Origin of the sequence: Endozoicomonas elysicola, from assembly GCF_000710775.1 — a bacterium.
GTDB lineage: Bacteria > Pseudomonadota > Gammaproteobacteria > Pseudomonadales > Endozoicomonadaceae > Endozoicomonas > Endozoicomonas elysicola.
Window position 1 is genome coordinate 4,062,091 of the sequence record NZ_JOJP01000001.1, and the last position, 43,073, is coordinate 4,105,163.

At 48.4% G+C, this 43,073-nt stretch carries 13 protein-coding genes and 2 tRNA genes; 6 read left to right on the plus strand and 9 right to left on the minus strand.

The annotated features are described in order from the left end of the window. The 3 genes from GV64_RS17215 to GV64_RS17225 form a co-directional block, all read right to left on the minus strand. Positions 1-24,019 (minus strand): calcium-binding protein (locus GV64_RS17215; RefSeq protein WP_034844366.1); only part of this gene is annotated, 24,019 nt, incomplete at its 3' end. A gap of 178 nt (positions 24,020-24,197) precedes the next feature. Beyond that, entirely contained in the window at positions 24,198-25,013 is an 816-nt protein-coding gene (locus GV64_RS17220; RefSeq protein ID WP_020583687.1) for a SapC family protein, read from the minus strand. A gap of 23 nt (positions 25,014-25,036) precedes the next feature. After that, positions 25,037-26,470: a TolC family outer membrane protein gene (locus tag GV64_RS17225; RefSeq protein WP_020583686.1), complete on the minus strand. Its 1,434-nt coding sequence runs from the start codon at positions 26,468-26,470 to the stop codon at positions 25,037-25,039. A gap of 181 nt (positions 26,471-26,651) precedes the next feature. Between GV64_RS17225 and GV64_RS17230 the strand changes: the two genes are divergently transcribed. The 5 genes from GV64_RS17230 (at position 26,652) to GV64_RS17250 (ending at position 34,524) form a co-directional block, all read left to right on the plus strand. After that, on the plus strand, positions 26,652-28,505 hold the full coding sequence (locus tag GV64_RS17230; RefSeq protein ID WP_020583685.1) for an efflux RND transporter periplasmic adaptor subunit: 1,854 nt from the start codon (positions 26,652-26,654) through the stop codon (positions 28,503-28,505). A gap of 8 nt (positions 28,506-28,513) precedes the next feature. Continuing rightward, positions 28,514-30,655 carry an efflux RND transporter periplasmic adaptor subunit gene (locus GV64_RS17235; RefSeq protein ID WP_020583684.1) on the plus strand — a complete coding sequence of 714 codons (2,142 nt, stop codon included), beginning with the start codon at positions 28,514-28,516 and terminating at the stop codon, positions 30,653-30,655. Next, positions 30,648-32,663: a preprotein translocase subunit SecA gene (locus GV64_RS17240; RefSeq protein WP_020583683.1), complete on the plus strand. Its 2,016-nt coding sequence runs from the start codon at positions 30,648-30,650 to the stop codon at positions 32,661-32,663. The genes GV64_RS17235 and GV64_RS17240 overlap by 8 nt, the downstream gene beginning before the upstream one ends. Positions 32,664-32,668: 5 nt before the next feature. Continuing rightward, positions 32,669-33,436, plus strand: a complete 768-nt coding sequence (locus GV64_RS17245) for an efflux RND transporter periplasmic adaptor subunit (RefSeq protein WP_152554104.1) — start codon at positions 32,669-32,671, stop codon at positions 33,434-33,436. A 401-nt stretch (positions 33,437-33,837) separates the two neighbouring features. Next, entirely contained in the window at positions 33,838-34,524 is a 687-nt protein-coding gene (locus tag GV64_RS17250; protein ID WP_152554105.1) for a hypothetical protein, read from the plus strand. Positions 34,525-35,059: 535 nt separating this feature from the next. Here GV64_RS17250 and GV64_RS17255 read toward each other — a convergent pair. From GV64_RS17255 to dcm, 4 genes are all read right to left on the minus strand, one after another. Beyond that, positions 35,060-35,518: a very short patch repair endonuclease gene (locus tag GV64_RS17255; RefSeq protein WP_020583680.1), complete on the minus strand. Its 459-nt coding sequence runs from the start codon at positions 35,516-35,518 to the stop codon at positions 35,060-35,062. A 149-nt stretch (positions 35,519-35,667) separates the two neighbouring features. Continuing rightward, complete coding sequence (locus GV64_RS17260) at positions 35,668-38,046, minus strand: DUF2357 domain-containing protein (RefSeq protein ID WP_020583679.1); 2,379 nt, start codon at positions 38,044-38,046, stop codon at positions 35,668-35,670. Next, on the minus strand, positions 38,012-39,958 hold the full coding sequence (locus GV64_RS25650; protein ID WP_020583678.1) for an McrB family protein: 1,947 nt from the start codon (positions 39,956-39,958) through the stop codon (positions 38,012-38,014). Before GV64_RS25650 ends, GV64_RS17260 begins: the two co-directional genes overlap by 35 nt. Then, the gene (dcm, locus tag GV64_RS17270) at positions 39,955-41,175 is read right to left on the minus strand and encodes a DNA (cytosine-5-)-methyltransferase (RefSeq protein ID WP_020583677.1); all 1,221 of its coding nucleotides are present in this window, start codon (positions 41,173-41,175) and stop codon (positions 39,955-39,957) included. Before dcm ends, GV64_RS25650 begins: the two co-directional genes overlap by 4 nt. An 820-nt stretch (positions 41,176-41,995) precedes the next feature. Between dcm and GV64_RS17275 the strand changes: the two genes are divergently transcribed. Beyond that, the gene (locus GV64_RS17275; protein ID WP_152554106.1) at positions 41,996-42,739 is read left to right on the plus strand and encodes a hypothetical protein; all 744 of its coding nucleotides are present in this window, start codon (positions 41,996-41,998) and stop codon (positions 42,737-42,739) included. A gap of 114 nt (positions 42,740-42,853) precedes the next feature. Here the strand turns inward: GV64_RS17275 and GV64_RS17280 are convergent. Together GV64_RS17280 and GV64_RS17285 are read right to left on the minus strand one after the other, a co-directional pair. Continuing rightward, a tRNA-Asp gene (locus tag GV64_RS17280) sits at positions 42,854-42,930 on the minus strand. Between the two features lie 64 nt (positions 42,931-42,994). Then, positions 42,995-43,070 (minus strand) — tRNA-Val (locus GV64_RS17285). Positions 43,071-43,073 lie beyond the last annotated feature (3 nt).

Here is a 43,073-nt window from a genome sequence, read left to right on the forward strand (position 1 = left end):
TACCATTACCGGCATCGATCGTGTCATTGCCACCGGTTTCAGTGTCGAGACTCGTCAATTCAACCAACACGCCTGTATCGGTATAGGTCAGTGAACCATTGTCACCAGCAACCACATCATTGCCAGTTCCAGTGGTGACCTCATCATCACCAGCTCCTGCCAGAACAAGATTGCTACCATCACTCACATTGATAGTGTCATTGCCGCCAGTTGCAGTGTCGACACTGGTCAATGCAACCAGTACGCCTGCACCGGTATAGGTCAGTGAACCATTATCGCCAACAACGACATCATTACCGGTGCCACTGGTAACATCATCGTTACCTGCTCCTGCAATAGTGAGGTTATCGCCATTACCGGTATTGATCGTATCGTTACCACCGGTGGTTGTATCAAGGCTGGTAAACTCAACCAGTACACCTGTGTTGTTATAGGTCAAAGAACCGCTGTCACCCACAATGACATCTTTGCCCGAACCTGTAGTGATATCGTCACCACCGGCACCAGCCAGAATACGATTATTACCATCGCCAGCTTTGATAGTGTCACTACCACCCAGTACCGTGTCAGTGCTGGTGATAGAAACGGCTACACCTGTTTCTGTGTAGGTCAGTGAACCGTTGTCACCCAACACATCATCGGCACCAGAGCCCGTGGTAATTTCATCATTGCCAAGGCCGCCCAGAACCCTGTTATCGCCTTCACCGGCATCGACAACATCATCACCAGTGCTGTGACTATCACCAGCGGCGGTACTCAGTATCTGCAAACCATTGCGAAGGTCAATTTCACCAAAATCGGCGAGAATCCAGTCGTTACCCTGGTTACCCTCAACATTATCACCACCAGCACCGGCAATAATGAAGTCATCACCTGTATGCCCTTTGATGATATCGTCATCACCAACAGTGGTATCTGTGCTGTAGATTCGAACGGCACGGTTACCAGCGAGAGCAATCGCCCCAAGGTCGCCAATAATGATGTCGTTATCAGACTCATCAATAATAGCCAGGCGGTTAATTGAACCATCTCCGTAAAGAGAATCACTGCCGGCACCACCAAAGATATAGTCATCACCAGAATGGCCTTCGATAACATCATTGCCACCCAGGTCTGCATCAATGGTCATTACACTGTCCAGCGTTGCAAGGTCCGCATCACCATCGGCATAATTCAGCTGTCCACTGTCGCCAAACAGAATGTCATTACCTGTACCGCCTCGGATGGTGTCATCACCAAACCCGGCAATAACGACATCATCACCTGCACTACCATCAATGATGTCATTACCACCCTGATCACGCTGGGTGTTGGTAATGCTGACCACCATTCCAGTCGTCAGAATACGATTGGTATCAAGCTGCTGTGCAATCTCACCTTTATCACTCAGGATAATGTCATTACCGGTACCACCATCAATGGTGTCGCTACCAACAGCTAGTTGGTCAGCGGTATCAAGGTTATCATTGAGAACATCTACGGTATTCACCACCGACAGAATCTGGGTGGAAAGGTCCAGACGGGTTGAGATATCCAGATTGAAGCCGGAATCCCCATAAATATGGTCATTGCCATCGAGGCCATAGATCTTGTCATCACCAGAGCCTCCAGCAATATGATCGCCAAAAAGACTGCCGGTCAGTGTGTCATTGCCCTGACCACCATAAATCACCACAGAGCCACCGGCACCTGAAGCATCGATCACATCGTTACCGGGGTTCGCAAACTCTCTGGCCTTTTCCGTTTTCTGGTCAGATGTTGCATTGTAGGTAGAACCGTCCTGGACTGAGTCACCCAGCAGAATCAGTACACCATCACTGGCACTGTTGTTAACAGTCAGTTTGTCATCGCCACCACCACCATGCACGACAGTAATCACATTGGAAGCAGTGCCTTCAATTGTGAAGGTATCATTACCACTGCCCAGTAACATTTCGACCACCTCAACGTCGTGGTACTCAATACCTTTACCGGACGTCATACCAAGGCCAGTGATCGAATTTTCCGTCAGAATCCCGGAGTCGTTCTGGATACTGCCATCATTGAAGACATTCAGCGTATCGGTCTGCTCATCTTCATTCAGCTCAATATTAACCAGTGGTAAAGACCCATCAGTTTCTGTGGGCAGCATGACCGCCTTAGTGAGCTCACGTTTCTTACCTTCCGGAGTGCTACCTTCAATAATCAGCTTGCCACGGATATCCGACAGGGTATGTGGCTGCAGCGGTGGGTTCTGTACCGGCTGGCTATCGGTTTCAGGCTGGAAGCTGGCATTGGCTGCCAGAGTTATATCAATAGGCGTATCCCAGTCATCAATACCGAAAGTAACGCTGTTAGTGCTGGCATCAAAGCGTGGATCATTACTACTGAACAACACTTGTCCATCATTCAACAGGTTCACCGTCACGGGAGCTGCTGGCTTTTTACTGAGGGCAATCTGGTAGGCATCCTGCTTTGTCGTACTCACCAGGGTCGAACCATCTGTCTGGGTGATAATGACCGACCCACTGTCGTTATCCACCACATCAATATCCAGCGTCACACTCTCTGCCGCATAGTTATCTGATGCAGAAAGTGTAATACCTGCTCGATAGAGGTTTTCAACAGCCCCATCATCTGTCGCTGACACAGTAAACTGACCAGACCAGTTGGTATGATCAAACGTCAGCGTGTCGGTACTCAGCGTCAACTGGCTGCTCCAATCCGCAGGAATAATCTCAGCCAGTGAGACTTTGACCACCTGCCCCTGAACCGGTGCAGTTGCCAGACGCACATCAAAGGTGATTTCGCTGCCACCTTCAACCACAGTCAGGTTGCTCTCCGGACTGACAATAATGCCTCCCAGGTCATTATCATTAACAACCACTTCGACATTATCGATATCCAGCTGGTCAAAGTCCGGGTTGTCACTTCGGACACTGTGACTGATTACATAATCCCGCTGGCCTTCGGCAGCCGTATCATCTACCGCTTTAATATAAATTTTGGTGGCATCATCCCAGTTGGTTTCTGAATCGTAGGCAATGACCAGAGACTCATAGAAGTTCTGGCCATCGATGGAAATCAGAACACTGTCCGCCAGTCCGCCGGTTTTATCTTTATCACTGCCTGAGGCTCTGGCAGCGGAAACGGTCACATAAGCGATCGTGGCATCGGACGGCTTCGGTGCATTCAGCTGCAGCTCGTAAAAGTCTGTGCCACCACCTTCACTGACCACGACCTCACCATCATCACGGTCTACACCAATGGCACCATTCTCTTTGTTTGCCACGTTCAGGGAGATACCATCCACAAAAATATTGTTGTAGGACAGGTCATCACTGAACACACTGTGGTTAACAAAACTGCTGCGGCCTTCTACCGAGTAAGACACAATGTCTTTAGTCACATCACTGGCAATGTTGAAGGTGTCTGCGCCCAGGCCACCAATAATGGTGGTTTCAACAGCATCACTGGTGCTGAGTACATAGAAGGTATCATTACCTTCAAGGCCATCCACTTCCGCCAGTTCCACACCATCAAAACTGATATTCAGGCCTGCACCAAAAATACCGTTTTCGGTGATCATAAAGTTGTCGTCCGCCTCGGTTCCCAGAACCACCACGGAGTCCATGCCATTACCACCATCAATTTTCAACGGTGAGTTAATGCTGTACTGGATATCATCGGCACCATCACCACCAAACAACTCCACATCACCGCCTCCCGCGGTTTCCGTAGTGTTCTTTTTCAGGAATGCCCGGACCACAAAGCTGTCATCACCATCCTCCCCATAAAGTTTAGTAATGGCTTTGTTGGAGTAGACTTTGATTTCATCTTTACCATCGCCCCCATAAACGACCATAGGCAAGCTGTTACCTTTACTTAAGAAGCCCAGAGTCGTTTCAGTGGTTTCAATTTCATCGCCAGCAGCAACGGTACCTTCTGAGGTATTACGATCCTTACCAAACAGCTGACCAATCTGGAAGCGGTCATTACCAGCACCGCCGTCCAGCGTGGTAATCGTGCTATTGTCATCACTGAAGAAGTTATCCGCACCGGCAAGGCCATTCAATGTCAGGCGGGCGTTGATATTGCGGTCATAATTTATACGCTCGACAGCTGAAGTGTATTCACCCTGGCTGTCGGTGTGCATGGCGGCCACAAAGTTGGCCCGTAGCAGGAAGGTGTCATCTTCAGCAGTACCATTGATGGTCAGAGTATCAGCACCATCAGCTTCGGAACCAGAATCACGGACATCAATGATATAGTCCGCATTATCACCGGTTCGATTAATGATGTAGGTATCAGTGCCACCTTCACCATCCAGCACAAACACATCATCAACAGCACGGCTCACCATCTGGTTAACCGTCAGCTGATCGTTTCCTGAGCCGGTATTCACCTCAACATCGCCATCAATATCCTGTACATCAAATAGTAGAGCATCATCAGCCTGACCGGTGTTAACCAGAATCGTAGTGGCCATCAGGCTACCGTACAGTTTGATATCTCCGGATTCACTGTCAACACTGCCAATATCTGTATTAATAGTCAGCGTCTGAGCAGCATTAAGCTGACCATTCAGATTCAGCAAGAATTTATCACCCGCATTCAGTGTCAGGTTGCCCTGTTCTGCATCGACCGTAACACCATTCACTGTCAAGTCATCGCCTGAAGCAGAAGAGTCCGATGCGATAAGAGTAATATCTCCCTCGCTGGCAATTACATTTTCATTAATCGTAAGCGGGCTTTGAGCTACAAGTTCGATAGAACCCTGAACCTGGAGACCTTCCATTTCATCACTGACACCACCCACAGCAAGAGATCCGGTGTTATTGAGAATAAGGCTGCCGACCGCGACTTCTGCTTCCAGATTATCAATCAGGGTTCGCAGCCCATCAGCATCAGCGCCAATCCCCTGACCAGCAACGATCCGCAAACCGCTCGCAGTAATCGTGTCACCGGAGACATTGCCATTCAGAACACGACCTTCCGCCGTAAGGTAAACATTGGCATCACCTCTGCCACTGTTATCACTGTCCGCCACCAGGCTGGCAACGCGCAAATCGCCCTGAACTTCTCTCAGATAAGTGTTCTTGCCACTGAGGCTGGTTAGCTTGCCTGATCCATTATTAGCAGCAGTATCAATTTCCAGCTGATTACCTAACTGACCAATGGTGCCATTGGCTGCATCAAGGAAAATAGAAGATGCAGTGATGTCACTGTCACCCATCAGGCTTATCAGGTCATTATTGTTATCCTGATCGCCATCCAGAATGGATTGTGCAGACTTCAAAATGACATTGGAGCCTGAGGTAATCTGACCAATACTTAATGTGCTTTCTACCGCATTCAAATAAACGTCATTGAGTGTATTGGCAGAAGCATCACCGGAGAGCTTAAAGTCCAGATGGTTATCAATCAGATTCTGTCGACTGCCAATACCGCCACCAGCAATCAGCATCAGATCCTGGGCACGAATATTAATGATAGCGCTGTTGCCATCGTCGTAGGCATCCAGAATATCGCCTGCAGCCTGTAAAGTGACTGTGCCCGCCGTTGTGCTGATTTTCTCAACCACAATATCAGCCTGCCCGTTGCCCGGAGTGGTTGGAGTAAAGGATGAAAGCAAGCCAGCAGTAAAGGTAAGATCACCAGTAGCGGCAACATCATCAAGATAAAGGTCGCCAATGGTCGTGTTCTTCCCGGCAATGCTGACATTACCTTCAACCTGCCAGATATCAACGGAGCCAACGGTGTCCACGCTCAGTTTTGCAGACTCTGCCACCTGAACCCGGAAGCCTCCATCGCCCTGGGAAAGAATATTCCCTTTAGTGATCAGAACAAGATCCCCGGCACTGACAAGGGCTGCCGTATTGTGCTGACCACTGTCAATCAAATCTCCCTGAACACTCAGTCGTACCCAGCTCGCACCCACAATACGATCAACCGACAGTGCTCCACTGTGCTCGATAGCAACTCCCTGAACCGCTTGTGCCGTCAGGTTGATATTCCCTTGAAGATTCAGATCATCCCATAGCTGAATGGTGACTGAACTGAGCTGCATAACCAGATCGCCAGAGGTCAGGTTCAATACACTGGCGGGAGCAACACTGGTGACACTGACCCGCTGCCATGGAGCACCAGCATGGTCAAAACTTTCCTGGGAAAGCTCTATAGAAGCTCCTGTACCTGTGTATTGATAAAGTACTGGCACCCCATCCTGGTCTATCTGGACATAATCACCATTATTAACTGAGGTGAAACCATCAGCAGATGCATCAAGGCTTCTGACTTCTGCCCAGTTACCGTCGTTGTAATCAATATCAAACTGGGAGATATCTCCTGCTGCCCCCGTATACACATAAAAGACATAATCAGTGGCTACCACATCATTGCCCGTTGCCTGGGACAGAACTGCCTTCTCATCATCATCCAGGGCAACAACCCCACCGCTCATATCGATGGTGACGCGATCTCCAGTCTGACCAAGGCCTCCAGCAGAATTCAGGATAATCGCACTGCCACTGACCAATGTTTGAATGTTGGCAGCCTCCGCAGAACCTGTGTTTCCAGCGCCACCAATAATCGGGGTATCCGGATACAACTTCGCAACGATGCCAGGAGAAAGAATGCTTTCAAACACGGGGCGGTTAGTATTCACCTTCTCCTGAATACGATATTCCAGTTCACTGATTTGACCCGCAGCAGAACTGACATTTGTCGCTTTCCAGACAGCCAGCTGATCAAAGGACATATCGTATTCGGAAGCATCGGTCAGGCTGTTATTCAATGTTGCAATGCGGTTCTGAGCATCCGTCAGTTCATCACCGGACAGGTGATCAAACAGCTCATCGTATTTATCGTATGCCGTGACGTCTGCCAGATAACCTTCAGCGCCATTATCACGAAGGATATTCCAGTACTGGTGGTACAGTTCAGTAGTCGCATCCGCTTCATTGGTGACCTGAGATTCCGCATAGAATTGCTGAGCCGCCGAAGTGTCGAGACTGGAAGCCCGAACCTCATCATCATTCGCATCCAGAATATCACCGCTATTGGTGGTCAGTTGCACACCATAAGGTGAGATACCACCGCCATCAACCTGAGCAGCAATAATCTGGTTCACATTCATGTCACCAGAGTGCTCAGTCAAGGCAACATTACCCTGGGCTTCTACGGTGATATAGCCAGCATCATTTCGGGTTGCAGAATCAATCGTCAAATGCCCAATATCACCACCGAGTGCCAGTAGCTTGATGACATTGGCAGAAATTGAAACCGTCTCACCGCCATTTGCCTTGAAAATGCCACCACCGGCATTGATGTCTACAGTATGACGAGCAGAAATTTCATCAATATAGAGCTTGTTGGAGCTGGTCTTTCCTTCTCCCGGATTATCATCCTGCACAACACCCAGGTAGACGCTGCCAGTGTTAGATACAACCCGATGACCTTTATCCGCAGTATTACCCTCCAGGATGACCCGGACAGTGCCTTTCGCTTCAATATCTGCCTGAGATGTCAGGGCATAGACACCATCGCTCATAGTAATAGAGCCATGAGTAGACAGGATATTTAAGGAGCCTTCATCAGCCATTTTAATCTTACCGGCCAGGGTTATATTGCCCTTACTGGTAATGTTTACATCCGGCTGGCTATTGCCACCGAGGAAGTCAATGGCAATGTCGTAATCCGCTTTCAAGGAGTGGGTGTAATAATCTTTCAGCCCCTCAATTACAGTAATCTTGGTGTGAACGGTTTTCTTACGGAGCCATCCTCCACCTGTCGTCCAGGAGTCACGGTCAAAATCGGTCACATCCGGATCACCTTCCGTCTGGATATAGGTGACCTTATAATCCGCAGATTCAGCCCCCTCGGAAGGCAATATCACTGACTCAGACTCAAGCAGCGGCTGCTTATCGGTGAATTCGACTGTTTCCCACTTGTAACTATTGTCTTTAGCCAGCCAGTCATCAAAGTCGGTATTACCACCAAACAAGTTAAAACTCTTTTTCTCGTACTTACGAACTGTTGTTTTGGTTTTACTCTGTCCTTCCGTCCAGACATAACGGGAGCCGGCGGCAACTTTATAAGCAAAAGAATCCGCATCACCAGTGCTGGTACTCTGTTGCGCGTACTCGATTCTTGCGATGTCATTACCGGTAGCAGGAATTAACGTACCCGTGTATTTGGTGTGAGTTGCACCGGAGCCATTGTATTGATACTCATCCTTGGTCAGCTGCTTGCTGTCAATAATGGTAATCTTGCCTTCACGATACTGACGGTTATCAATATCGTTCATCACCAGCTCATAGCCGCTTTTGTTGTTGATATCTACAGAGGCATAACCACTGGCCGCCACAATACGACCATTGCCGGTACTGATAACCTGGCCGGAAATCACCACTTCCCCACCGGCAGGCACAATATCGTCGACAATAATCGCCTGTCGTACAGCATCCCAGTAACCATCGACAGGTACTTTGACATTACTGCTGTCGTTGGGGTTGGCAAAGCTGACGCCTGCAATGGCCTGTCCCTTCTTATTGGTCAAATCGACATTTTTAGAGCCACCACGGAAGTTTTCATCAATCTCCAGGTAAACTGTATTCACCCCACTCTGAATCAATCCATTGATATTGAGGTAGCGGGCGGTCAGGGTAATTTTTCCCATGGAGACAATCTGTGAGTTATCTACATTAATGCTGTTTGTCAGTACGCTGTAGTTAGCCTTAAACAGTGTGTAGATCAGCGAGCTGTCACTTAAACCTGTCTGATAGGAACGTGAGTTTCCATCCTTGTTGTAAACAAAGTTCCTCATTAGCTGATAATTAATATACTGCCGTGGATCTTTATTCGTATGGAACCAGGCGTCAGAGTTCAGGGAGAAATCACCAGCAGCAAAGATATTAACGGTCTCAGCTCGAATCTGGGTAGAGACTTCAATGGAACCTTCCCGGTTATTGATATACGCCCCACCATTTTCATTCACCACATTGCCCTGAATATACATACCCTGAGGAATCTCAGGCAGGGTGAAGCTTCCGTAGGTATCTTTAATAAACTGTGGATCGGTATCCTGGAAGATAATGATTTCGTTAGGCGAATCAGAGCTACGTCCCTGATCATCCGTGGATTGAGCACCACCACGAACAGCAATGGAGTTCACATCCTTATAGTTAATCTGAACAGCACCTGGAGTATAGGTTTTGAGGGAGCCGCCGACCATTTCAACACGCTGGGTATCCTGAACAATGGCATCATTCACCCGCAGAGCAAACGGTGTGCTGTTGACGATCTGAATGGTTGCTCCTTCCCGGGCATGGAGATTGTCCATATTCTCCTGGGCAGCCAGGGTCTCAGCCGTTTTACCATCAATCTGCAGATAGACGGAACCGGGCGCTGCATAAACATCCGGCAGGTCCACCATCAGGATATCAAGAGCCTGATTGTAGACTTTGCTGGTGGCATTAGCGGTATCAGTATAATCCCAGGCCCCCGTGGTTGAGCTGGTTTTCTGCCACAACGCTGTGTCGGAATAGTCCGCTAACTCAAGAATACTTTCCTGGTTGATCTTGCTCTTATAGTAATTCCCGTCCGGTGCCTTAACGATCTGACCGGCATCCACAGAATGTACATAATCGGAAAGACCCAGCTCATCAATCTTTTTATTGATCTCTGCCAACTGAACCTGGTAGCGAGCCACCGCTTCAGAGTTTGTACTGTGATCACGGATCCAGCTTTCTACCTGGGCCTTTTGCTCAAACAGCACGGTACTGAGATTGGTAAACGTCAGGGTTGGTGAATCCAGCTCTTTTGGCTTAACCACAAAGAACTCACCGGTCATGGCACTGGCAAGAGCATCAGTGATTGAGCTTTCGTAAACCGGATAGCCCAGAGACTCTATCTGCGCCAATGACAGATTCAGCTTCGTCCAGCGGTTTTTGTTGTTGTAATTTTCCTGCTTCAGGTCAATCTCAGTGCTGTTCTGAGAGGTGTACTGGTAATAGCTGCCATTGTGTTCAATGACCGTATCCTGCGTAACCAGGAAGTTGATGGTGCTAAGCGCAAGCTCCTCCATCACATACACCACATCCTCTGGCAGTTCTGGAATAACCACCTCACCTTCTGCATTATCTACGCCAAACAGCAGTTTTTTATCATCGTCAGTCAGAGCATCAACATTGATCACACCATCAGCGCTGACTTTGCTGCTGTCATTAAGGATGCTCTGTATCTCAGCAACCGGACGAATTTGCAGGAAAGTTTTATTATTAACACCTGCTGTCGCCTGGGCAGAATCCGCAACTGAGAACTGATTATTGGAAGTGACACTGCCGTCACGATCAATGTCCACACCATAAGGCACACCGGAAATAGACAGCGTCAGACCAGACTCTTTCGCCCGCTCACTGCCACCAATCCCTTCACGGGCTTCGATGGTAATATCCGTCATGGACTTGATATCAGCGTTATTACCCAGGTTGATAGTATTGGTTTCTGTAATTTTTGCTTCCGGATAAGGAACCGCAACATTGGCAGAGGTTGAAACCGCCGTCAGCTCAACATTGGCACTGCTCTCAAGAATGTTCAGAACACCCTGACTGCTCTTACCGGCATAAAGATAAACGTCTCCAGCCTTCATGGAGGCATTGGCAATACTGACGTTATTTCGAGCGTTGGTAGTGGCAAGAGCGACACCAGTGGCAGCGCTGGAAAGACCGGAAACCGCAAGAATATCGGCACTGGCACGATTCTCAGAATCGGTTTTGGCGGTCACAAATACTTTGCCCGTGACATTTTCTATTACCGCTCCGTCAATATTCACCTTGGCATCGGAGTTTGCCTCTACCTTACTGGTCGCTGCGTTGATGCCGCCAACCGCACTGACGGTTTCCAGGGTAATACTATCGACGGTGGTAATGTCATTCTGAGCTTCAATGCGAACGGTGGCCTTATCGTCGTAACTGCCTTCCGCAATCAGCTCCACGTCGTCGGTCAGGTTAATGCGCGCATGATTATTCAGAATGGTCTGACTCACCATCACATTGACACCGACAATATTACCGGAACCTGTTCTGAGAGACTTACCATTACTGAATCGCGACTTATCAAAGCGGTTCAGAGCATTAATGTTGATATCATGTGCAGTAATGGATGATGGATTAGCAGAGTCAAGTATTCCGGTACTGGCTCCAATATTCACATCTGCATAGCTTTTGATGGTGATGTTTAGCCCAGCTCCAGCACCTGAAGCTAACGCAACAGTAAAGGCATCCGCACTGGCATCGACGGTTTGATCCAGAGTACTGCTCAGGTCAAACTGGTCAGCCTCAATCACAACACCCTTGCCAATATTAGCGACCACTGACTGATAACTGGTAACATTACTTTCTGCTCCGGCACCAGCAACGAAGCCACCGGAGGCAGCAATGGTCTCCGGCAGTAGATCATCATTACCAGACGCTTTCACAGTTATATTGGCAGCGCCCAGTTGTGAGCCATCACCGATTTCTACCAATACATCTTCAGAGCCGTCTTTACCCTGTTCAATATCCGCCACCATGGCTCCAGCAGCAACCGCACCAGCGGCACCCCCGCTGGCATCTGCGCGGGCATAGTTGGTGGCTCCGGCATTAATCACGATTTCATCAACCGCAGTGAGTTTGGCTGACTCCGTCACCGCAGAAACAGTGGTGGTGATATCGACATCTGCACGGTTGGCACTGGCAGCCGCAAGTGAAGCAGCAAAACCAAATGCCTGAGTCTTATGGATGTTGTTATCCGCAAGAGCATCGATATAAATATTATTAGCTTCCAGCGCCGTGTCTTTGACCTTACTGGAAATCGAGCTGCGAACATCATTGCGAACAAGAGCAATTCCAAGGGCACCACCGATACTGGCACTGAGTGCAACATTCGTCACATTAATACTTAAATCGGTGGTTTCACTCGCTTTAAGATTGATATCACCGACAGAACCAATAACTGCACTGCTGTTTTCAGCGCCACTGATGGTTGCATTCACCTGGTTATTGACCAGATTGGTAATATCAACACCGCCACCGCTGGCACCGGCCAGTCCCGCACTGAAAGTAACCGCAGTTGCATCCACATTTTTCATCAGAGCGTTGGCATGGCTGGCAACATCAATATCATTGCCTGCAAAAACACGGTAATCCTGATCAGCAATAATTTGACTGTCGTCTACATTCAGCCAGGCATTCACTGCCATCTCAATGGTGTTATCAATATCCGTTGCGGATATGGAGACAGCGCCCCCCAGACCAATAGCAGCAGATATGGCAACGGCAACCGCATCGGCCTTGACGACCTGACCATCAGCATCAGCAGTAATAGAAATGTCATTCCCAGCCACCATGGCTGAGTTGTTCACATACGCAGTGGTGCTGCCACCGATGGAGTTGTTCAGGTCAATACCAACACCTGCACCACCAACCGCAAATTTACCAGCGGCAACTGCTACCCCTGCACCATATACGGTGCTATCGATAGTCGACACTGACTGGGCATCAACAACAATATCGTTTAGTGATGTCAGTTTTGAGTCTTCTATATAGGCAGAAGTCTGATGACTTGACCCAATGGTATTTTCAGACAGCGTTACACCAATAGCGGCGGCAGCCCCCACTTTACCGGCTCCGAGCGAGGCACTGGAAGCACCGACTACCGAAGTAATCGCAGCATTGTTAACTGCGGTAACGGAAATATCCTGGTCACCATAATCTGCAGTTGCGTAAACCAGCTCCCAGTCAGCAGCGGGTGTTGAGCTCTTGACTTCTTCAAGGTCTAACAATGCCCAATCAGGTTTCAGCGCTGAAACAGCTGAAGTATCCAGGCCAGCCTCTGCAGCTGTACTCTCCGCCAGTGCCTGAGCATCGTCTGCCGACGACTTGGCAGCTGCATGGATTGCATTCCAGACATCTGCTTCTTCTTGCAACTGATCTGCTGCTTCCTGAAGTTCAGCAACGTTTTCCAGCTTTGCCTGCCATGCGGCAACGGCCTGCTCTGCAGCTTCCGCTTTTGCTACAGCATTGGACGTGCTGGCATTTAACGATGCTTCCACCGCAGTATCTGCCAAGGCAGCCAGGCTATCAGCCTCAGCTTGGGCAGCATCTGCCAATGCCTGAGCTGCATCCGCTGCACTTTGAGCCGTATTGGCATGATTCTCATAAGTACCGGCCTCTGCTGTGAGAGCTTCGGCACGCAGCGCAGCGGCTACCGCAATGGCTTTCTCCAGAGACAGCTCTGCTGAACCATTATTGCGGTAAGTACCATCAATAAAATAGAACTGTTGGCCAGCAGCAACCTGGGTAAATGGGCCTGCAACACGGCTACCATTATCATCATACTGGTAGCCGTCAGACTCAAAATCAGGAGAAAGATCAAGGTCACTGCCAATATAGCGATAGACACCATCGGCAAACTCAACCAGATCATTTTCCAGCAGTTCTTCAATAAGGCTTGCACCTTCATAGTCCGCACGGGGAACCAGCCTGATTTCCGCATTGCGGATAAACGCCTGAGTGCTGTTGTTTATGGTATTGGTACCTTTCACACCCGCACCAGACAGAGAGAAACCAATATCAGAACCCGCACCAATGGAAATGGATGCCGCTTCTGCTTTCAACTTCACGGTGGTAGATTCTGTAGCCGCTACGTTCACACCGCCGTTGTGGTTTTCAACGGTCAGATCTTCAATAGAAGCAGAGACCTGATTTGAGACATTATTAGTCCCTTCCGCAGCACCCACAGAGATTGCAGCACCCACTGAAACACCCAACCCTGCGCCCACAGAAACACCCACCACCTGGGCATCGATCACCGACGTATCCGCTGCGGTCACGGCAAGTGACTCAGACTTTATCCGGGGTGTACTGCTACTGTCGCCCACAGCCTTCGCCGTTACCAGAGAGTCGATGGTATTTTCAGCAATGGATGCTGCAACCGTAATGGCTGCACCGGCATCTGGCGCCAGGCCAAAGCCGAGGCTGGCAGCACCAGCCACCGCTGTAATAGAAGCGTTATTGGTGGCGCTGACATCAATCACCCCTGCCTCAATAGACTGGCTGTTATCAATCCAGGCACTGGTTTCACCATAAACCTTATTGGTGGCTCCCACCCCGGAGCCACTGGCACCCAGTGTCGAACCGCCAGTACTCACCACCACCGAAGCAGAGCCAGCACCCGCACCAGCCTTAATGGTCATGGAGTTATTGGCAGTGATGGTTAAATCGTCCTCGGTAACGAGACTACTGCTATTGAGAGCCGCCTTGACGCGGTAACGGTCGCTGCTCTGACCAATCTTGTTCTCAGTAATCGCAGCACCGATAGAAACACCGATACTGCCACCACCGGAATCCGCCGCAATAGAAGCAGAAACCGCCGCAGTAGTGGATTCAATGAGAGAGGTATTTCCTGCAGTGATGGATACCGTCCCATCACTGTAGAGATCACTGTTATCAACGAGGGCTTCTGTCGACCCACTAATGGTATTACCTGAATAGGCACCACCACCACTGAGAGCGACCGCACCCGAGGAGCCAAACGCTGCAGCCAGAGACGCAGCCACGGAATGTGTCTTGATTGTGTTATCCGATGAGGCAGAAAGAGACACACTGCCGTTTAATTGATCCGCTTTACCGCCATTGACATGATCAAGTCTGGCTGCTGTATCAATATCGACCTGGTTTTCCGCCAGTGAAACACCAACGGTCAGGCTTGCAGAGCCTGAGCCTCCGGCATAACTTCCCGCAAGAGAAGCACCAACAGCGGTGCTGGTCACTTTTGAGGTATTGGTTGCCGCCAAACTCAGGTCATCAACCAGAATCCATTCACTGCTGGTAGCTGCCTGGTCAGCCGGCGTGTTATCGATATACGACTCAACCTGACCATAAACTGTGTTTTCCGCACTGGCACCAGAGCCACTACCCGCAAGAGCAGCCTGACTGCTACCTGTCACTGATGCTGAACCTGCACCGGCATCTGCATTGATGGTCATGTTGCCAGTGGCAGACAGGGTCAGGTCACCTTCGGCTTCAATACTGCTATTTTCCAGATACGCCAGAACACCGTAACGATCATTCTTATCCGTACCGATGGTGTTACTGGTCAGAGCAGCACCAACGGAGACAGCACCACTGCTACCACCGGTACCCACTGATCCCGCGAGTGTTGCTGCAACTACCAGAGCTTCAATCTCAGAACTATTACCAGCACTCAGTGAAATATTTCCACTGCTGATTAGGTCACTATCCTTGATAGACGCTTCGGTCATGCCATTAATGGTGTTGTTTGAAACAGCACCAGCACCAGAGAGAGACAGTGACCCTGACTGCCCCAGTGCGCCCGCAATAGATACCGCAACAGACTCAGATTTAATACTGCCTGTTGATGCAGCAGTAACGCTGACCGCTCCCAGTTTGCGATCAGATGCACCGCCATTCACATTTATTAATCTGGCGGCAGTATTTACATCAATACTGTTTTCAGCCAGTGATACGCCAATACTCAGTGAGCCACTGCCACTGGATGGCGCATAGCTAATACCAAGCGAGGCACCTACCGCCGTGCTGGTAATATCAGAATTGTCAGTAGCAGAAAGACTGAGGTCACCGGCGATAACACTAAGATCTGCAGCAGTGTTATCGATGTAGGAAAGCACCTGGCCATAAATACTGTTTGTTGCTTCGGTTCCAGAGCCGCTTCCGGAAATACCAGCACCACCAGTGCTGCCAGCAATAGCTGCAGAGCCAGCGCCGGTATCTGCATTGATGGTCATATTACCGGTAGCAGAAAGCGTTAAATTGCCAGAGGTATCGACCTCGGTGTTTTCCAGATAAGCAAGAACCTCTTGCCGATCACTATCGCTGATACCGATCTGGTTGCTGGTCACAGCCGCACCAATAGAAACACCGGCACTGCCACTGCTGGTGTCTGCAGCTGCAGCAACAGAGGCGGCGACAACGGTCGCATCAATGGTAGAGGTATTGCTGGCAGTCACAGAAATATCGGAAATGCTGGTCAAACTGCTGTTACGCACAACAGCTGACGTACTTCCGGTGATGCGATTGGTTGAAGAAGCACCGCCGCCACTTAAGGAAAGCGATCCACCGGATGAAGCCGAATAGGCCGCTGATAGTGATGCGGCTATGGACGTTGCAGTGATTTTTGCATTAGACGTCGCAGAAAGCGATACCTTGCCAATCTTACGATCAGAAGAACCCACATCCACTTGCTCCAGTATCGCCGACGTATTGGAGTCTATGGTATTTTCTGCCAGAGATACGCCAATACTCAAGCTGCCAACACTGCCGGAACCGGAGTAAGCACCAGCAATTGATGCACCAACGGCTGTACTGAGAATATCTGAATCGTCTTTGGCCTTAACCGTAAGAGAATCGGCAAGTACAGTCTTGCCGGGAGCCGTCGCAGTAATACCTGAGGTAATATCCACTGCCACATTATTTGTTGCGGATGCACCAACACCACTCAAGCCGCCCGCCGAAGAAGATTCAGACTTGGCAAGAGCAACAGCAGCGGAGGTAATGACCGAGGAAATCTTTTGCTTGCTTTCTGCATCGGTACTGACTGCACCAGAAACATCAATATCCGAGTCGTTAATCACCGCCCGGATAGCATTTGACTTATTACTGTTTTTCGGGTCTTTTCCGATGGTATTTTCAGCCAGGCTGACACCAATCGCACCCGCAACCCCGGTACCGGTTGTGGAACCAGCATAGGCCAGACTGGCCGCAACGACCGTGGCAGAAATAAAGCCATTGGCATCCGCATCAAGATAAACGCCGGTTGCCGCATCGGACGCAGCCGTAGTAGAAGCACCCTGCTGTATGGTTGAACCATCAATCAGGGCTTCTGTATCGCCATACACTTCGTTGCTGACACTGGCACCAGCACCGCTCAAACTGACAGTGGTGGTCGAACCACTTTGCAAACCAACAGAGGCTGCCACCACGACACCGATAATATCTGTGTTGTTGTGGGCATTGATATCAAGACGGGAATCATCAAGATGCTTGCCCGGTATGGTAATGGTGCTGCCATCCGTAACCCGGGCACGGGTGTTCATTCGCACCAGGTTACTGCTGACCGCCGCGCCCACCGAAACACCAACTTTGGTATCAAAATCCGGCGTCGTTTCTTTAGTAACTGCTGCACCAAGAGTAACAGCGACAATATCCGCTTCGCTTACAGCCTGATGACGGACCTTGCCGGTTTGCGATGTAAGATCGGTATTGCTGATCAGGGCATCAATATCACTGTTGATATTATTTTCTGCTACGGTAACACCAACCGCACCATTACCGGCATAGGCGACACCAAGGGCAATGGCGTAAATTTCAGATTCATCTCTGGCGTCAATCTTCGCGCCAAAGCCGTCGCTGTCTTTGCCTTTGACTGTCAGGCTATCAATGTCTTTTAAGTAAGCATCAACATCCGCAGTCACATTATTAATGGAGACATTACCCGCCAGGGCAATACTGCTGCTGGCACCCACCGAGGTTTCTGCCAGCCCGGAAAGCGCCGCAGAAGCGGAGGTAGTGATGACAATACTGTCGTTACTGGCCAGCACATCCAGTGTATCCACCTCCATGGTAGTAACACGGTCAACGCCGGAACTGATAGTAAAAGTGGCATCATTACGCAAACCGATACCGGCAGCCGCCAGGGCGAACTTCTGAGCCGTGGCACTGGAATAAGTGATCGGAAAGGCAAAGACACCGCTTTGTTCAGTGGCTTTTAAGGTCAGGGCATCGGCGTTAAAACTGGTCAGGTTGGCGACGCTGGATGCAGTGGTGTTATTCACCGTATTGAAAATAAAGGCACCGGAAACGCTAACACCATAGGTGCTGTTAGTGGTGGCCGGCTCCTCACCACCGGACGGTGCCACCTTGCCGGTAGCCCAGGATGCACTGACCGCAGTACCGATCACCAGGCCATCGCTGTGAGCCTTGACCAAGGCATCTCCATTCACCAGCACGGCACCATCAACTGTGGAAGCATCTTCAGTACCCACCAGCGCTTTAGTCACCTTGGTGATATCACTGACCGCAGAAGAAGCCCCGACGCCAAAGGAACCGCCATACCCCATGGCACCCGCCGCGACAATCAAGTCAACACGATTGTCGGCAGTAACCGTTAAACGTTCGATATTGTTTATATCACCAAGACGTGAACCGATATCTGCAGTCACACCGGATTCAACCTGAGCCAGGGCTGTACTGGATAGGCTGTTCTGCATATAAAGACCGGCGATACCCAGACTGGCCGTACCTGAGCCGCCAGCATAACCAAGGCCCACAGCAAACACATCAGTATCCGCAGTGACAGAAAGTTTATCCGCATAAATAATGGCGCCATCTTCAATCAGGGCCTGACTGGTCACGTTTACATCATTGAGAAAGACACTGGCACCGACACCATTACCACTGGATGACGCCCCATTAAGTGCATACAGTTTTTTCAGGAATGAGAAGCTGGTATCGGTTGAGGTTTTGTTGCCCACCCATTCAACCGACTGATTGATGACCTTTGAATCAACGGAAAGGTTTCTATCGGATGCTGACCATAACCCTGGTGCTAGTTGATTAACGGCATTGTACGCATCAATTTCGCTGGCAGAATCAAAGACGTTACTGAACGTCGTTCGCTGATTAATCTGGACACCATCCTTGATACGGGCATCTGCTGTTTGATCGGTATTCAGCAGTGAAAAGTTCAGAGCCAGAGACACCTTGGCACCGGCCGCTTCGGAATTTATATCGTTATCCAGGAGATACACATCGGTATCACCGCCCAGCAACTGGTAGGGGAAACTGGTTATTTCATTACCCAGCCACTCCCAGCGGGTCGCATCGGAAAAATCCTCTTCATTAAAGATGATGTCACTCTGATCATCTCCAAGGAATTTATAGACGGCACCAAAGCCAAAGAAATCCTCTTCAGGCTGTTTATACTCATCGGACCACTGGTAACTGGAATCATCAAAACGAATCAGGTCGCCTTTTTTCAGGGCATAGTCACTGTCTATTTCATTTTTACCAATCAGGGTGGGCTTCACGTATTTAAACGTGGTATCCGGTGCAATCAGTCCGGTGAGGTTCTGACTATCCGCATCAACATTGATAGCCCCCATGGCGTCCAGACGGGTATTACCCAGAATATGCGCCTGGGCTTTATTGTCCAGAGAGGCAATAGTGACAGAAACAGCCGCTCCAAACGGTACCTGTTTAAACTCGCCACTGCTCGTATCAGTACCCGCCACCCCTTCTACCTGACTTAACTGGGAGGGACTGCTGGAGACCGATGACGTTGAGGTCATTAAACGACTGTCTACACTGGCCTGGACATCCACATCACCACCGACCTGAATATCACTGTCCTGCCCCTGCTGGCCAATGGTGGCGTTAACGTGATTCCGGTCTTCTGCGTAGGTGAAGGCAATACCCGCAGTGAATTTAGTGGGTTTGAGGCGGTCACTGGGCCGAATCTTTTTCTGTAACCAGGAATCTGCAGGAAAGAGCCCGCTATAGGCCACTTTTTGTTTTAACGAATCCTCAAAACGATCAAAAATCGTGGGCACACGGTCAACAATAGCCTCGGCAAGCGTTCCCATACCGCCGGAGAACCCACCGGTTCGAACCTGCTTCTGCACGGCATGAACATCTGTGTCACCCTGTACCAGCACATCTCCGGCCAGGACGGCTTCGGTGTCCCCCTCTTCAACATGGGCTGCAATACTGACTGCCAGCTTACCTTTATTACCAGCGCTGCTGGCGGCGTACACATAGCTGTAATCAACATTCGCGGCCTTAACACTCAAATCACCGCCGGCAACAATGCTGCTACCATGATTGACATAAACCCCTGAATCAGAATTGAGAATACCGACAGCTATACTGCCCGCATAGCCGCTCTTACCGAATATGGGTTCCGCATTCACATCCAGATAGTTATCCGTTCTACTGGAAATCGTAATATCACCAGCGGCCAGCAGGGTACCGTTGACGTTTACTGTGGACTCCGTATCCACAACACCCACGGCAACCGCTACGGCAATAGAGATTGGCGATGCAGTCACATTGGCAATGGAGTTCGCCTCGATGGTGATATTGTCACCTTTCAGTACTGCGTTATCAGAGATCGTTATTTTACTGGTTACATCAGAACGACTGACCGCAGCAATCAGCTTGAAATCTTCAATATCGCTCTGCAGGTCGCTAAGAAATGAACTGCCACTATTAAAAATGCCATCATCATTATTCATATCCTTGTCAGGATTCGACTCTGCTCGGGCACGGATATGAATATCCTTCCCGCGAATCGTGGCATCGCCAATGATCACCGTCGCTTTGAGGATATCGACATTGTAATAGAATGGCAGAGCAGCCAAGGTAGAGGCCGCTCCATGCTCCAGGCTGCCATACACCAGGTTGCGACCATCAATGGCTTCTAAAGTAATATCGCCATTATTGGCCAGGTAGCTCCCCTGGGCAGATAGAGTCACATTGTCGCTGATGACAATATTACGCGCCTCAAGGGTGATATTCCCCGCCACACCGGTAACGTCATCGGTGATGATATTATTGTTGACCGTAATCTTGCCGTTGGCTGCCCTGAACTTGATATTGCCACCAGCCCATTCGATGGCGCTGTTAATGGTGATATCACCATTGGATTCACTCACTGCCGTATAGTTAACGCCGGTAATATCCGCCCAATCCAGAACACTGAGCTCAAAATCACCGGTGCCACCATAAAAGACCACATCATTGCCCGTGGCAGTATCATCAAGAGTGACCTGCACTTTATCCGTAGCGGAATCCGAGCGACCATCCACACTGAGGCGCAACTCGTTGGAACCGGCACCGCCTTTCAGGGCAGCGGTAGTGGTTGCAGCATCCAATACCTGATCCATACTGGCGGCACTGCCATCCAGTAACGTAGCTCCGGACGCACCGGTTAACCGGGCATTTTCAATATTGGCCAGTGTGGTGCTGTGATCACCAGTGGTGGTACTGTCATCCCCATCCTGCCAGGTCAGTGCACTATCAGTCAGAACCAGTCGAACCTGAGAGTTATTGGTAGCTGCGGCAATTGTGTCATAACCACCAGCACCGTTTACGGAAGTATCACCGGTATCAATATCAAAGTAATCACGTCCCTCGGAACCGAGGTAGCTATCTGCCCCACCGTTACCTTTTTGGCTGGTGAGCTGCAGGGATGCCAGCAAGCTCAAACTCAGACCGTTAATGGCAGAGTTATTGACCATACCGGTAAGACCGAACAGATCCACAATGGTCACTGCACTGTCGTCATAATCCGGCACAGAAACAGCCGACAAACCGGTAAATTCAAGGCGGGAATTTTCCTGGTTGAAACTGACACTCAGCGCCCCGGTGTCCCGGTCATCAGCCGCATTAATCAGGTCAATCAGCGCTTCCAGGGTACTGGCAGAAGAAAGATCAATATCCAGAATGGTTGAACCACTGTCGTCCAGTGTAATCCTCAGCGTATGGAGAGTGAGCTCATCCCAGCCGGCAATCTTGCTTAATTCAACACTGGTGGAAACACCGGTGAAGCCTGATGCATCAAAAGCATCATCACCGGCACCGCCCACCAACCCAGAGGATTCAAAGCCCTGATGGGCCAGCGTCACATTACCCAGAGTTAGCTGGTGGTTATCCAGATCAATAGTGATACCACTGGTTTCACTGCTCAGGTCAGCCACAAGAATATCTGTGCCTGTTCCACCATCGACGGTATCGGCACTGATAGACGTTACAAAGACAGTATCACTGCCGGCGCCAGCATCAATTACATTGATACCCTGTGCACCGGTAATCGTATCGCTGCCACCGTAGGTATGGATCTGGGCTTTACCAGCAAACACAGACAGATCAACAACGTCACTTAAACCACTGCCAGAAAGGGATATTTGATCGTTGCTGCCAAAACCGTTAAGGGTGTCCAGCACCTGAGTACCGGCAGTTATCGCCACCACAACATTACTCTCACTGGCGGTAACAGCGGTAGCCATGGCCTTTCCGGCATACCGGGCGGAAAATTCAAACCGCCAGCTGCCATCATCGTTTTGTTCAACAACAACCTGGCCAAACTGCAGGTTCATGGCCTGTTCAATATTTCGGACAATATCCCAGCCATCGGCATCCCAGGCGATTGTGCCTGTGGTGTAAGAACCGCTGGCATCGGTAATGGTCAGAGTAAATCCATCACCGCTCTGCCCGGTCGGAATACTAATCATCCAGACTTCTGAAGTGCCCTGGGCCAGATCCAGCTTATAAACAGGATCCAGTATATCGAAAGGATCGGCCTGACTGATGATGCCCCGACCGGAAAAATCCTCCACCAGGTCATCGGCTCCGGCACCGCCAGTGATGATATCAGCACCACCACCCCCGGTCAGTGTATCGCCGAAATCTGAAGCGGTAATGGTATCGGCATACTCCGTGCCCACCAGGGTAATGTCAAAGTTGTTGGCGGCACTGGCATCCAGGGTTTTACCCGCGCCATTTTCTGCCAATGCTTTCAGATAGACACTCTCAATGCCTTCCAGCGTGTCCAGTTCATCATCATCGTTATTGGCTTTCAAGGTATTGGCGGCCAGCACAAAGTCTGCCGCCCGAACTTCAATCACCTGATCATAACCGGCCCCACCGGTTAACTGATCAATACCCAGACCACCAATAAGAATATCGTCTTTACTACCACCGATCAGGGTGTCATCACCGGCACCGCCCTCAAGGTAGACCTGTACCGGCGCTGCAGAAAAATCAAACCGGTTATCATTACCATCACCAATGGCGCCAATCAGGTCGACATCCTGCAATTCCATCTGACCGCTTGAGGTAAACGTCCATGAGCCGTTATTACCTTCAGTCCAGGCACCACTTTGATATTCAAAGGTAGTAACCGTCACAGTGCTGGCCGGATCATTTTCATCCGGTACCTGTTCTGTAGTCACATTTAGATTAAGATCGGAATCGTGCTGCTGGTTCAGCACCGTGTCAAAACCACCGTTACCGAAGATGACATCACCGATACCACCCACAAACAGGTTGTCATTGCTGTCGCCGGTTAAAGTATCGCTATGGGCAGAGCCCACCAGAGTATTAAAGCCGCTGACACTATCAAAACCAGTGGCCGTACCGGCATCAAGATCCACCACCACGCCAGTGGCATACTGGCTATAGTCCAGATAGTCAGCACCGCTACCACCCAGACTATCGAAGCCATCAAAACTGATGGAAACAGTGCTTGCCGTCTGCAGAATGCTGCCAGGAAGATCATCCAGCGTGGATACAACACCCTGCCCTTCTGCATCAACCTGCCAGTGATAGTTATTATTGATGGCAGCCAGGACATGCTGTGAGTCATCAGTCTGCATCGCCTGCAGCGCTTCGACATTCAGAAATTCCACAATGCCGTTGGCGCCCATGGAAACTTCATTTTCACCGTTAATCTGCCAGGCACTGCTGGTGACATTATCAGCTGCCGCTACTGTGTCATTACCACCTTTACCATCAAACTGAACAACAAAAGACTGTTCACCCAAGTCCAGGAAAGACTGGTCAACGGTGAAAGTATCAGCACCGTCTGAACCCGTGACAGTGATCGTGCTACCCGCCGCAATATCACTGATACTCTTCTTACCCAGCACCGTATCATTTTCGTCGACCAAACGAAGATACTGCTGCTCATTTTCGGTAACCACGTCCAGGGTAACGCTAGCATCCTGCTCTAACTGGAGCGCATTATCCTGAAGTGCGGCAATAGGATCAGCAGACAACAGCAACCTGGGCTCTAATTGCTCAAGGGTGAAGAAATCCTCCAGCCTTTTACGTCGTTCCTGCAGCCGATCCTGCCGGAACATTTTCTCAAACAGCCGGTTTAACCTGGGAAATAAGCCCTTACGAGCCGCTGCAGCAATATCTGACGGGTATGATTTGCTGTTTGGAGATTGCTTATCCATTAGCCGGTCCGTTTGTTATTGTTCTGAATCCAATGGCTTCCAGTCTCAGTTGGTCAGTGCCAAGACTGGAAACCTTTTTCGATTAAAGACATCAACAACACCCTTACAGCAAAACGCACGACCTAAGTCGTGCTATTATGAGAGCCCTATCAACATCAACACCAAGGCTTGGTATGCCTTAGTGAACGCCTGCTTCTGCAGACCCTGCTTCTACAGACATAGTGTTCACATCCGCACTGTTTTCTGCTCCTGCAATCTCACTGGATGAGATCACCTGCTTCGGCAGTCGTTCAATCACTTTATTCAAATTATTCAGGGATTGAAGGTGCAGATAAATCAGTTCCAAACCATCATTGGCCATCAGAGCAGCCAACTCGTCAGCAGGAATACCTTTCAGCTTTTCACGGTTGATGGTTTTAAAACCGGTCAGAGTACGTTCTTCCTGGCCAGGCAGCGTAAATTTCGCGCCCATCTCTTCCAGCAGCCCCAGCTCATTCAGTTTTTTGCAGAATAACTGCGTGCGTTGATACTGAGCCTGATAGTCCTGCAGGAAGCTCAATACTTTTTCGAGGTATTGAGTCTGCTCACCTTCTGCATCAAACAGACGCTCACCTCGACCTTCCTGGTTGCAGCCTTCATAAGTCTCATCCAGACAGAGTGTCAGGGTTTTCCCTTCATCGGATGTTGCAAACACAAATGGGTAGCGGCGGATAAATGCAGGCACATAAGGCGCTTTCCATTGTCCCTGTTCGTCAACATAAGCGTTCTCACCTTCACGAACACCCATAACGACCACTGGAACAACATCGTTGTCTTTACCGGCAAATACAATAGCGTAGTCCTGAGACGCTTTTGGAAACTCCACCGCCATCAAGGGGACAGAGTTAACGCTTCGGGCAAAGTCATAATTATTTTCAGCTTTAATGGACCAGTCTGAATGACGCTTTTTATTGACGGCTTCTACCTGTCCGTAAATCAACAGTTGAACACTCATTATTTATTACCTCAGTCCTAACGTTAGAATTCAGCCCCAAAGGCCAACAGTGCTTTTGTGTCTGTTGATAAACTGACACCCTTCAACAACCGGTTAATCCCAACAATATCTGCTTCTGACAGGTTTCCTGCCGCACGCTTAAGGCGCAGATGATTCATCAGGTAATCGTAGCGAGCTGCAGAGAAGTCACTTCTGGCAATAAACAACTCCCGCTCACTGTCCAGAACGCTGCCACTGGAAATTACGCCGGACTCAAATGCCGTCCGCTTCCCCTCTGCCGCCTTTTCATAGGTTTCTACAGACTTCTGCAGCGCATTTACCTTAATGATTGAGCTGACAACTCCTGTATAAGCTGCCTGAGTCTCACGAGCAATCTGACGAAGAACAAGCTCCAATTCATCCTGAGCTTTGTAATGACGATTAATGGACTCCCGAACTCTTGATGACACCGCACCACCGGAATAAAGAGGCATGCTCACTTGAAAAAGCACATCACGAGAATCTATCTCACTACCACCACCAAACAGCGAGCCACCCGTTTCTTTTGAACTCTGGGTAACCACCAGGTCAAACGTAGGGTAGTGCCCCCCTTTCTGGCGACGAACTTCCTGCCAGGCCACATCGACAGCACTCTGCCTTGATAGCACCACCGGATTATTTGCCTGAGCATCATTGACCCAACTATTCATTGTCGCGGGATCAGGGCGCTGAAGTGCAAGGTTTTGGCCAAGAGCATCCAGACTATCCGGCAACTTGCCGGCAATTTCCTTTAAACCCTGAAGTGCATCATGCAGTGTATTGGCCGTTTCAATCTGCCGGGCTTTGGCCTGCATATAGCGGGCTTCTGCATCAAGAAGATCAGTACTGTTGGCAAGACCATTAGCAAACTTGCGATCAACCAGTTGAAAATGTTTTTCCAGCGCCTTTACTTCCGCTTCCACTGCCTGATAACGATCGCTTTCACGCAACACCGTAAAATAGACGGCAGCAACCCGCATAACGAGATCCTGTCTAACATTCTCAAGATCAGCAGCCACTTTTCTGACTTCAGCCTTGGCCTGCTTGAAATAAGCCCAATTGCTGTAACTGTAGATAGACTGAGTCAGGGTCAGGCTCTGTTCATCCGTAGGAAAGGAGGTACTGCCTTTAGCAAAGACGGTATTATCGGAACTGACAATATCCTGTTTTGATTTTGTCTTACTGTAATCAAACTGAAGGCTGGGCAATAAAACAGCACGGGCCTGAGTGTATATTTCTTTGGAAGCTTCATGCTCAAACATGCCTGCGCGGTAGACAGGGTCATGATCCAGCGCCTGCTTATAAACCTCAAGCAGATCAGCAGCCTGAGAATGAAAAGGCATGATCGCCAACCAAGCCGCAGCAAGGGTGAGCCTCTTGAAAACCGTAGCTGCGCTACCGGGTGACATAAACACAAACTCCTCCTTGAGCACTGACATCTCAATGCACCCCATAACAGGGTATATACGTACTTGCTTTTTGTTGGTATTTTATTTACCCGTAAATTAAAAAATAAATATCAAACGCTTTCAAGAAGAAATGTGCATCGGTTAACTAAATAATACACCTAGTTTTATCATGGCTTTTTTAAAGTCATCAGCCGTATAGAAGCGAATGCCAATGGATGAAGAAGCAGTTACGGACTCCAGAAAAACGTTAAAAAACGCCAGTCAACTGAATGCCATGTCATCCACTGACTACTATAAGGAGTGGCTGCTGGGGCAGAATTACATGATCGACGGACTGCATTGCAGCCTGATCATGGTTCAAACCAATAATACTCTCTTAAACGTGGCATCCTGGCAGGAGAATTCAAGCAACTTCTCCAGATTGGAAGCACTTGCCAGTCAGCTCTCCCACTGGGATCAACCTCAAATCAGCACACTGGAAAGTGACGGAAACACTAATGAAACGTTTGCCCTGCTCTATCCGGTAAAATCAAACGATAACTCTCCAAATAAAAACAGGCCAATTGCTTTAGTGGCCATTGCCCTGCAGGCAAACTCTCAGGAAGCATTACAGAAAGCGATGGCCACACTTCAGTGGAGTACCGCTGGGCTTGAGGTTATTGACTATCAACACCGTTTTGAAGCGCTGACTTTTGAGCAGAAATGCACCGCTGACCGAGTCAACATTCTCACCAGGGTGTTAGCAGAACCCGATTATCCCGCAGCAGCAATGGGGTTGGTGACCGAACTGGCCACACTCTTAAATTGTGATCGCGTCAGCCTGGGAGAATATGACAACCATCATGCGACCCTGAAATACCTGTCTCACAACACACAATTTGGCAAGAAAATGAATTTGGTTCGTGCCATTGAACAGGTAATGGATGAATCTATTGATCAGGGTAGCCCTGTTCGATTTCCTCAAAAAGAAGAAAGTGCGTCAATGTTGATTCTGGCTCATAGAAAGCTGTCAGAGCTACAGGGTGATGCCAGCATATTATCGATACCGATTTACTCAGAACACAACATAACAGGCGCTATTGTTCTTGAAACCAGCCCTGCAAAGCCCTTTACCGATAAAGAGGTAGAACTCTGCCAGAGTATTATCAGCCTCGTAAGTCCATCTCTAAACGACAAGCAACTGAATGACCGCTCTCTCTGGCGAAAAGCCGTAGACAGTGGAAAAACACAGCTGAAGCGATTTACAGGGCCGAATCACCCGGGAAGAAAACTCACAGCGCTGATTTTGATCATCCTTTCTTTGTTCTTTACCTTTGCAACGGGCACCTACCGCCTGTCAACTCAGGCCAGAATTGAAAGCTCTGCTCAGCGAGCCATAGTCGCTCCTTATGATGGTTACATTGAAAGCACCCATGCCCGGGCTGGTGATACCGTCAGTACTGGAGACTTACTCATCAGCCTCGATGATCGAGACCTGCGTCTGGAAAAACTGAAATGGCTTTCCGAGCAGGCAAAACTCAATCGCCAATATCAGGAAGCACTGGCATTCAGAGACCGGGCAAAAATCAATATCATCAACGCCCAGCTTCAGCAGGCTGAAGCACAGCTGGCTCTTGTTAACACCCAGTTAGAAAGGGCCAACCTGACAGCCCCCTTTGATGGCCTGGTCGTCAGTGGCGATCTTGATCAACGCCTTGGCAGCTCTATCTCTAAGGGCGAAATTTTATTGTCGGTATCAGAGCTGGATCAATATCGCATTAAAATGCTGGTGCAGGAAAACCGTATTGCTGATGCACACATCGGGCAAAACGGTACTCTTCATCTTTCAGCACTGCCGGAAACCCCCTTTGATTTCAAACTCAGCAAAATTACTCCCTTAACCGAAGCCCTGGATGGCTCAACCTACTTTATTGTAGAAGGAGAGCTGCTGTCAGATACCAGCCAGATTCAACCTGGTATGGAAGGCATTGGTAAAATCACCATCGATGAACGCAATCTTCTGGGAATCTGGTTAAGACAAACCAGAGAGTGGCTACAGCTTAAGTTATGGTCCTGGTGGGGTTGAGGTGACAGATGTCGGCATCGCTGTTCAGTAGCTCATGGTATAAAGTGGCAGACCTGAAGGTCCGGCTTCGAAAGCATGCTCATATCCACCGTCATGTGTATCGGGAAAAAGTATGGTATGTACTTCAGGATCATGTGACGGGTCAATTCCACCGCTTCAAGCCTGCTGCCTACCAGATGATTGCACTAATGGATGGCACTCGCACACTTCAGCAGATCTGGGAAATAGCCTGTGAGGAACTGGGCGACAACCTGCCAACACAGGATGAGGTAATTCAACTGGTTGGACAGCTAAATAAAGCCAATGTCATTCAAACGGATAAACTGCCGGATATTGATCGATTACAGAAACAAAGAACTCAGGTCATTCGTAACAGGTGGCTGCAACAGATTAAATCCCCCCTGAGTATACGAATACCACTGGTAGACCCGGAGGCATTTCTTTCCGCAACGTCGCTCATTGCCACGACCATCTTCAGTCGTTTAGGCGCCATTCTCTTTTTATTCACCATTTTAACCGGTGGCGTGCTGGCAGTGACTCACTGGGAACCCTTGACTGAAAATATCAGTGATCGCTTACTGGCCACAGAAAACTTGCTGTTAATGGCCCTTGTTTATCCCTTCGTAAAACTCATACATGAGTTAGGGCATGCTTACGCAGTTAAACGCTGGGGCGGTGAAGTGCATGAAATGGGCATCATGCTGCTTGTGATGTTTCCCGTGCCTTATGTTGATGCTTCTGCAGCGTCCTCTTTTCATAACAAATACCAGCGAATGATCGTAGGCGCTGTTGGCATTCTCGGTGAACTGCTGATGTCGGCTATCGCCATGATTGTATGGGTCAGTGTTGAACCCGGCGTCGTCAGGGCCCTGGCTTTCAATGTGATGCTGATTGGTGGCTTCTCTACACTGCTTTTCAATGGCAACCCATTGCTGCGTTTCGATGCCTACTATGTTCTGGCGGACTACCTTGAAATTCCAAACCTTGCTGCCAGGGGTAATGCCCAGGTGGGTTACCTGATCAAGCAGTATCTTTTGAAGGTTGAAGGATTGAAGTCGATTGCCCAAAGCCGTTCAGAAGCCTTCTGGCTGGGTGGCTATGCGATTTTGTCCTACATTTACCGACTGTTCGTCATGGTAGCCATATCATTACTGGTAGCTTCCAAATATTTCTTTATTGGTGTCTTACTGGCCTGCTGGTCTATCTGGAGCAGCCTGTTAGCGCCAATGACCAAAATGATTGCCAAACCAGTTTCCGACCCTCAGCTCTGGCATAAAAGAAAAACCATTTATCTTTATTCCTGTATCTGCCTCGGCCTCATTTTATCATTATTGATGGTAATCCCGATGCCCTATCAAACCTATAGTCAGGGTGTCGTGTATATACCACAGGAAGCAATTATCCGAGCTCCGGCCAACGGTTTTATTGAGAAGCAACTGGCAGAAACGGGGTCACAGGTATCCCCTGGACAACCGGTTATCACCATGAGTGCTCCTGACCTTATCGCCAGAGAAAAGGTACTGACCGCACAGACCGATGAAGCCCGATTGAGATATCAGGCAGCCATTAATGACCGGATTCAGGCTGATATCCTGTCTCAGGAAGTACGCTTTATTAATAATGAGCTTCAGGAAGCCAGAGAGCGTATCCAGTCACTTTCAATTAACGGAGCCACCAACGGTGAGTTAGTGGTTATTGACCGCACAGGTATAGAAGGGAAGTATTTTCAGCGTGGCGATGTGCTGGGTTATATCGTCAATTATCGCCAGTTGCCATTGACCACAGTTATTTCCGAGAGCGATATTGATCAGGTCAGAAACCATACCAAACGTGTTTCACTCAAGTTTAGCTCTAGCCCAGACCAGGAATACAGTGCCGAGATAATCCGGCAACACCCTTCATCAACACACACTCTGCCAAGCCACACTTTATCAACGGATGGTGGAGGCCTGATAGCCCTGGCGCCTGACCGTGAGTATCCTCTCCAGAGTTATCAGGGATACTTCCGGGTAGATATTGACGCTGAAAATGCACCGCGCCAACGGTTCGATGAGCGTCTGCATGTGCTGTTTGAACACGAACCAGAACCGTTATTCTGGCGCTGGTACCGTGACATTAGGCGACTATTCCTGAGGCAGTTTGATGTTTAAGCTCCCAAGGCGGCGCCCCGCTTCAACGCTGGATCGCCCTCAGAAATCGATTCCCGGGCAACAGATGCCTGCAAGAATCTGGCGCTGGCTGACATCAATGGTTTTGCGCCCTCTTCAGGCGCAGATTTGGGTGTACTACCCACTGCTTTGGAAAATAAAGCACTACCAGCCAGGCTTATCTGCTCTCTCTGATCAGGAACTCGATAACGAAATCCAAAGCTTGAAAACAGCGCTCTACCAGAGAGGGCTCACTCACTCTTCAGTAGCTCGAGCTTTTGCGGTTATACGGGAAGTATCAGGTCGGGAGCTGGGTATGTATCATTTTGACACCCAGTTACTGGGTGGGCTTGCCATTATTTACGGCAATATAGGTCAAATGCAGACCGGTGAAGGTAAAACACTGACAGCAACGTTACCCGTTGCCACCGCAGCGCTTGCCGGCATCCCTTCCCACTTGGTGACGGTTAATGATTATTTAACCCAGCGAGATGCTGAATTAATGACGCCGGTCTATCAACGGCTAGGCCTCAGTATTGGCATTATTATTCAGGGCCTGCCAACAAATGAACGGCAGATGCAATATGCCTGCGATATTGTCTACTGCACCAACAATGAACTGGCTTTTGATTATTTGAAAGACAGCATCCTGCTGAAAGGAAAAAACAGCTCACTCAATCTTCACGCCCAAAGGCTGCTTAACCACTCTGAACGAGATAAACCATCCGATATAGACGACCTGATGCTGCGAGGGCTCCACTTTGCCGTCGTTGATGAAGCAGACAGTGTTTTATTGGATGAAGCCCGAACACCATTAATTATCTCAGGAGAAGAGGCGCCCATTGCGGCACAGCAGGAAGTGTATGCTCAGGCTATGGCACTTATTTCTGAGCTGGTTGAAGCCGAAGATTATAAAGTGTGGCAGCAGCGGCGCCATATAGAAATCACGCCCTCAGGCGAACAGAAGGCAACAGAGCTCACAAAAAACCTGGGAGCGCTTTGGAAAGGTCGGGTTCGCCGATTGGAATTGCTCAGACAGGCTTTAACCGCCTGGCACCTCTTTGAGCGAGATAAGCACTATCTGATTGATGACTCAACTGAACAGAGAAAAGTCATCATAATTGATGAACACACCGGCCGAATGATGCCGGATCGCACATGGGAGCGAGGCCTTCACCAGCTTATCGAAATAAAAGAAAACTGCTCGTTGTCCGCACCAAGGGAAACACTGGCAAGTATCAGCTTCCAAAACTTTTTCCGCCATTTTCATCACCTGTCCGGCATGACCGGAACAACCAGTCATGTTCGAAGTGAACTGTGGCGGGTTTATAACCTGCCAGTGGTGGATATTCCTACCCACAAAACCAGCCGAAGACGGTCTCTCAAATATCAGACCTTCGCAAACGAACAACAAAGATGGCAGGCGGTTGTTTCCCGGGTTAAAGCACTGAAAGCACAACATCGGCCAGTATTGATAGGCACATTGTCACTGGCCAGCTCCGAACAACTCAGTGCATATATGCAAAAAGAAGGTATTGAGCATCAGCTTCTTAATGCCAGGCAGGATAAGCTTGAAGCCGATATTGTTGCCAACGCCGGTGCTGCTGGCTGTATAACGATTGCCACCAGCATGGCAGGACGAGGAACCGATATTAAGATTGATGAGACGACTGATAACCTTGGCGGCCTTCATGTGATTATCACTGGACTGCATGAATCGTCGCGCATTGACCGACAACTGATTGGCCGATGTGCCCGTCAGGGTGACCGGGGAAGCTATGAACTCCTTTTATCTCTGGAAGACCCACTATTAAGCTCGACGTTGTCGAAGGGACTTCAACGAATGTTCGCATTCCCAGTCCCCCAGCCACTGAAACACTGGCTTGCATTAATGGCTTTTCGTTATTGTCAAAGCCAATATGAAAACAAACACGAACGTGCTCGTAAACACCTGCTACGCAGTGATGATCGGCAACGAGACCTTCTTTCATTTACCGACTCGCGGGTATGATCACAATGGCCAGCACCAAGCAACAAATAACGTTTTTTTTATCAGCAGCCCTCATACTGACCTTTACACAAACAGGCTTCGCACAAACCAGCACAACTAACCTCGGTCAACTCAGCTGCCTTCTGGAACCCAGCAAAAGCTCCGATTTGAGCAGTGAAGTACCTGGCATCATCCGCGAACTGAAAGTTCAGCGGGGAGATACGGTCAAAAAGGGTCAGGTTTTAATGTCACTGAACTCAGATGTCGAACAGGCAACCCTTGAGACCGCAAGAGCCCGGCTCAATTTTGCAGTAAGAAAACTGCAACGAAATGAAGCACTCTATAAAGATAAGCTGATTTCTGACCATGAACAGGATGAACTGCTGACCGAAAAAAGGCTGGCCATGCTGCAAGCGGAAGAAGCCCTGGTTCGACTACACCAGCGGGAGGTCAGAAGCCCTTTTTCCGGTGTAATTACCGATGTCGTTAAAGAGCCGGGAGAATACATCGACGACTCTCATTTTCTACAGGTGGTTAGCCTCGACCCTCTTCATGCACAGGTCATATTTCAAGCTGAGCTTTATGGGAAGATTAAAAAAGACACACCGGTAACCCTGTTCACCCAAGGTTCAGAACAAGGTTTTACCGGGCGAGTAAAAACCCTCGACCCAGTCATCGATGCAGCCAGTGATACTTTTGGGATTACCGTTGAAATTAATAATGACCAACAGCAACTGATTGCAGGTTCGCGGTGTCGTATAGAAATTTCAGGGCTGTCAGAGAGCATTCAGTGATTGACTGCTTGAATAGGAAGATCGACAAGTGTCGGTATACTAGGAGGCTGTCCGGGAATAGCGCCCGTAGCGAGGATGGCAGAAAATTGAGGATAAAAATTCCGTTTTGTGAGGTGAATAGTGGTTCTATTTGCCGAACAAAACGGAATTTTTAGACCAATTTTCTGCCACCGTAGTAGGGCAGTCTATTCTCGGACAGCCTCCTAGTACCCCCATAGTAATTCAGGCTGTGATAACCATATATGCTGTCGTCTCATTTAACGCCCTCTAAAACAGACACTTTATTTCAACGGCTGGAGACAAAGCAGTTCTACCAGCGCTGCAGCAATATGCAGTCTACATTTCATCAAGAACGCTCCATTAAGCTGAAGCCCGGCCAAATCATTGACCGAAGAGCTCTAATGGGTATTGAAAAACAAGAGAAGACCCTTGATGAGTGGTCATCATTTTTAAGACTCCTCAATGTTCCACCGGAAGTCATCCGTCAGGTCCTCAACAATATTCAAAATGCAAATACACTATTATTCGGCATAGAGGAGTTGAATGATAAAGCCACTTTAAAAGTATATCTGGAATACTGGGACTTTCTTATTTCCCTCATTCAACAGGGTAAACATGAGCGACAACCTTTCGCGCTCAATCGTGGTTATAAATGGGAGACGGATCACCCAGAACACTGGAAGGAAGATATTTACTGGTGCTACCCACTTTTAACACTACCAGAGCTGCATAAGCGCCTGAAAACTCTCACCGGTATTAATGGGGCTATTCTCCAATACTTCCTGAATCCCCTGCTCTTTCAAAACCGTTCTTTGAGAGGGGAACAGCTCGTTTATTTGGAGATTGTTGGAGAGGATAATGCAAGACGATCCTTTGATATCAATTGTTATAAGGGCCAATTATCAGTATCTGATGCATTACCCTACCTTCTCGAACTAGCCCAACACTGGCGCATCAAAAATGACTTGTCAAAAGTGCTGTCCTGTTACAGTTCACATTGCTTGGGGCATATTTCCGGAGGCGTAGGACGAGACAAGCAGCCTTTTCTGTCCATATATATTGAAGAGTCATCAACTGCCGCCGCCTGAATAGCTGATATCAAAACCTTCCAGTGTCTGAACAGCTTTTTAGCGGCTCCAGTCTTTAACGTTTGGAAAATTGTGAACGTGAAAACGGCTTTCTAGCTCTGCATGCTCCCTATAGTCCTGACTCCTGGTAAAAGCCCCCTAACTCAGGAAAGGCTTCGCTCCCGAAGAAGACCAGCACCGAAAGCCACAACAAATGCACATTAGAATCAGATAGGCAAATGCTTCGATTCATCAAAGCCTCGGACCACATTTTTTTTCAGTGAGGTGCGAGAAAAGTAAGAAAGCGGAAAAAGCAGCTTCAAAAATAAAAGGCTACAGACCTCATCATTATGTGTTTGACACTTTGTCTACAAGGCCAAGAAACGACAAACCCCTTGCAAAAGGTATTATAAAGGTTTGAAGATATGGCGGTGGGGAGCGAATCGGTAGCAGAATTTTTTGATAAAAACAAAATATGTACCATTGTACATAATTAGCTCTGTTTTCCCCATGCATGAGTGAAAAGTAATGCGTTCAGAGTTCTTTGCTGCCCAAGCTAAAAGCTACCCTGTATCTCAATAGAAGTTTCCCCTCCAACCAGCAACCAGTTTTCAATCAGGTCGGCAATAACATCCAGAGGCAATTTGTATCGCCCCTTAAGAGCACACTCCCACAAAGTCAGCACTCTCCAGCCATCGGCTTGCAAATCCCTTAGGTTTCTTTTATCTCGCTGCTGATTCCCCGTTATTTTTTCCTTCCAGAACTCCGTTCTCGTCTTCGGCCATTTAAATACCAAACAATCATGTCCATGCCAGAAGCAGCCATTGACCAGAATAATGGCCCGATATTTTGGAAAAACAATATCAGGCTTAGCTGGTAGCGTTTTGACATTTAGCCGAAAACGGAAACCTCTGGAGTACAACAGCTTTCGCACCAACAGCTCTGGCTTGGTGTTCCGGTTTCTGACTGCCTGCATATTTTTACTGCGTATGGCAGGCGTATGAACATCTGTCATGTTGATGCCAGAGATGAGTCTGTACTATCCGGTTCAGAGAGTTTATTCGTAAGGCTCGTCAACTTATATCTATTAACAGACAAATGCCGTTAGACGAGTCAATCTGACGGAAAGATCATTGTTTACCTACCACAAAAATCTGCCCCCCCTTATTTCTTCACTAACGATGAATAAAGTTCGGGCAGATCATCCCATCCATAACCTGCTGTCAGGTCATCCCGAGAGACCAGCTTTAACTCAAAATGCACCTTACTCTGTTGCCACAACGGCATTTTCAAACGCAAGGCAGACCCGAGGCTAAAGAGCCAGAACCACTCATCCGGATTAGCAACAACCGGAGTACCCGTCTGCTCTTCCGTAAGGTTGCCCCTTTGCACCCGTTCTGCTTTCAGGATCGGATAAATATAGTCCACCCGTCGATGAACTCCATCATCGTCATCCAGAGCCACTGCAAGATAGCGAGCTTCGGTAGCAATATGTTGCTGAATTTTCTGTCGCTCAAAGGCAACGAGCTTTGTGTGATAAAACCGAGCATCGCCGTTTTCAAACTGGTTTATATACTCCTGATTCCGAGCCGGCCCCAACTGGCTTGCCAGAATAGTCAACCCCTGATAATGAGTGATGGAGTAACCTTTACCCGGAATTCGTGCAGCGTCCTCCACAAAATACCGTTCACTGGTCGCATACGGATATTTTGTCTCAGGAACACCCAGTTTTCGTTGCAAAAAAACAGATAACCAATGACTCCCCTTGTTATCAACCTGAGGTAACAAACTAAAAGCACCGATACCCACTTCATTAATCGCGACACTGTATGGGTTGCGTTCACAAAGCTGATTGAAATAGCCCGGATACAATACATAGGCACCAAACACCGGACGGGTTTTCACAAACCCTATGTCATCAAACTTACTGCGGTGAATCAAGGCATCCCGATAACGGTGCATTTGATTGATGGCATCATCGGGCACTCGGTCAGGGCCTGAGCCGGTGCCCTGATCATCCGCTGGAGTCTCAATCCGATACTTGGCATCAAATAACCAGATAATCTCGGCCCCGTCAGGGAAAGTAGCCTCCAGCAAAATATCCGGTTTTTGAGTCACCAACCAGGTTCTGATCTGATCGTCTTTCTTTCTGAATACCGGTTCATGAGCCAAACGAATTTTCACCCCGTCAGACCGCCTGAAATGAAAAGCTCCGGCCATCCCATCCTTCAACGAAACACGGATCCCACTGTCTACCAGAGGTATCCGCCCACACGGAACCTCCTCAAAGCCCAGGTCCGAAATAATCCTGCGTATCTCAAGAAAACACCAGACTTCGTACATCTCTGCCACATTGCGCAAAGAGAGTTGATCGGCCCCGTCCAGAAGCTCGAGATACCATTTAAGCTGCTGCCAGATTTTATAAACTTTCGAGTAACCGGGCTTTTGCTGTAATACCAACGACTCCCGTTTCAGCCCTCGGTATTCGCCAACGTCCCTGAAAAAAGGCTGTTTCTGAAAATGCCGCAAAGCCTTCTGCCAACGTTCCAGCTCCTTAATAAAGCTGGCGGAAAAACGCACTTTACCGGATTCCGGAGCCAGAGACGCCAGCTGTTGAACCCGGGTCAGCCTGGTAGCGCCATGACCAATCACCGCTTTAATAAAACGGTTTTCCGGTGTATCCACATGGAGTCGCTTTTTGCTCAGCGTAAAAGACTTTTCATAATTTTTATTAGCCTTTTCCAGCGCCAGCCGTTCTTCCTGCTGTCTGGATAGCCTGCCCCTCAACCGGCTCATCGGGACGGTGTGCTTATACTCCATCAACCGACTATGGGGCGCATTTACCACATGCTTCAGTCCGGCCAACAACTCCTTATGAAGGGATTCAAATCGTGCAAACCACAACAAAAAGAACTGGGAATGCGGCTTTTTAACGGCGCTTAATGAATGACTGGTGCTTTCTGCCAATGAGTAACGCCAAAGTGGAAATGCAGCATCAACGGCCTCGTTCATTGCCCTGAAGTCTGACTGCATATCCATCTTCACCGGCAGAATATCAAAAGCAATCGACTGTTCGATTAGCCGTCCCCGGTAGGAATAGACCAGTTTAAACTGAAAAGTACCGACATGATTGCCCGTATTGATACTTCCCCGTAAAGAGCCGCTACGGGGACTGAAATGAAAAGACTCTTCAATAGCCTTTAGCTTATGTTGCACCGTCGGTAGCGGATCTCCCGCTTCCGGTAGTTGGTGAAACAGAAACTCAATCTCGTAATATTTGTTTTCAAAGAAGACGGCTTCACCAAGACACAATTCAAACACCGGCTCTGTGGTATATTTTAACAATAACGGGGGAGAAAACCGCACCTCAGAAGTCGGTACGGCATTGCCACGTTCCGTCAGCGTTCGCTCCAGCCGCCGCTGACTGGAACGAATATCTTTTGACCAGATAACGCAATCAAAATGCCCGGTTTCAATAACGGCCAGTTCCGGCATAATCTCAACTCGCTCAGGGCCAATAACTGGTAAAGGTATGGCTCTCAAGCCGCGCTTTCATCCACTCCAGTTTTTTGCGGGAGCGACACGGAATGCCTTTTTCCACCTCACGGAACAGATCCGGACGCTGCCCATCCCAAATATCGGGCAATAAACCTTTGAGCTCATCGGTCAGTTTATCCAACAGGTTAACCGCATCATCACCAATCACCACCCGTAGCTTATCCTCATCACCATCAATGCGGGGTAGCACCTTGGTCATCATGAAATCATCCCAAACCGCTTGCAGCGTTTGATCATCCTTGGGTTGCAAACACGCCACATAGAGCAACAACTCGTTCAGGGCGCGATAGGCCAACTCAAACGGGGTTCGTTTAAGCACCTGATTCACTCGGTCAAGAAAGGCAACCGTACGCTTCCCATCAGCATCGAAGGTAGCTGTCAGCTGCTCCCGCCTGGCCGAGGTCAACACTGACCAGTGAAATACTTTATTCTCCGGTTGTCCCTCAAAGAATTGATCATAATCATTAGGATAAAACTCGCCATAATCCAAAGTCAGTGCCCGGTCAATCACCTTGCGGGAAAAACCATGAGTGGTTTCATCCATATTAACGGTACCGGCCACCAACAGATTGGGTGGTATGCCGATGCCGTGCTGTTGAAAGTAATCCCACAGCGGATCATCCGTCAGCCCTAAATCCGCCTGAAGTTTCAGGTCACCGGATTGATTCAGTGCCTGCAAGTCCAGCAACGGTTCACAACGATACTCTCCGGCCTCGTTGAAATCCCGAGTTTCCAATACCGACAGGTAATCCGCAAAATATTGCTCTACTGGTGCCAGATTCATCTCATCCAGGCAGAGCCAATAGGGAGGCGAAGCAGAATTCAGAGTTCCGGTTCCGGCTGCGGAGGCATCTGGCGCAACCGACTTCCAGGCACGGATAATAAACGCGAGCACTTTGGTGGCAATGTATTTCGGTTTATCAACCCGGGAGACATAACCTAACAGATCGGAGGGCTCATGCCAGTCAGGCCTAACCGGGATCAGACAGAAGTTCCCTTCAGGATCATCCGGATCATGGAACTCTGCCTGCTTTCGGATAAAACGTGATTTACCGGTGCCGGAGATTCCGGCCAGAAGGAGGAAGGGTTTGGGTAAATTTAGCTCATTCTTGCTTTTTGTCTGCTCTTGCTTGAGGAACTCGACATACTTATTTACACCTGCCTGATACATGCCATTACCAGCTTCATTCTTTTCTCTCCAAAGCTGGTCTTGGCCAAGTAAATCTAATGCTGACAATATGGAGTGCTTTGGAAGGAGCGCATAGAGACTCTGCTCAAATATTCCTTTTTCCTGCACGATCTGATCTGCCACACTCATAGCAGTATCGGAATAACTCTTGATGCTACGTTCAGACAAACCACTATTTCTGAGCCATTGCACAAATCTGGCTTTATTATTTTTGCTATTACCAGCCTTCCCACTTCCAGACTCAAGATTGGTTAATCTATCAGGCATTTTTGCCAAAGCAGCTTCAACTGATTGTTTATCAAACAGCGTACTTGTATCAACACCTTGATATTCCAGACCCGCAACATAGGCAATCAGCTTAGATATAACTTTGGTTATACCTTTTGTCTGGCTACCACCAAGACTACTGATTGTATTTAGATCTTTATTCTCGGAGCAGAACTTATAGAAAGCTCTGTAAGGTTTCTCTTCGTAGTTCAGGTAACCAGCTTTCGTAAAGCGTTCGTTAGATTCAATTATATTGACACAGTCTTCATGTCGATCTCTCAAAAATTCCAAGAAACTAACAATGTCAACAGGGTCAACGCTGAATGCCGTTCCCCCATCTTTGGTAAAGCTAATAACAAAGGTATTATTAGTGGTTACCTGCTGAGGAGATCTTTTACTCTCTTTCTCCTCTGCCTGCTCGCAGAACTCCTGAAAATTCATAACAGATCCTTGACTATCTCTTTTGCTATTGCAGAAACGACAGGAACAGCAACAGAATTCCCAAACTGCCTATATGCTGGAGTTTTAGCTTGCTGCATCACAAATTCTTCTGGAAAACCCTGCAACCGAGCACATTCACGAAGAGTTAGGAGGCGAGGATTTTTATTTTCCTGAGGTATCAGACACTCTTTACCATCCTTACCGTAGCGAGCAACAAGCGTATTCGAAGGTTTGTCAAGGTTGGCCGTAAACGCAGTAAAACCTGTACCACGATCTAAATTGCGCTGGGTTCTGTTAATATGCCCCTGCCAAAGTTTGTCCGATATTGTATAACTGTCAGGAGCATCATACTCCAGGATTTCTCTGAGAACTCTGGGCGCTCCTGTGAATGATGGAAACTTGAAGTCTACATCCAAATCTTTCCTGAAACAGACCATGTAGCATCGAACACGTCTTTGCGGCACAAGGGGAGATGAGTCAATTAGGGCATATTTAAAATCATAACCTAGCTCCTCTACCGACTCTCTAATGACCCGAAAGGTATTCCCTTTATCATGTCTCTCAATATTTCTGACATTTTCCAAAAAAAGTACTTTTGGCTTTTTTACTGATGCTATCCGCATAACATCAAAAAAGAGTGTGCCTTGAGTAGTACATTTGAAACCATGACTTTTACCGATAGACTCTCGTGCAGACACCCCAGCATGACTGAATGGTTGACAGGGAAAACCTGCCGCAAGAACATCATGATCCGGTATCATAACTCCTAACTGCTCATCACTTATAGACTCATTGGTCAACGCAGTGATATCGCCAAAAGGGTGTTCACCATAGTTATCAAAGTATGTTTTTTGTGCTGACTTATCCCATTCACTACTAAAGACACTGACCCCTCCATTTTCCTGAAGAGCAAGCCTAAAGCCACCAATACCTGCAAACAAATCTATGAAGGTAAATTCAGGCTGACTTACCGGAACAAGCTGGAGCTTTCTTTTAAGGTTGCTTTTGAGAGCTTCATCGTTCACGTACAACCCATTATCAAGCAACTTAGCGATAAGGTGCTGACGAACAACGAGACCTTCCGAAAATAATGATTTTTCATAAGCCAAAGCATGCAACCACTGATGCACTACTGCTCTTACAGTACTACCCTCAGGGACATATTTTTCTGCTTCCGGTGCTAAAACTTCCTCTGCTCTGGTCAAAAAATCATTCATTAAGAATCTTCTGTCTTTGGGAAAAATAGTCGTCATAATATCACGGTACTGCTTCCCACCTTCGCTGGAGAAGCATTTATTTCACCGACTATTATTCTCTGTTTAACCCGTAACATTCAAGATTGTATTCACCACTCATTAGCCACCAAAACTGACATACAGGCTCTGATCCTCGGCAGACCAGCTACGAGACAGCATCACTTACCCTGCCATGATCGCTATCTTGGCCACTACCTGCATTGCGGTCTGGTTTTGATAGCTGAATGCCAGAATAGCAGGAGGTATTAGCGATCTGTGTGCCATAAGTGGAACTGGTTGCTTCTTCCGGCTCGACGAGTACTGGTGATTTTTTGAAAAAAGGGACTTATTCGCAGCATCCCTAGCTCCTATGAACTCTTCCAATATTTACGCTTAAAAGGCAATCTACTCAACTATATTTAGAATCGGTTTGACGACACTAATCAGCACAAACAACCGAACCGACCGATTGTAAATGATTTCCCTAATAGCCCTTATTGCCAGGAATGCTAAATCTCTACTACCGGGCAGGTTGAGCCCTGTCGACTCGACAAATGAGCTGGATATTTCACCATCTGAAATTGTCTCAGTAACACAACACTTATCCATTTACCCGATATCCTCACCAGCAGTACTTTATTTCTCGGCTTCGTGTATTACCAATAAGAATTCCCCAATTAACAGCAAAGAGCTTCATGAATATCAAGTTATACAGGTGGACGATAACGCTATACCAAGCTGTTTATCCTGGAATGAAATAGATACTGAAGAACCTGGAAGCATCAGTTCAGTAGCCACCGATATGACAACCGAGGTTTCTACAGACACCAGCCTCAACATTGAACAGACCTCGGGTTTTCACGATAACTACTCACTAATCAAGAAGAGCCCATCGCCTGATTCCTGGCCACAAGGGCTGTTAGGTAAGGATGATCATATAACCTATGATGATTTAAGAAGCTGGCTGAATGATCTTAATGGTACCTATGATGAGGAGCCAATGTTTCGCTCTATTCTTAACCTTCCCTATCCCTCAGATCAATCTGAGATATTCCCGGATTCTATAAATGCTCGTCCAACCTATGGCTGGGTTTCTGATAACTTCCTGACTGACTGGATTAATGACAGGGTAGTGCGTGTCAGCACTCGTGCTCAGGGTGCACTTGTTGATGACAGACTTGTCGAAGAGACCGATGAATCACCAGATCAAGCCGGTGCTTCGAAGGCATTTGATTTGATATACACTCCCTTCATTCAAAAGTTTGACCCTCAAGATGAAGAACCGGCAAGAGAGTTCTTCCAAAAATTATATGAGCTACTGGCTCCTCTTAGAGGGTTTTTGGTCATTACAATCCTTGGAGTTGCCAGATCACATGGCCATGACGCCACCACAAAAGGATATAGACTTTCGAGATTATTAAACCAGTCGGGAATTCCTGCCTCCAATATCAGAGTATTTACATCGCGCGGCCATACTTATGTATTGGCCAAAAGAAGCAATAGCTCCGTTTTTCAAAGAGGAGAGATAAACGGTAAAAAGATCTAGGACTTATAGGGAGCTCGAAAACCCCAACAAATACCTTTAACCTTTTTCAGAAGCTATAAACGACAAAACCCTTACAACAAGTATTGTAAGGGTTTCGGCTTTTATCTATAGAAATGGCGGACCGGACGGGACTCGAACCCGCGACCTCCGGCGTGACAGGCCGGCATTCTAACCAACTGAACTACCGGTCCGCTGCGTTCATAAACCGAAACTTCAGCTTATGGTCACTCTGCTAACAACGAATGTTGTTGAATTTGGTGGGTGATGACGGGATCGAACCGCCGACATTCTGCGTGTAAAGCAGACGCTCTCCCAGCTGAGCTAATCACCCAAA

Bases quoted from the DNA above. Each gene is read 5' to 3' on its own strand.
- GV64_RS17220 (WP_020583687.1), bottom strand. From the start codon at position 25,013: ATGAGTGTTCAACTGTTGATTTACGGACAGGTAGAAGCCGTCAATAAA.
- GV64_RS17225 (WP_020583686.1), bottom strand. From the start codon at position 26,470: ATGTCAGTGCTCAAGGAGGAGTTTGTGTTTATGTCACCCGGTAGCGCA.
- GV64_RS17230 (WP_020583685.1), top strand. From the start codon at position 26,652: ATGGATGAAGAAGCAGTTACGGACTCCAGAAAAACGTTAAAAAACGCC.
- GV64_RS17235 (WP_020583684.1), top strand. From the start codon at position 28,514: ATGTCGGCATCGCTGTTCAGTAGCTCATGGTATAAAGTGGCAGACCTG.
- GV64_RS17240 (WP_020583683.1), top strand. From the start codon at position 30,648: ATGTTTAAGCTCCCAAGGCGGCGCCCCGCTTCAACGCTGGATCGCCCT.
- GV64_RS17245 (WP_152554104.1), top strand. From the start codon at position 32,669: ATGGCCAGCACCAAGCAACAAATAACGTTTTTTTTATCAGCAGCCCTC.
- GV64_RS17250 (WP_152554105.1), top strand. From the start codon at position 33,838: ATGGGTATTGAAAAACAAGAGAAGACCCTTGATGAGTGGTCATCATTT.
- GV64_RS17255 (WP_020583680.1), bottom strand. From the start codon at position 35,518: ATGACAGATGTTCATACGCCTGCCATACGCAGTAAAAATATGCAGGCA.
- GV64_RS25650 (WP_020583678.1), bottom strand. From the start codon at position 39,958: ATGAATTTTCAGGAGTTCTGCGAGCAGGCAGAGGAGAAAGAGAGTAAA.
- dcm (WP_020583677.1), bottom strand. From the start codon at position 41,175: ATGAATGATTTTTTGACCAGAGCAGAGGAAGTTTTAGCACCGGAAGCA.
- GV64_RS17275 (WP_152554106.1), top strand. From the start codon at position 41,996: ATGACAACCGAGGTTTCTACAGACACCAGCCTCAACATTGAACAGACC.